At 68.1% G+C, this 53,820-nt stretch carries 59 protein-coding genes, 2 tRNA genes and 2 pseudogenes (2 of these 63 cut by a window edge); 35 read left to right on the forward strand and 28 right to left on the reverse strand.

Annotated elements, in window-relative coordinates:
- Both murA and prfB read left to right on the forward strand, forming a co-directional pair.
- A protein-coding gene (gene murA / locus ATI37_RS09485) for a UDP-N-acetylglucosamine 1-carboxyvinyltransferase (protein WP_117238131.1) crosses the window boundary here: on the forward strand, positions 1-964 show its 3' portion. 338 nt of this gene lie to the left of the window's left edge; only the last 964 of its 1,302 coding nucleotides appear in the window; its start codon lies off the left edge, out of view; its stop codon occupies positions 962-964.
- 115 nt (positions 965-1,079) lie between these two features.
- Positions 1,080-2,175 (forward strand): peptide chain release factor 2 gene (gene prfB / locus ATI37_RS09490; RefSeq protein WP_117238132.1). Its coding sequence is split into 2 segments (ribosomal slippage): positions 1,080-1,130 and positions 1,132-2,175, totalling 1,095 coding nucleotides; the frame shifts between segments, so codons are not numbered across the junction.
- Between the two features lies 1 nt (position 2,176).
- On the opposite strand, the gene ATI37_RS11700 is transcribed toward prfB, so the two are convergent.
- The 4 genes from ATI37_RS11700 to ATI37_RS09510 form a co-directional block, all read right to left on the reverse strand.
- The gene (locus ATI37_RS11700) at positions 2,177-2,347 is read right to left on the reverse strand and encodes a hypothetical protein (protein ID WP_198665543.1); all 171 of its coding nucleotides are present in this window, start codon (positions 2,345-2,347) and stop codon (positions 2,177-2,179) included.
- Between the two features lie 173 nt (positions 2,348-2,520).
- A complete protein-coding gene (gene phoU, locus ATI37_RS09500; RefSeq protein ID WP_117238588.1) occupies positions 2,521-3,183 on the reverse strand; it encodes a phosphate signaling complex protein PhoU in 663 nt (220 codons plus the stop codon).
- 15 nt (positions 3,184-3,198) lie between these two features.
- Positions 3,199-4,089 carry an ATP-binding protein gene (locus ATI37_RS09505; protein ID WP_117238133.1) on the reverse strand — a complete coding sequence of 297 codons (891 nt, stop codon included), beginning with the start codon at positions 4,087-4,089 and terminating at the stop codon, positions 3,199-3,201.
- Complete coding sequence (locus tag ATI37_RS09510) at positions 4,086-4,757, reverse strand: response regulator transcription factor (protein WP_117238134.1); 672 nt, start codon at positions 4,755-4,757, stop codon at positions 4,086-4,088. The genes ATI37_RS09505 and ATI37_RS09510 overlap by 4 nt, the downstream gene beginning before the upstream one ends.
- 89 nt (positions 4,758-4,846) lie before the next feature.
- On the opposite strand from ATI37_RS09510, the gene ATI37_RS09515 reads away from it, so the two are divergent.
- Positions 4,847-4,921: transfer RNA gene (locus ATI37_RS09515), tRNA-Val, on the forward strand.
- An 84-nt stretch (positions 4,922-5,005) separates the two neighbouring features.
- On the opposite strand, the pseudogene ATI37_RS12190 reads toward ATI37_RS09515, so the two are convergent.
- A pseudogene (locus ATI37_RS12190) lies at positions 5,006-5,281 on the reverse strand (tyrosine-type recombinase/integrase); the annotation flags it as partial.
- On the opposite strand from ATI37_RS12190, the gene ATI37_RS11590 reads away from it, so the two are divergent.
- The 4 genes from ATI37_RS11590 to guaB all read left to right on the forward strand — a co-directional run bounded on the left by ATI37_RS11590 (position 5,219) and on the right by guaB (position 7,735).
- Entirely contained in the window at positions 5,219-5,392 is a 174-nt protein-coding gene (locus ATI37_RS11590; protein WP_157969089.1) for a hypothetical protein, read from the forward strand. The pseudogene ATI37_RS12190 and the gene ATI37_RS11590 overlap by 63 nt on opposite strands.
- Positions 5,393-5,439: 47 nt before the next feature.
- A complete protein-coding gene (locus ATI37_RS09525) occupies positions 5,440-5,661 on the forward strand; it encodes a DUF1902 domain-containing protein (RefSeq protein ID WP_117238135.1) in 222 nt (73 codons plus the stop codon).
- On the forward strand, positions 5,661-5,855 hold the full coding sequence (locus tag ATI37_RS09530) for a type II toxin-antitoxin system HicA family toxin (RefSeq protein ID WP_117238136.1): 195 nt from the start codon (positions 5,661-5,663) through the stop codon (positions 5,853-5,855). The genes ATI37_RS09525 and ATI37_RS09530 overlap by 1 nt, the downstream gene beginning before the upstream one ends.
- 395 nt (positions 5,856-6,250) lie before the next feature.
- Positions 6,251-7,735 carry an IMP dehydrogenase gene (gene guaB / locus ATI37_RS09540; RefSeq protein ID WP_117238138.1) on the forward strand — a complete coding sequence of 495 codons (1,485 nt, stop codon included), beginning with the start codon at positions 6,251-6,253 and terminating at the stop codon, positions 7,733-7,735.
- 91 nt (positions 7,736-7,826) lie between these two features.
- Here the strand turns inward: guaB and ATI37_RS09545 are convergent, their stop codons facing one another.
- On the reverse strand, positions 7,827-8,057 hold the full coding sequence (locus tag ATI37_RS09545; protein ID WP_117238139.1) for a hypothetical protein: 231 nt from the start codon (positions 8,055-8,057) through the stop codon (positions 7,827-7,829).
- Between the two features lie 39 nt (positions 8,058-8,096).
- On the opposite strand from ATI37_RS09545, the gene ATI37_RS09550 reads away from it, so the two are divergent.
- From ATI37_RS09550 to ATI37_RS09565, 5 genes are all read left to right on the forward strand, one after another.
- On the forward strand, positions 8,097-8,558 hold the full coding sequence (locus ATI37_RS09550) for a hypothetical protein (RefSeq protein WP_117238140.1): 462 nt from the start codon (positions 8,097-8,099) through the stop codon (positions 8,556-8,558).
- Between the two features lie 166 nt (positions 8,559-8,724).
- Positions 8,725-9,447 carry a hypothetical protein gene (locus tag ATI37_RS09555; RefSeq protein WP_232822489.1) on the forward strand — a complete coding sequence of 241 codons (723 nt, stop codon included), beginning with the start codon at positions 8,725-8,727 and terminating at the stop codon, positions 9,445-9,447.
- Complete coding sequence (locus ATI37_RS12195) at positions 9,404-9,697, forward strand: IS4 family transposase (RefSeq protein ID WP_332871159.1); 294 nt, start codon at positions 9,404-9,406, stop codon at positions 9,695-9,697. The genes ATI37_RS09555 and ATI37_RS12195 overlap by 44 nt, the downstream gene beginning before the upstream one ends.
- 109 nt (positions 9,698-9,806) lie before the next feature.
- Positions 9,807-14,285, forward strand: a complete 4,479-nt coding sequence (locus ATI37_RS09560) for a glutamate synthase-related protein (protein WP_117238141.1) — start codon at positions 9,807-9,809, stop codon at positions 14,283-14,285.
- An 89-nt stretch (positions 14,286-14,374) separates the two neighbouring features.
- Positions 14,375-14,923: a protoglobin domain-containing protein gene (locus ATI37_RS09565; protein ID WP_117238142.1), complete on the forward strand. Its 549-nt coding sequence runs from the start codon at positions 14,375-14,377 to the stop codon at positions 14,921-14,923.
- Here ATI37_RS09565 and dnaB read toward each other — a convergent pair.
- Positions 14,920-16,254 carry a replicative DNA helicase gene (dnaB, locus tag ATI37_RS09570; RefSeq protein ID WP_117238143.1) on the reverse strand — a complete coding sequence of 445 codons (1,335 nt, stop codon included), beginning with the start codon at positions 16,252-16,254 and terminating at the stop codon, positions 14,920-14,922. The two genes, ATI37_RS09565 and dnaB, sit on opposite strands and share 4 nt — an antisense overlap.
- A gap of 134 nt (positions 16,255-16,388) precedes the next feature.
- On the opposite strand from dnaB, the gene ATI37_RS09575 reads away from it, so the two are divergent.
- On the forward strand, positions 16,389-18,002 hold the full coding sequence (locus tag ATI37_RS09575) for a transglycosylase SLT domain-containing protein (protein WP_117238144.1): 1,614 nt from the start codon (positions 16,389-16,391) through the stop codon (positions 18,000-18,002).
- 22 nt (positions 18,003-18,024) lie between these two features.
- Here the strand turns inward: ATI37_RS09575 and ATI37_RS09580 are convergent, their stop codons facing one another.
- From ATI37_RS09580 to dnaK, 14 genes and pseudogenes are all read right to left on the reverse strand, one after another.
- Complete coding sequence (locus ATI37_RS09580) at positions 18,025-18,657, reverse strand: rhomboid family intramembrane serine protease (protein WP_117238145.1); 633 nt, start codon at positions 18,655-18,657, stop codon at positions 18,025-18,027.
- Positions 18,636-19,058 carry an SDH family Clp fold serine proteinase gene (locus ATI37_RS09585; RefSeq protein ID WP_232822491.1) on the reverse strand — a complete coding sequence of 141 codons (423 nt, stop codon included), beginning with the start codon at positions 19,056-19,058 and terminating at the stop codon, positions 18,636-18,638. Before ATI37_RS09585 ends, ATI37_RS09580 begins: the two co-directional genes overlap by 22 nt.
- A 200-nt stretch (positions 19,059-19,258) precedes the next feature.
- A pseudogene (locus ATI37_RS09590) lies at positions 19,259-19,510 on the reverse strand (cation:proton antiporter regulatory subunit); the annotation flags it as partial.
- The gene (locus ATI37_RS09595) at positions 19,507-19,926 is read right to left on the reverse strand and encodes a phosphate-starvation-inducible PsiE family protein (protein ID WP_117238146.1); all 420 of its coding nucleotides are present in this window, start codon (positions 19,924-19,926) and stop codon (positions 19,507-19,509) included. The gene ATI37_RS09595 and the pseudogene ATI37_RS09590, both read right to left, overlap by 4 nt.
- 35 nt (positions 19,927-19,961) lie before the next feature.
- The gene (locus tag ATI37_RS09600; protein WP_117238147.1) at positions 19,962-20,378 is read right to left on the reverse strand and encodes an Hsp20/alpha crystallin family protein; all 417 of its coding nucleotides are present in this window, start codon (positions 20,376-20,378) and stop codon (positions 19,962-19,964) included.
- Positions 20,379-20,523: 145 nt separating this feature from the next.
- A complete protein-coding gene (locus tag ATI37_RS09605; protein ID WP_117238148.1) occupies positions 20,524-21,210 on the reverse strand; it encodes a metallophosphoesterase family protein in 687 nt (228 codons plus the stop codon).
- Between the two features lie 12 nt (positions 21,211-21,222).
- Complete coding sequence (locus ATI37_RS09610) at positions 21,223-21,636, reverse strand: Hsp20/alpha crystallin family protein (RefSeq protein WP_117238149.1); 414 nt, start codon at positions 21,634-21,636, stop codon at positions 21,223-21,225.
- Between the two features lie 12 nt (positions 21,637-21,648).
- A complete protein-coding gene (locus ATI37_RS09615) occupies positions 21,649-22,833 on the reverse strand; it encodes a VLRF1 family aeRF1-type release factor (RefSeq protein WP_117238150.1) in 1,185 nt (394 codons plus the stop codon).
- Complete coding sequence (locus ATI37_RS09620; RefSeq protein ID WP_117238151.1) at positions 22,830-23,219, reverse strand: ferritin family protein; 390 nt, start codon at positions 23,217-23,219, stop codon at positions 22,830-22,832. Before ATI37_RS09620 ends, ATI37_RS09615 begins: the two co-directional genes overlap by 4 nt.
- Before the next feature lie 13 nt (positions 23,220-23,232).
- Positions 23,233-25,797, reverse strand: a complete 2,565-nt coding sequence (clpB, locus tag ATI37_RS09625; protein ID WP_117238152.1) for an ATP-dependent chaperone ClpB — start codon at positions 25,795-25,797, stop codon at positions 23,233-23,235.
- A gap of 147 nt (positions 25,798-25,944) precedes the next feature.
- Positions 25,945-26,181: a chaperone modulator CbpM gene (locus ATI37_RS09630; protein WP_117238153.1), complete on the reverse strand. Its 237-nt coding sequence runs from the start codon at positions 26,179-26,181 to the stop codon at positions 25,945-25,947.
- On the reverse strand, positions 26,168-27,001 hold the full coding sequence (locus ATI37_RS09635) for a DnaJ C-terminal domain-containing protein (protein WP_117238154.1): 834 nt from the start codon (positions 26,999-27,001) through the stop codon (positions 26,168-26,170). The genes ATI37_RS09630 and ATI37_RS09635 overlap by 14 nt, the downstream gene beginning before the upstream one ends.
- Before the next feature lie 3 nt (positions 27,002-27,004).
- Positions 27,005-27,544 carry a nucleotide exchange factor GrpE gene (gprE, locus tag ATI37_RS09640; RefSeq protein ID WP_117238155.1) on the reverse strand — a complete coding sequence of 180 codons (540 nt, stop codon included), beginning with the start codon at positions 27,542-27,544 and terminating at the stop codon, positions 27,005-27,007.
- Positions 27,545-27,571: 27 nt separating this feature from the next.
- Positions 27,572-29,425 carry a molecular chaperone DnaK gene (gene dnaK, locus ATI37_RS09645; RefSeq protein WP_117238156.1) on the reverse strand — a complete coding sequence of 618 codons (1,854 nt, stop codon included), beginning with the start codon at positions 29,423-29,425 and terminating at the stop codon, positions 27,572-27,574.
- Between the two features lie 126 nt (positions 29,426-29,551).
- On the opposite strand from dnaK, the gene ftsH reads away from it, so the two are divergent.
- Positions 29,552-31,426: an ATP-dependent zinc metalloprotease FtsH gene (gene ftsH / locus ATI37_RS09650; protein ID WP_117238157.1), complete on the forward strand. Its 1,875-nt coding sequence runs from the start codon at positions 29,552-29,554 to the stop codon at positions 31,424-31,426.
- A gap of 43 nt (positions 31,427-31,469) precedes the next feature.
- On the opposite strand, the gene ATI37_RS09655 is transcribed toward ftsH, so the two are convergent.
- The 4 genes from ATI37_RS09655 to ATI37_RS09670 form a co-directional block, all read right to left on the reverse strand.
- Positions 31,470-31,763 carry an HU family DNA-binding protein gene (locus ATI37_RS09655; protein WP_117238158.1) on the reverse strand — a complete coding sequence of 98 codons (294 nt, stop codon included), beginning with the start codon at positions 31,761-31,763 and terminating at the stop codon, positions 31,470-31,472.
- A gap of 122 nt (positions 31,764-31,885) precedes the next feature.
- Complete coding sequence (locus ATI37_RS09660; protein ID WP_117238159.1) at positions 31,886-32,521, reverse strand: lysophospholipid acyltransferase family protein; 636 nt, start codon at positions 32,519-32,521, stop codon at positions 31,886-31,888.
- A gap of 5 nt (positions 32,522-32,526) precedes the next feature.
- Positions 32,527-33,207, reverse strand: a complete 681-nt coding sequence (locus ATI37_RS09665) for an endonuclease V (RefSeq protein ID WP_117238589.1) — start codon at positions 33,205-33,207, stop codon at positions 32,527-32,529.
- Positions 33,208-33,306: 99 nt separating this feature from the next.
- The gene (locus tag ATI37_RS09670; protein WP_117238160.1) at positions 33,307-34,179 is read right to left on the reverse strand and encodes an SIS domain-containing protein; all 873 of its coding nucleotides are present in this window, start codon (positions 34,177-34,179) and stop codon (positions 33,307-33,309) included.
- A 7-nt stretch (positions 34,180-34,186) separates the two neighbouring features.
- Here ATI37_RS09670 and ATI37_RS09675 point away from each other — a divergent pair, with 7 nt between their 5' ends.
- From ATI37_RS09675 to ATI37_RS09715, 9 genes are read left to right on the forward strand one after another with little or no spacing between them, the layout of a single operon-like run.
- The gene (locus ATI37_RS09675) at positions 34,187-34,984 is read left to right on the forward strand and encodes a class I mannose-6-phosphate isomerase (protein ID WP_117238161.1); all 798 of its coding nucleotides are present in this window, start codon (positions 34,187-34,189) and stop codon (positions 34,982-34,984) included.
- 5 nt (positions 34,985-34,989) lie between these two features.
- Complete coding sequence (gene aroA / locus ATI37_RS09680) at positions 34,990-36,279, forward strand: 3-phosphoshikimate 1-carboxyvinyltransferase (protein ID WP_117238162.1); 1,290 nt, start codon at positions 34,990-34,992, stop codon at positions 36,277-36,279.
- Positions 36,264-36,890 carry a (d)CMP kinase gene (gene cmk / locus ATI37_RS09685; RefSeq protein ID WP_117238163.1) on the forward strand — a complete coding sequence of 209 codons (627 nt, stop codon included), beginning with the start codon at positions 36,264-36,266 and terminating at the stop codon, positions 36,888-36,890. Before aroA ends, cmk begins: the two co-directional genes overlap by 16 nt.
- A gap of 2 nt (positions 36,891-36,892) precedes the next feature.
- Positions 36,893-37,675, forward strand: a complete 783-nt coding sequence (locus ATI37_RS09690) for a CDP-alcohol phosphatidyltransferase family protein (RefSeq protein WP_117238164.1) — start codon at positions 36,893-36,895, stop codon at positions 37,673-37,675.
- Positions 37,630-38,040, forward strand: a complete 411-nt coding sequence (locus tag ATI37_RS09695; RefSeq protein ID WP_117238165.1) for an NUDIX domain-containing protein — start codon at positions 37,630-37,632, stop codon at positions 38,038-38,040. The genes ATI37_RS09690 and ATI37_RS09695 overlap by 46 nt, the downstream gene beginning before the upstream one ends.
- Positions 38,037-38,741: a bifunctional dihydropteridine reductase/dihydrofolate reductase TmpR gene (tmpR, locus tag ATI37_RS09700; protein WP_117238166.1), complete on the forward strand. Its 705-nt coding sequence runs from the start codon at positions 38,037-38,039 to the stop codon at positions 38,739-38,741. The genes ATI37_RS09695 and tmpR overlap by 4 nt, the downstream gene beginning before the upstream one ends.
- Positions 38,742-38,772: 31 nt before the next feature.
- Complete coding sequence (locus ATI37_RS09705) at positions 38,773-39,012, forward strand: DUF6364 family protein (protein ID WP_117238167.1); 240 nt, start codon at positions 38,773-38,775, stop codon at positions 39,010-39,012.
- Positions 38,996-39,415, forward strand: a complete 420-nt coding sequence (locus ATI37_RS09710) for a PIN domain-containing protein (protein WP_117238168.1) — start codon at positions 38,996-38,998, stop codon at positions 39,413-39,415. Before ATI37_RS09705 ends, ATI37_RS09710 begins: the two co-directional genes overlap by 17 nt.
- 12 nt (positions 39,416-39,427) lie before the next feature.
- The gene (locus tag ATI37_RS09715; protein WP_117238169.1) at positions 39,428-40,402 is read left to right on the forward strand and encodes a DHH family phosphoesterase; all 975 of its coding nucleotides are present in this window, start codon (positions 39,428-39,430) and stop codon (positions 40,400-40,402) included.
- Here ATI37_RS09715 and ATI37_RS09720 read toward each other — a convergent pair.
- A complete protein-coding gene (locus ATI37_RS09720; RefSeq protein ID WP_117238590.1) occupies positions 40,380-40,931 on the reverse strand; it encodes a Uma2 family endonuclease in 552 nt (183 codons plus the stop codon). The genes ATI37_RS09715 and ATI37_RS09720 overlap by 23 nt on opposite strands.
- 10 nt (positions 40,932-40,941) lie before the next feature.
- Positions 40,942-42,162 carry a 2,3-bisphosphoglycerate-independent phosphoglycerate mutase gene (locus ATI37_RS09725; protein ID WP_117238170.1) on the reverse strand — a complete coding sequence of 407 codons (1,221 nt, stop codon included), beginning with the start codon at positions 42,160-42,162 and terminating at the stop codon, positions 40,942-40,944.
- A gap of 32 nt (positions 42,163-42,194) precedes the next feature.
- Between ATI37_RS09725 and proS the strand changes: the two genes are divergently transcribed.
- From proS to ATI37_RS09770, 9 genes are all read left to right on the forward strand, one after another.
- Complete coding sequence (gene proS, locus ATI37_RS09730; RefSeq protein ID WP_117238171.1) at positions 42,195-43,628, forward strand: proline--tRNA ligase; 1,434 nt, start codon at positions 42,195-42,197, stop codon at positions 43,626-43,628.
- Between the two features lie 180 nt (positions 43,629-43,808).
- A complete protein-coding gene (gene nth / locus ATI37_RS09735) occupies positions 43,809-44,474 on the forward strand; it encodes an endonuclease III (protein WP_117238591.1) in 666 nt (221 codons plus the stop codon).
- On the forward strand, positions 44,471-45,595 hold the full coding sequence (locus ATI37_RS09740; protein ID WP_117238592.1) for an MFS transporter: 1,125 nt from the start codon (positions 44,471-44,473) through the stop codon (positions 45,593-45,595). Before nth ends, ATI37_RS09740 begins: the two co-directional genes overlap by 4 nt.
- Positions 45,596-45,600: 5 nt before the next feature.
- Positions 45,601-46,815 (forward strand): molybdopterin molybdotransferase MoeA, encoded by a 1,215-nt coding sequence (locus tag ATI37_RS09745; protein WP_117238172.1) that lies wholly within the window; start codon positions 45,601-45,603, stop codon positions 46,813-46,815.
- A gap of 72 nt (positions 46,816-46,887) precedes the next feature.
- Positions 46,888-48,429, forward strand: a complete 1,542-nt coding sequence (locus ATI37_RS09750; protein WP_117238173.1) for a DEAD/DEAH box helicase — start codon at positions 46,888-46,890, stop codon at positions 48,427-48,429.
- Positions 48,430-48,497: 68 nt separating this feature from the next.
- The gene (locus ATI37_RS09755; protein ID WP_117238174.1) at positions 48,498-49,016 is read left to right on the forward strand and encodes a sigma-70 family RNA polymerase sigma factor; all 519 of its coding nucleotides are present in this window, start codon (positions 48,498-48,500) and stop codon (positions 49,014-49,016) included.
- Positions 49,013-49,654, forward strand: coding sequence for an anti-sigma factor (locus ATI37_RS09760; RefSeq protein ID WP_117238175.1), 642 nt, complete (start codon positions 49,013-49,015; stop codon positions 49,652-49,654). The genes ATI37_RS09755 and ATI37_RS09760 overlap by 4 nt, the downstream gene beginning before the upstream one ends.
- Positions 49,655-49,722: 68 nt before the next feature.
- Positions 49,723-50,496: a cupin domain-containing protein gene (locus ATI37_RS09765; protein ID WP_117238176.1), complete on the forward strand. Its 774-nt coding sequence runs from the start codon at positions 49,723-49,725 to the stop codon at positions 50,494-50,496.
- A 76-nt stretch (positions 50,497-50,572) separates the two neighbouring features.
- Positions 50,573-50,818: a cupredoxin domain-containing protein gene (locus ATI37_RS09770; protein WP_117238177.1), complete on the forward strand. Its 246-nt coding sequence runs from the start codon at positions 50,573-50,575 to the stop codon at positions 50,816-50,818.
- Between the two features lie 58 nt (positions 50,819-50,876).
- Here ATI37_RS09770 and ATI37_RS09775 read toward each other — a convergent pair.
- Positions 50,877-50,953: transfer RNA gene (locus tag ATI37_RS09775), tRNA-Arg, on the reverse strand.
- Positions 50,954-51,106: 153 nt separating this feature from the next.
- Between ATI37_RS09775 and tkt the strand changes: the two genes are divergently transcribed.
- The 3 genes in view from tkt to rpe are tightly spaced (at most 54 nt apart) and all read left to right on the forward strand, a layout consistent with a single transcriptional unit that may run on beyond the window.
- Positions 51,107-53,065 (forward strand): transketolase, encoded by a 1,959-nt coding sequence (gene tkt, locus ATI37_RS09780; RefSeq protein ID WP_117238178.1) that lies wholly within the window; start codon positions 51,107-51,109, stop codon positions 53,063-53,065.
- Between the two features lie 54 nt (positions 53,066-53,119).
- Positions 53,120-53,554, forward strand: a complete 435-nt coding sequence (locus ATI37_RS09785) for a phosphate-starvation-inducible PsiE family protein (protein ID WP_117238593.1) — start codon at positions 53,120-53,122, stop codon at positions 53,552-53,554.
- A gap of 7 nt (positions 53,555-53,561) precedes the next feature.
- Positions 53,562-53,820 carry the 5' end (the start) of a ribulose-phosphate 3-epimerase gene (gene rpe, locus ATI37_RS09790; protein ID WP_117238179.1) on the forward strand. 407 nt of this gene lie beyond the right edge of the window, so only the first 259 of its 666 coding nucleotides appear in the window; it begins with the start codon at positions 53,562-53,564; its stop codon lies beyond the right edge, outside the window.

The following is a 53,820-nucleotide window of genomic DNA, read 5'->3' on the forward strand; positions in this document are numbered from 1 at the left end:
CCGGGCGGGGGAAGGGACCATTCACCTGCCCGGGGGGTGCGCCTTCGGGGCCCGTCCGGTGGACCAGCACATCAAGGCCTTGAGGGCCCTAGGGGCTGAGGTGAGGGAAGAGGAAGGCGGGGTCTTCCACGCCCGCCGGGTCCGCCCCCTTTCCGGGCGGGTGGTCTTTGACCTGCCCACGGTGGGGGGCACGGAGCAGGCCATGCTGGCTGTGGCCCTGGGTGGGGAGGCCACCTTGGTCCAGGCGGCGGTGGAGCCGGAGGTGGAGGACCTGGGCCGCTTCCTCACCCTGCTTGGGGTGGAGGTGCGGGGCCTGGGGAGCCCCATCCTCCACGTGCGAGGAGCCGGGCGCCTTGGGGGAGGCACCTACCGCATCATCCCCGACCGCATTGAGGCCGGGACCTACCTCCTGGCGGCGGCGGCCACCCGGGGAAACATCACCCTGACCGGGGTCCGGCCCGACCACCTGGACGCCCTCTTGGACAAGCTCCAGCAGGCGGGCCACCGGGTGGAGGTGGGGCCAGACTGGGTGCGCTTCAAGGCCGCCTCCGAACCCCAGCCCCTCCGCGTGGAGGCCCGGGAATACCCCGGGTTTCCCACGGACCTCCAGCCCATCGTCACCGCCTACCTGGCCACGGTGCCCGGGCAAAGCGCCGTCACCGACCGGGTCTACCCCGACCGTTTCACCCACGTGGGGGAGCTGGCCAGGATGGGGGCGGAGCTCTACCTTAGGGACCGCACCCTTTTGGTGAACGGCAAGCGCCTCCACGGGGCCCAGGTCAAGGCCTTGGACATCCGGGCTGGGGGCGGGTTGGTGGTGGCCGCCCTCGCGGCGGAGGGCGTTTCCGAGATCGAGGGGGTCTACTTCCTGGAGCGGGGCTACGAGCACTTGGAGGAGCGCCTAGGGGCCCTGGGGGCCAGGGTGGGCTTGGAGGAGGCCCCCTTGGCCGTGGCCGCGGACTAAGCGTAGGGGTGTCCGGACCCCCAGGACCCCCTGGGCCACCTGCCGGTTTCCCCAGTCTGGAGGAAGGCGAGGGCCCCTTTCTCCTTTTCGCCCCTCCCCCTATACTGGTGAAGGTATGGACCTGGAACTCCTCAACGAGCGCTTGAACGGCCTCCGGGGGTATCTTTGACATCCCCGGCAAGGAGGCCCGTCTAAGGGAGTTGGAAGGACGCCTGGAAGACCCTAGCCTCTGGCAAAACCCCGAGGAGGCGCGCCGGGTAAGCCAGGAGGCGGGCCGTCTAAAGCGCGCCGTAGAGACCTTCCGCTCCTTGGAGGGCGACCTCCAGGGGCTTTTGGAGCTTTGGCAGGAGCTCCCCGCCGAGGAACGGGAGGCCTTGAGGCCCGAGCTCCTGGAGGCGGCAGAAAAGCTGGAAAGCCTCTACCACGAAACCCTCCTCAACTTCCCCCATGCGGAGAAGAACGCCATCCTCACCATCCAGCCCGGGGCTGGGGGTACGGAGGCCTGCGACTGGGCGGAGATGCTCTTAAGGATGTACACCCGCTTCGCCGAGCGCCAGGGCTTTGGGGTGGAGGTGGTGGATCTGAGGCCGGGGCCGGAGGCGGGGATAGATTACGCCCAGATCCTGGTCAAGGGGGAGAACGCCTACGGCCTCCTCTCCCCTGAGGCGGGGGTCCACCGCCTGGTGCGCCCCTCCCCCTTTGACGCCTCGGGCCGCCGCCACACCTCCTTCGCCGGGGTGGAGGTCGTGCCCGAGGTGGACGACAGCGTGGAGGTGGTCATCCGCCCCGAGGACCTGCGCATTGACGTCTTCCGCTCCCAAGGGCATGGGGGCCAAGGGGTGAACACCACGGACAGCGCCGTGCGCATCGTCCACCTGCCCACGGGGATCACCGTCACCTGCCAGACCACGAGGAGCCAGATCAAGAACAAGGAGCTGGCCATGAAGGTCCTCCGCTCGAGGCTCTTTGAGCTGGAGTGGAGGAAGAAGCAGGAGGAGCTCGCCAAGCTCCGGGGCGAGGTGCGGCCCATCGAGTGGGGAAGCCAGATCCGCAGCTACGTCTTGGACAAGCAGTACGTGAAGGACCACCGCACGGGCCTCATGCGCTTTGACCCCCAGGACGTCCTGGACGGGGACCTCTTGGACTTCATCTGGGCGGGCCTGGAGTGGAAGGCGGGCCGCCGCCAGGCGGAGGGGGTGGAGGCCGAGTAGCCTACTGGCCTAAGGCCTTGGGCAAAAGCTCCCGCGCCCCGGTTTCCTTGGCGGGAGGGGGCTGGGCGAGGGCAAAGGCCAAGGGCCAGAGGCCCCCCTCATCCAGCCGGGCCTGGTCGCCGGAGCCCAGGGTGGCGGAGCGGGTCTTGAACGTGGGGGTGGGCTGCCCCAAGCAGAGCGCCTCCCCTTGAGTGGGAGCGGGCATCCCGTACCCTAGCCTTGGCCTGCGCTACGGTCGGGTCCGGGCCACCCCTCTGCTTGGGCCAGGGCCGCCTCCTCCCCCTGCCCTTTTTGGCCTTCCTTCGGGCGGGCCTCGAGGGGGGCCTTTTCCTCAGGGGTGGCCCATCAGTACACGTCCTCCGGGGCTTTGTACACCTCCCCCGTGAGCCAGTAGATGACCCTCTCGGCGATGTTCTCCAGGTGGTCCCCCAGGCGTTCGTAGCTTCGGGCCACCCGCATCAGGGTCAGGGCCTTGGTGATGGTGCGGGGGTCCTCCATCATGTAGGTGAGGAGCTCCCGGCTGACCTCCTCGTAGAGGCCGTCCACCAGGTCGTCCATGGAGAGGATCTGGCGGGCCAGCTCCGGATCCCGCTCCGCCACGGCCTTACCCAGGGTGTCCATCATCTCCAAAAGCCTCCGTCCCATCTCGGGCAGGGTGACGTAGCGCTTCAGGGGGGGGTCTTGGGCGAGGACAAAGGCATCCTCGGCCACGTGCGTGGCGTAGTCCCCGGCCCGCTCCAGGTCGGTGAGGGCCTTGATGACCGTAAAGATGAGCCTTAGGTCCGAGGCCACGGGCTGGTGCCGGGCGATCAGGGTGATGGCCTGGTTCTCGATCTTGAGCTCCAGGGCGTCCACATCCCTGTCCCGGGCCATGACCTCCTCCGCCTTGGAGCGGTCGCCCTCCACCAGGGCCTCCGTGGCCTCTTGGGTTATCTCCCGCACCAAGGAGAGCATCCTGAGGGTTTCCTCTAAGAGCCCGTTCAGCGCCTTGTCCAAAGCCTCGCGCATGATCACCTCCGGCCTTCAGTCTAGGGGAAGGCTAACCCCAAAGACGTTTTCCCCCCCCTCCCGCCTAGCGTAGGCCTCCCCGCCCAGGGCCCTGGCCAGGCGGCGCACCAGGTGAAGGCCGAGCCCCTGGCCAAGCCCCCCTTGTGTTCCCCGCCTTCCCGGGAGGAAGAGGCCTTCATAATCGGGAAGGGCCTCCCCTTGATCCCGCACCTCCAGATAAAGCCGAGGGCCCTCCTGATGAGAGAGGAGGCGGATGGGGTCCTGGCCGTACTTGAGGGCGTTGTCCAAGAGGTTCAGGAGGATCTGGAGGAGGGCTTCTGGGTCGGTGGTGAGGGTGTGGGGGAGGTGGACCTCCACCCTTCTTTCCTTAAGCCTTTCCCCGAGGAGCTTTTCCAGGCGGGTCCAGACCTCCTCTAGGGCCACGGGGCGCCTAAGCCCAGGCTGGATGGGGGAGAGGCCCTGCACCAGACGGGAAAGCCGGGCGACTTCGGCCTTGAGGAGCTCCAGGACCTCCTCTTCCTGTTCGCTTCTGGGGGTCAGGGCCTCGAGGAGGGGGCCCATCCCGGAGAGGGGGGTGCGGAGCTCGTGGGCCAGGGTTTTCGCCGCCTCTTGTAGGTCTTTGAGGCGCCTTTGGGCCTCGGTCTCGTCCAGGAGGTAGAGCCTCCCAGGGAGGGCCTTGGCCCAGAGGAGGCGGTCCCGCACGTCCAGAAGCCTTTCCCCCCCGTGGAGGGCCAGGGCCTCGAGGCGGTGGTCCCGGAGGGCCAGGATTAGGGGGCGGCCCACCACCTTGGCTCGGTTCACCCCAAGGAGGCTGGCCGCCTTGGGGTTCAGGTAGACCACCTGCCGATCCTGGTGTACCACCAGACCCTCCAGGGCCTCCTCCCAGGCCTCCTCCAAAAGGCTCACGCCTCCTCCCTGAAGCGGTACCCCACCCCCCGCACGGTTTCCAGGAAGCGGGGAGCCCTGGGGTCCTCCTTCAGCTTCTCCCGGAGTTGCAAGATGTGCTGGTCCACGGTCCTGGGGGTGCCCAGGTAGTCGGGGCCCCAGACGGCCTCCAAAAGCTCCTCCCGGGTGTAGACCTTCCCGGGCCGCTCCGCCAGGAAGGCAAGGAGCTCAAACTCCCGGCGGCTTAGGGGGAGGGGCTTTCCCTCCAGGGTGGCCTCCATCCGCTCCAGGTCCAGGAGGAGGGGGCCCCGCCTGAGGACCTTTCGCCTGCCTGCCCGGCGGAGGAGGGCCTCGAGGCGGGCCAGGAGCTCCTCGGTGGCGAAGGGCTTCACCAGGTAGTCGTCCGCGCCCTGGGAAAGACCCTCCACCCGGTCTCGCACCTCGGCCCGGGCGGTGAGCATGAGGACGGGCAGGGAAGGGTAAGGCCCCTGGCGCATCCTCTCCAGGAGCTTTGTGCCCGGTTCCCCGGGGAGCATCCAGTCCAGGAGCACGGCCTCGGCCTCCTTCAGGAGGGGCCAGGCCGCTTCGGCGCTTTCGGCCTCGAGGACCTTGTGCCCCGCGCGCTCCAGGGCCAGGCGCACCCCCAGGCGCACCGCAGGCTCGTCCTCCACCAACAGCACCGTAGCCACAGCTCTAGTCTAGCCCTCCTCCTGTCAGAGTCCGGTCAAGAGCCTTGCTTGACAGGCCTTGCGGCTCGTGCTACCCTTCTAAAGGCCGGGGGCGGCTAGCTCAGCGGAAGAGCGCTCGCCTCACACGCGAGAGGTCGTAGGTTCAAGTCCTACGCCGCCCACCAGCTCCAGGACATGGTGCTTACCCCGCGGTAGCGTGGGGGAAGTGCTTTGGCCGGTTTATCAGCCGGTCTATCGGTTCGCGAAATGGCCCGGATAGCCGGGCAGAGGAGTTCTTCCAGGCCCAACGCATACCCCTGGCGCTGCTCCAAGGGGTGGCGGTAGATGTTCAGGGTGGTTGGTAGGGGAGGCGTAGCCCAGGCGCCCACTCACCACCTCCAGGGGAATGCCCCGGGAGAGGGCCAGGGTGGCCCAGGTGTGCCGGAGGTCGTGGACCCTAACCCGGCCAAGCGGCGGAGGTGGTGGTTGAAGGCGCCGGGGTCAAAGGGGCGTACGCCCCCGAGAATGTGGAGGCCTGCCACCTGGCCTGCGAGCGTTACGGGAGGATCTTCTTGGCGAAGAGGCTGCGGCGGGCTAGGTTCTGCTCCGACTCCTGCCGGGCCATGGCCGCCAAGGGGAGGGCGGGCCGTGGTTAGGGGTCCTGGACTCCCCCCTTTGCGGCCCTGCGCGTTATGCTACGGCTATGCGCGCCCTTAGGGTACAGGCCTTCTGGGACGGCGAGGCGGGGGTGTGGGTGGCGGAGAGCCCCGATGTGCCCGGCCTGGCTACGGAGGCCCCCAGCCTGGAGGAGCTTTGGGCCAAGCTGGAGGCCTTGGTGCCCGAGCTTTTGGAGGAGAACGGGGTGGCGGTGGAGCCCCCGCTGGAGCTTTGCCTGGAGGCCACCCGCCCCCTGGCCCCGGCCTGATGGCCGACTACGCCCCCGAGGTCAAGCGCCTCCTCCGGGAGGCGGGGTGCTACCCCGTGCGTCAGGGCAAGGGGGACCACGAGATTTGGTACAGCCCCATCACGGGGCGCAAGTTCGTGGTGGATGGGAAGATAAAGTCCCGCCACACCGCCAATGCCGTGCTCAGGCAGGCCGGATTACCGAAAAGGTTCTGAGGTGTTGTGGTTCCTCGCTGAAAGGAATGACCTCAGGTCCAGCCGGACTATCGGCCGGTCTATGGAGCCGAAAATAACCGGCTATTGGAGGAAGTTCCAGAGAGGTGCACCGGAGAAATCCGCATCCAGGAGAGCGATTCTGCAAGAAGCCGGGTGTTTTGCGCCCGCCTGATAAGCGAGAGGCCAGAGGTTCAAGTCCTACGCCGCCCACCAGCTCCAGGGCACCACGCTTCCCCCCACGGCAGCGTGGTGGGGAACCCTTTGGGGTGGATCGGGCCCGGAAGGCCTAGAGGGAGTCCCGGACCGGCTTCTTTACGCGCCTTCCTGCCCTAGCCCGGGGCGCAAACCCTTTCGCCCCTGGACCTTAGCCCGGGGAAGCGGGTAGGCTTAGGAGCATGGACGGGGGGAAGATCCTCTACGAGGGCCTCACCTTTGACGACGTCCTCCTCCTGCCCGACTACTCGGAGGTCCTACCCAAGGAGGTTTCAGTCAAGACCCGGCTCACCAAGCGGCTTTGGCTCAACATCCCCATCCTCTCCGCCGCCATGGACACGGTGACCGAGGCCGACATGGCCATCGCCATGGCCCGGGAAGGGGGGCTTGGGGTCATTCATAAGAACCTTTCCATAGAAGCCCAGGCGGCCATGGTGCGCAAGGTGAAGCGCTCCGAGGCGGGGATGGTCCAGGACCCGGTGACCCTGCCCCCCACGGCCACCCTAGAGGACGCCGAGCGCCTCATGCGGGAGTACCGCATCGGGGGGCTTCCCGTGGTGGACCTCTACGGGAGGCTTTTGGGCCTGGTGACCAACCGGGATATCCGCTTTGAAAGGGACCTGAAGCGCCCCGTCACCGAGGTCATGACCCCCATGGCGCGCCTCATCACCGCCCCACCCGGCACCACCCTAGAGGAGGCGGAGGAGATCTTAAGACGGCACAAGGTGGAGAAGCTCCCCTTGGTAGACGAGTCGGGGAGGCTGAGGGGGCTTCTGACCCTGAAGGACCTGGTCAAGCGCAAGCAGTACCCGGACGCCGCCAAGGACCCCCTGGGCCGCCTCCTGGTGGGGGCGGCGGTGGGGGCGAGCCGGGACCTCTCGGAAAGGGCAGAGGCCCTGGTGGAGGCAGGGGTGGACGTCCTGGTCCTGGACTCCGCCCACGGCCACTCCAAGGGGATCCTCGAGGCCCTCGCCTACCTGAAGGAGGCCTTCGGAGAGAGGGTGGAGGTCATCGCCGGGAACGTGGCTACAAGAGAGGGGGCGAGGGCCCTGGCGGAGCGGGGGGCGGATGCGGTGAAGGTGGGCATCGGCCCCGGCTCCATCTGCACCACCCGGGTGGTCACGGGGGTGGGGGCGCCCCAGATCTCCGCCATCCTCGAGGCCGTGGCCGGGGTGGCGGACCTGGACGTTCCCATCATCGCCGATGGGGGCATCAAGTATACGGGGGACGTGGCCAAGGCCCTGGCCGCGGGGGCCCACACGGTGATGCTGGGGAGCATGCTGGCGGGCACCGACGAGGCCCCGGGGGAGGAGGTCTTAAAGGACGGGAGGCGGTACAAGCTTTACCGGGGCATGGGCTCCCTCGGGGCCATGCGGCAGGGCTCCGCCGACCGCTACTTCCAAGACCCCGGCAAGGGCGGGGAGACCGAGGCCAAAAAGCTTGTCCCGGAGGGGATTGAGGGGATGGTCCCCTACAAGGGGCCGGTGGCGGACGTCCTCTACCAGATCGTGGGGGGCCTTAGGAGCGCCATGGGCTACGTAGGGGCGCCCGACATCGAGACCCTTCGGAAGAAGGCCCGGTTCGTGCGCATAACCGTGGCGGGGCTTATTGAAAGCCACCCCCACGACGTGGTGGTTGTCAAGGAGGCCCCCAACTACTCCCGTTAAGTAACCTTGGCCTTGGCCACGATGGAGACCCCAGAGGAGGCCCGGTCACACGACAGAGTTGGTCCATCGCGTAGCGAATCCGCGGGGGCGCCTAGTCGCCAAAGAGCCTCTGGAAGGCCTCCCCGCTCCCCTTCCTCTTGGCCAGGCGGTAGGTACCCTCCTTCTCTTCCACTTTGCCCTCCTCCACCAGGGCCTTTAGGGTGTCCAAAAGCTCCTTTTTGGAGAAGGGCTCCCCCTCCTCGTCCAGGTAGCGTTGGATTTCCTTGGGGCTGGCGAAGCGGAGGGCCTCGAGGGCGCGCATGACCCAGGCCTTGCGGTCCATGGCACCATCCTACCCCGGGCCCCCTGGCATCCTGAAGGGGTGGACCCTTACCGGGAGTACCAGGACTACGTGATGGCCTCGAGGCTCCTCATCGCCCACGGGCTTTCCCGGGAGGTCCTCACCCTGGCCCAGTACGCCCGTTTGCGCCTCTGGCGGATGGAGCTCGCCAAAAGGAGGGAGTGGCGGGCCCTGGAGGGCCTGGACGGGCGACTACGCTACGGGTTCTGGACCAACCCCCTGAGGCTCAGGGAGTTCTTGAAAAAGGCCCCTGCCTCCCCCTACCTGGCCTCCCCGGCGGCCTTTGAGACCCTCCTCTTCCCCGAGGAGAAGGGGAGGCTCTGCTATCCCGGTCAGGCAGGGGAGTACTACCTGGGCTTCGTGCGGCTTCCCCACCTCCTCATGGACCCCGTGGCCTTTGAGGAGGCCCTGCGGGAACAGGAGGAGCGGGCGAGGGCCTTGCCCCTCTTCCTCGAGGCCTTCCACCGGGTCCAGGGGCCTTAGTGCCCCTTTTCCAGGACTTTACCCACATCCTGCCTGCGTGGTAGATTTCGGAGCCGAAGTTGAGCCATGAAGGCGCTCAAGGTTGCAGAGAGCAGGCTCCACGAGTTCACGGCCCGGTTCGCCGACCTTTTCCCCCGATAAGCGGCTCTTCAGGCGTTTGGAGGAGATGAGCCGAGGCCTCTTGGCTGCGGGCTCCGCCCGGGTAAGGGAGATGGTGGCTACCCTGCCCTCCCACCTCCAGCGCCCCTTCCACCAGGCCGAAGCCCTCTACCGCTTCCTGGCCAACCCCCGGGTGGGGGCCGCGGCCCTCCTGGAGAGGGTGTGCCGGGAGAGCGCCCTGGCCCTGGAGGGGAAGGAGGTTTGGGTCTTCCTGGACCTGAGCCCGGTGCGCAAGCCCCACGCCCGGGCCCTGGAGGGGATAGCCCGGGTGGGGAGGAGGCGGGAGACCGGGTATGAGCTCCTGACCGCGCTGGGGATGGATGTCCAGGGGCGGCTGGCCCTGGGGTACGCCCACCTGGTGGCCTACGGGGAGCGGGGGTTTGCCAGCCTGCCCCGGGAGGTGGAGCGGGCCATTGCGGGGGCGCGGGGGGTTCTTGGGGGGGAGGGGCGGCGGCTGGTGTACGTGGCGGACCGGGGTTTTGACGACCGGAAGGTGTTTGGGCAGGTGCTGGGGTGTGGAGCTTGGGCTGGGATGGAGGGAGGTGGAGGGGCGGAGGCTTCATCTGGTGGTGAGCTGGATACCGGCTTTGGGGAGGCGGGGGGAGTGGTGGCTTTTGACCAGCTTGGAGGTGAGGGGGGAGAGGGAGGCGCTGCGGGTGGTGGAGATGTACCGGAGGCGGTGGGGGGTGGAGGAGTTTTTCCGCCTTCTGAGGGCGGGGTTGGGGCTTGAGAGCTTTCCGGTGCGGGGGCTTAGCCGGATTCGCAAGGTGGTGGCTGTTTTGCTGGGGCTGGCGGTGTTTCTTTGGGAGGTGCGGCGGTCTGGGGGTGTCTTGGAGGGCCTCCTTTTGCGGCTTGGGGGAAAGCTGGGGATAGCCAGTGAGCGAGATGGTCCCTACCTGCTCTTGCGGGGCTTGGTCCGCCTGCTCAACTACGAGGTCACCAAGGAGGCCTTGGAAGAGGAGGAGGGAAGTTTTGGGTAAAGTCCTGCCTTTTCCCATTGACCCCGCCTCGGGCATCGTGTATAATCCCGGGAACAACGCGCATACCTTTGCCTACTCCAATCCCCTTGCCCAAAGAAGGAGCCCGAAGATGACCCTGAAGGAAGCCTACCCGGATATCCCCCTAGGCCAGGATGCCTGCGGCATCATCGCCATGGCGGGAAAGAGCGGCAAGCCCTCCCACCGCATCGTGCGGCGCACCCTGGAAAGTCTCTACCGTATGGCCCATCGCGCGGGGGCTATCCGGGGCGAGGGGGACGGGACGGGCATCCAGACCGACATCCCCCGGGAGCTATGGACGGGGTTCCTGGAGAGGGCGGGGCACGATCCCAGGATCGCCTTCAACCCCCGCTTCTTCGTGGGGCACTTCTTCGTGCCCAAGGGGGAGGAGGGCCGCCTGGGGGAGTTCTTTGACCTCCTCAGGCGGGAGGGGCAGCGGCTTGGCGTGCGCCCGATCCACTTCCAAAGGGGAAAGGTGGCGAGCGAAGTCCTGGGCCCGGTGGGGCGGCGCACCGAGCCCCTCTTCCTCCAGGTGGCGGGCCTTTCCCCGGATGGGGACGCCCCCCTTTGGGAGCTGGGGCTAAGGTTGGAGGCCCAGTTCCCCGTCCACGTGGTCTCTCTCTCCACCCACAGCGTGGTCTACAAGGTGCGGGGGGCGGCGGAGCTTTTGAAGCGCTACTACCCCGAGCTCTCCCGCTCCGAGTTCAAAAGCGCCATCGCCCTGGGCCATAACCGCTACTCCACCAACACCCTCTCCACCTTTGAGCAGGTCCAGCCCTTCGGCCTCCTGGGCCACAACGGGGAGATCAACACCATCGAGCGCCTGAGGCGGGAGATGGACTTCCTCGGTATCCCCAGGACCGGGGGGTCGGACTCCCAGGACCTGAACCGGATGCTGGAGGGGCTCATCTACCGGTACGGCCTCACCCTGCCCGAGGCCGTGGACCTGGTCTTCCCCCCCGTCCTGGGGGAGATCAAGGGCCTCTCCCCGGAGCTTCAGGACCTCTACATGGCCCTAAGGCAGCGCTTTGGCCCCCTGGCCCAGGGCCCCGCGGCCATCGTGAGCCGCCACGGGGACGAGGCCGTCTTCGCCACGGACGCCATGGGCCTGAGGCCCCTTTGGCAGTTTGAAACCCCGTATGAGATCGTCTTCTCCTCGGAAAGGGGGGTTTTCAGCGCTGAGGAGTTCGTGACCGAGCCCAAGCCCCTGGCCCCGGGGGAGAAGGTCTACCTCCGCCTCACCAAGGAAGGGGCCCAGGTCCTTCCCTTTGACCGCCACCAGCGCCTGGTGCTGGAGCGCCTTTCCGCCAGGACCCCCGTGGCGGGGTACCGGGTCCACCTCCAGGGACCCCTGCGCCAGGCCCCGCCCCCGGTGGCCGGGGGGAGCGAGGCCCAGGTGGAGGAAAGGCCCGCCCCGCCCCCCCTGGGGCTGGAGAGGGCCTTTGGCTGGGACCGTTGGGATGGGGCCTACCTCGAGGCCCTGGCCAGGACCGGCAACGAGCCCATCGGCTCCCTGGGCTACGACGGCCCCCTGGCCGCCCTGAACCCGGAGAAGCCCAACCTCGCCGAGTTCTTCAAGGAGACGGTGGCGGTGGTGACCAACCCGGCCATCGACCGGGAACGGGAGATCGAGCACTTCTCCACCCGGACCCTCCTGGGCCGCCGCCCCTTGCCCCATGGCCAAGGGGGGGGCAGGGTGGAGGAGCTCCTCATCCCCCTCGTCCTGGAGGGCGACCAGCCCCTGGCCGAGGCCTTCGGCACCCTCACCCTCGAGGAGGTGAAGGCCCGCTTCCACACGGCTTTCCTGGTCCCCCAGTTCGCCGTGGAGGAGGGGCTCCTCGTGGGGCTCAGACGCCTGGAGGAGGAAGCCGTAAAGGCGGTGGAGGCGGGGGCCGAGGTCCTCATCCTCTCCGACCGGGAAGCCTTCCAAGGGGGGGTCTGGATTGACATCGGTCTGGCAGTGGCTGCGGTGAACCGGGCCCTCATGAGGCGGGGCCCGGACGGGGTGGCCCTGAGGCGGAAGACCTCCATCCTCGTCCACTCCGGCGGGGTGCGCAACCTCCACGACCTGGCCTTCCTCCTGGGGCTTGGGGCGGAGGCCGTGGCCCCTTGGCTTTTGGAGGAGAAGGCCAGGGCCCTGGAGGGGAGAAAGGGGGTGGCCAATGTCCTCGAGGCCCTCAGAAAGGGTCTGGAAAAGGTCATCTCCACCATGGGCATCCACGAGCTCAGGGGCTACGGGAAGATCTTCAGCTCTTTGGGCCTCAAGCCGGAGCTGGCGGAGTACTTCGGCACCCGGAACTTCCTGGGCTCGGAAAGCGGGGGGTACGGCTTCTTGGAGCTGGAGCGCACCCTTCTGGAGCGGGAGGGCTTCTTCCGGGCGGAAAAGGTCATGCCCGCCAAGGACTTCCGCTTCAACCCCAGGATCTACAAGGCGGCCCAGGAGGTGGCCACGGGCCAGGCCCCTTACAGCCACTTCCAGGAGAAGGTGCGCTCCTTGGAAAGGGAAAGCCCGGTGGCGGCGAGGCAGCTACTGGAGGTGCGCTTCCCCGAGCGGAGCGGGGTGGCCCCCGAGGAGGTGGACCTCTCCGTAAAGGGGCATTCCCTGCCCTTTGTCATTAGCGCCATGAGCTTTGGCTCCCAAGGAGAGGCGGCCTTTCGGGCCTATGCGGAGGCGGCCAAGCGCCTCAACATGCTCTGCATCAACGGGGAGGGCGGGGAGATCCCCGACATGCTGGGCAAGTACACCTACTGGCGGGGGCAACAAGTGGCCTCGGGTCGCTTTGGCGTCCACGCCTACATGCTGAACTCCGCCAGCGTCATTGAGATCAAGATCGGCCAGGGGGCCAAACCCGGGGAGGGGGGGCACCTCCCCGGCAAGAAGGTCTCCCCCAAGGTGGCCGCTGCCCGCAACGCCGTCCCCGGGGTAGACCTCATCAGTCCCTCCAACAACCACGACCTCTACTCCATTGAGGACTTGGCCCAGCTCATCGAGGAGTTGAAGACGGTAAACCCCAAGGCCTTGGTCTCGGTGAAGGTGCCGGTGATCCCTGGGATCGGCACCATCGCCGTGGGCATCGCCAAAGCGGGGGCCGACGTCATCACCCTCTCCGGGTTTGAGGGGGGCACGGGGGCGGCCCGGCTCCACGCCCTCAAATACGCGGGCCTCCCCGTGGAGCTGGGGGTGCGCCGGGTCCACCGGGCCTTGGTGCGGGCGGGGCTCCGGGACCGGGTGGAGATCTGGGCCGACGGGGGCCTCAAGACCGCCTACGACGTCCTCCGCATGGTCCTCCTGGGGGCGGACCGGGTGGGCATGGCCACCATGGCCATGGTGGCCATCGGCTGCACCATCTGCCGCGGCTGCCAGCTGGACACCTGCCACGTGGGCATCACCACCCAGATTGAGACGGTGGAGCAGGCCCTGGCCCACGGCCTCAAGCGCTTCGTGCCCCAGGATTTAGACCGGGCCGTGGAGCAGCTCACCCGTTTCTTTGAGGCCAAGGGGGAAGCCTTGAGGGAGCTCGTGGCCGCCCTGGGGGCCCGTTCCTTGCAGGAGCTCAGGGGGCGGGCCGACCTCCTCTACCAGCGGGACCACCTGGAGGAGCTGGACCTCGGCTACTTCTTCCTCCCCGTGGAGGAGCCCGACTGGCTCAAGGACACTTCGGCTCATGTCCTCAGGAAGCCCCTAAACCAGCTTACCCGCACGGTCACCGAGGTGGTCATGGCCGCCTACGGGGAGGGGAGCCGGCGAATGGTCTTCCAGGAGGGGCCGGTGAACTCCACGGACCGGGCCCTGGGGGCCCACCTGGCGGGGGAGATCGCCCGGAGGCGGCTTTACGGCAAGGGCTTTGATGCCGAGGTGGAGCTCCGCTTTGACGCGGGAAGCGTGGCTGGGAATGGCCTCGCCGCCTTCAACGTGGAGGGGCTTAGGGTGGTGGTGGAGGGCGGGGCCCAGGACGGGGTGGCCAAGGGCGCCTTCGGGGGCACCGTGGCCGTTCTCAAAGGGAAGAACCCCTACGGGGCCTACGTGGACGGCTCCGTGGGCAAGAGCTTCGCCTACGGGGCCATCGGGGGGCTGCTCGTGGTGGAAGGGATGGCGGATAGCCGCTTCTGCATAAGGCTATCCGGGGCGGACGTGGTCCTGGGAGGGGAGCCGGAGCGCCCCTTGAGGGACGACCTGGGCAACCTGGCGGCCCGGGCCCAGGCCAAGGGCTTTGCCTTTGAGTACATGACCCGGGGGCGGGCCCTGGTCCTGGGGGACCCGGGGCCTTGGATCTGCTCGGGCATGACGGGGGGGCGGGTCTACCTGCGCCACTGGCCGGAGATGGGCCTCACAGAGGAGGCCATGCGCCGCCGCCTGGCCAAGGGGGCCAAGGTGGCGGTGAAGCCCCTGGACGCCCGGGGGGTGGAGGACGTGCGGGAGCTCCTTTCCGCTTACATCGGGATCCTTAAGGAGAACAAGCGGGAGGAGAAGACGGCCCGCCTGGAGAGGCTTCTAGAGGACCTGGCCCAGCACTTCCGCATGGTGGAGCCCGTGAACCAGCAGGTGGACCAGGGCGTGAGCACGGAGTGACACCGCTTCACCGGCACCTCGCGTAGGGGTGGGGGTCCTGGTGGGACAGGGCCTGGACGCGAGGGGGGTGGGCAAGGTACATTTGTCCCGTGGACCCCAGCGGGCTCTTGGACCTGCTCAAGCGCCGCACCGGCTTCACCGAGGCCCACGCTGCCCTCTTGAAGGACCTGGGGGCGGTCATGGTCCCCATCGCCCCGGAGGTGGCCCTGGCCTTTTACGACTATCTGGGGCGGGATGGGGAGCTCGCGGCCATCCTCCACGCGGTGCCGGGGCGGGTGGAAAGGCTTTATGGCACTTTCGCCGAGTGGTACCGGGAGCTTTTCTCGGGGGCCTATGACCGGGCCTATGCGGAAAGGCGCAGGCGGATTGGCTTGGTCCACGCCCGCCTAGGCATAGGCCCTAAGGCCATCATCCCCGCCATGGGTCTCGTGCAGGAGCTTTCTCTGGAGCACCTGCGCACCGCCCTGCGGGGCCCCGAGGTCTTCGGCGCTGTGGAGGCCTTTGAGAAGATTCTAGCCATAGAGCTGGCCTTGGTGGAGGAGAGCTACTTTGAGGCTCTCTCCTCTGGCCTCGCCCTGGGCCACCGGGACCTGGTGGAGGCCCTGAAGGCGGGGGCCAAGGCCCTTTTGGCCCCCTAGGGTTCCCGGGCCAGGTCGTTGAAGCGCACGTGCTGGGCGTGGAACTGGAGCTCCACGGTGCCCGTGGGGCCGTTCCTTTGCTTGCCCACAATGATCTCCGCCACCCCCGCCTTCTCCGAGTGAGGGTGGTAGTACTCATCCCGGTAGATGAACAACACCAGGTCGGCGTCCTGCTCAATGCTTCCCGACTCCCGGAGGTCCGAGAGCATGGGGCGCTTGTTGGGCCGGGCCTCCACGGCCCGGGAGAGCTGGCTTAGGGCGATCACGGGGACGTGGAGCTCCCGGGCCAGGGCCTTAAGGCCCCGGGAGATGGCGGCGATCTCCTGCTGGCGGTTCTCCCCGTTGCGGCCCCCCCCTGGTCCGGACATCAGCTGGAGGTAGTCTATGACGATCAGCCCCACGCTCCTCTGGCTCCTAAGGCGCCTTGCGCGGGCCCTAAGCTCCATGAGGGTGAGGTCGGGGGTGTCGTCGATGTAGATCGGGGCCTCGGAGAGGCGGCCCGCCACGTCCACCAGCCGGGAGAAGTCCCGGTCGGTGAGCTGCCCCAGCCGGACCCGGTTCATGTCGATGCGGGCCTCGGAGCACATCATGCGCAGGGCCAGCTGGGCTGCGGGCATCTCCAAGGAGTAGATTCCCACCCCCACCCCTTCCTTCAAGGCGGCGTGCTGGGCGATGGTGAGGGCGAAGGCCGTCTTGCCCATGGCGGGGCGGGCGGCGATGATGTTGAGGGAGCCGGGGGCCAGGGTGCCGATGAGCCCATCCAGCTCCTTGAAGCCCGTGCGCACCCCGGCCACCTCCCCCTTGTTCTGGAAGAGGGCCTCCACGTGCTCAAAGGTCTCGTGGACCAGCTCCCGCATGGGGCGGGCCTCGGTGTCCGTCCGGACGAGGGCCACCTCGAGGATCCTCCTCCCCGCGGCGTCTAGGATCTCGTCCAGGCTTCCCGCCTCCTCGTAGGCCAAGCGCATGGCCTCCCCGGCCGCCCCGATGAGCCTTCTTAAGGTCCACTTCTCCGCCACGATGCGGGCGTAGTGCTCCGCGTAGAGGGCGGTGGGGGTAGCCTCGGAGAGGCCTACCAGGTAGCTCACCCCGCCCACCCCGGCGAGCTCCCCCCGGCGGGAGAGCTCCTCAGAGAGGGTCACCAGGTCCACGGGCTTGTTCTCGGCCCTCAGGGCCTGCATGGCGGCGTAGATCCTGCGGTGGGCCTCGGCGTAGAAGGCCTCGGGGGAAGGGAGGAGGCCTTCGATCTCGTCCATGACGTCGGAATCCAGGAGGATGGACCCCAAGACGCTCTGCTCCGCCTCGAGGCTGTGGGGAGGAATCCGCCCTTCCATAAGCCTTACCAGGCTACGCCTATCCCCCCCTTGCCCGCCAGGGGACTATCCCTGAGGGAAGGATTGCCTGGGAATAGCCCTCCCGGCCCCCCCTCTCTAAGAATGCTCAAAGAGGAGCCTGCTAGGGTGGGGGTGTGCGCAGGTTTTGGCTCCTCCTCCTCTTGGCGGCTTGCCGGGCCCAGGGCCTCCCCGAACCCTACGCCACCCTCCAGGCAGGGGATCCCCAGGCCCTCCGCCAGATGGCCCTTGGGGGGGAGGGGTACGCCCGCCTATTGGCGGGCTGGATGCTCCTAGGGCAAGAGGGCATTCCCCTATCGGAACGGGCGGAGTACGCTTGGCGCTACGCCCTCTTCCTGGAAGGAGCTAGAGCCTTTGAACCGGGGTGGCAGCCCCAGGGGGCCTGGCGGGCAGCGGCCCCCCTTCTGGAGGCGGCCCGGGACCCCCGGGCCTTCTCCGCCTGGGCCAGGCTCCTGCCCGATGGGGAGGCGGTGGCGGCCCTCCTCCGCCTGGGAGAAGGGGAGAGGCTGTGGGAGGCCCTTTTCCGGGGGCGGGCCTACAGGGACCTCCTAGAGGTCCTCCCTCCCGACCGGAGGCCAGACCTGAGGGCCCAGGCCCTCTTTCGGCTGGGGCGTTACCGGGAAGCCTTGCCCTTTTACCAGGCCTGGGCGGCGGAGAACCCTAGGGGGTACCTAGGCCTGGGATACGCCCTATGGCGGCTTGGGCGAAGGGAAGAGGCCCTTTCGGCCTTGGCCCGGTACAACCACCCTGAGGCCCGGTACGCCCAGGGGAGGATTCTGGAGGAGGGCGGGTTGTTCCTCGAGGCCGTGGCCGCCTACCGCCGGAGCACCTCCGAGGGCCTGTGGCGGGCCACGGGGCTCTTGGAGCGCATGGGCCTTGGGCGGGAGGCGATCCCCCTCTACCTGGAGCTGGCCCGGGGGGACAGCGTCTATGCGGACGACGCCGCCCTCAGGGCCTATTTCCTGGCAGGGGAGTTGGGCCTCCAGGAGGCCCGGAGGGAGGCCTACGCCTCCCTCCGCGGGGGGCTGGGCCTCCTTCTGGGCAAGAACCCAGAAGCCCCTCCCCCCGCCCCGGTCTTCCCCCCGCCCTTGGAGGCCCCCCTGGTGGAGGCCCTGGTGCGGGGCGGGAAGGAGGCCTGGGCCCGAGGGGTGGTGCGCTACGCCCTGTGGGCCCGCCCCCGGGACTGGCCCAGCCTGGTGCCCCTCTACTACCGCCTGGGGATCTACCGGGAGGGCATCCGGGCCGCCTGGCCCACCGCCTTGGCCTACCCCCGGGCTTACCGGGACTGGGTGGAGGCCTACGCCAGGAGGGAGGGCCTGGACCCCAACCTCCTCTTCGCCATCCTCCACGTGGAAAGCCGCTTTGACCCAAGGGCGGTGAGCCCCACGGGGGCCTTGGGCCTGGCCCAGTTCCTCAGGAGCACCTGGGCCGATGTGGCCAGGATGCTCTCCGAACCCCCCGCCGACCCCTTTGACCCCGAGAGCGCCATCCGCTACGCCGCCCGCTACCTGCGCTGGCTCCTGGAGAGATGCCAGGGGGCGGGGCTGGAGGGCCTCGAGGCCACGGCTTGTGCCGTCACCGCCTACAACGGGGGGATCGGCTACACCCTGAGGGGGATGGCCCGGGAAGGGGGGCTTTACCCCTTCTTCCGCTTCCAGGAGAGGGACGAGCCCCGGGAGTATCTGGCCAAGGTCTTCTCCGCCTACGCCGCCTACAGGGCCATCCCCTAGGGCCAGGCCCCTCCCCCAGGGCCTACCAATGCCGCCAGCGCCTGGCCCAACGGGGGCCCGCCAGGGCCCCGAAGAGAAAGCCCCCCAGGTGGGCCCACCAGGCTACCCCAGGAAGGCCCAAAAGGCCCTGGAGGAGCTGGAGGAGGGCCCAGTACCCCAGGTAGACCGCCGCCGGCAAGGTGAGGAAAAGGGGGAGGATCAAGAAGACCAGGGAGACCACGTAGGCCCGGGGGAAGAGGATGTAGTAGGCCCCTAAGACGGCGGAAACCGCCCCGCTGGCCCCGATCATGGGGATGCTAGAGGCGGGCATGAAGAGGCCCTGGGCCAAAGCGGCCACCACCCCGCCCAGGAGGTAGAAGAGGAGGAAGCGGCCGTGGCCCATGCGGTCCTCCACGTTGTCCCCGAAGACCCATAGGAACCACATGTTGGAGAGGATATGAAAGAAGCCCCCGTGGAGGAACATGCTGGTTAGGAGGCGGTACCCTTCTCCCCAGGGGTCTTGGAAGAAGAGGGCGGGGATGAAGCCGTAGTCCTGGACCACGGCCCCGGGGTCCAGGGCCAGCATCCATAGGAAGGCCAGGGCGTTGGCCAGGACCAGGCCCCTGACCACAAAGGCGGGGCGGCGGGCGTGGTTTATGTCGTAGAGGGGGAGCACCTAACGGCCTCCGGCACCCTCCCCTTGGCGGTGGGGGATGGGCGGGTCCTGGACGCTGGACCTGCGACCTTGGGGCTAGCGGTGGAGGCCCATGGGCCCCTAGACCTCGAGGCGCACCTTCGTGTCCTTGAGCCCCCAGGCCCGGGCCACGCCAAGGGGCAGTCATGGGTCCAGGTGCCCCAGGAGAGAAGCCCTGCCGCCTCCTCCGCCCTCTCCTCGGGCATGGGCTTCTTGAGGGGGTTCTTCACCGTAGCCTTCACCTGCTTGAGAGCCTTTTCCACCACGTCCGCTAGGATCGGGGTCTGGCCATCAATCTCCTGGATGGGCCTCTTCTCCAGGACCTTGGGGAGGCTGGCGGCGGGGTACTGGCCGAGCCTTCCGCCCCCTCTCCAGCCCAGCAAACTTCCTGGCCCCTAAGGGCATCCGCTTTTGCCAGCAGGGGGTGAGGGCCGGGGTGATGGCGCACGGCCGAGGGGGCTGGGGAGCGGCCTCCATGCGGACCTCCTAGCACGAGTCTAGCACCCGTTTAGCTGGGTTTGGCTGGGGCGGAGCGCCTCCTTTGCCGCCTTTCCGGGAAAAGGGCTTGGACCATCGCAGGTTGCCCCAGCTTGCTCTGGGTATCCCCCACCGCCTCGGGATGGAAGAGGATCCCGGCCAGGATGGCCCCCACCTCCCGGGCCTCCTCGTCGGTGAGGTCCAGGGCGGCCGCGGGCTCATCCTCCTCCCCCGCCCCAAAGTACTGGAGCTCCCGCTTTTCCGAGTGGTGGACCACGATGACCAGACGGTCCCTGCTTCCCACCGCGATGGTGAACTTCCGTCCCACGCCGGGCAGGGCCACCTCTTCCGCCTTCAAGGCGACCTCCTGGGGGAGAACTGCACCGCCAGGGTGCGCCCGGCCACCAGGGCCAGGATGCCCAGGGTCCGGAGGAAAAGGTCCAGGCCAGAAAGCTCCTCGGCGAAGAGGAGGAGTAGGAGCTCCCTCAGGGCCAGGGCCACCCCGATCTCCAGGAGGACCTCGAGGCGCACCCGTTCGAACTCAAAGTAGTCCACGAAGACCCGGACCAGCTCCAGGACGATGATCAAGCTGAGGGTGTTGGTGACCAGATCCTTCAGCCCCAGGCGCACCGTGGGCTCGGTAAAGGTGAGGCCCAGTTCCAGGAAGCTCCGGCCTACCCCCACGAAAAGCCCCAAGAGAAGGGTCACCAGCACCAAGTTGAAGACCAGCCGGGTGGCCCTCCGGTAGAGGTTTAGGAGAAGCGCTTGGGTCATCCCGCACAACCCCCACTCGCGGGGATCGTGGGCCCTCAGGCCTCCTCCCTCACCGGGATCCTGACCGGGGGTTCCTCGGGGCGGCTTTCCCGGGGGATCCTCACCTCCAGCACCCCCTTGCGGAGGCGGGCCTCCATCCCCTCCCTCTTGGCGTCCTTGGGCAGGAGGTAGGCCCGGTAGATGCGCCCGTAGGCGATCTCGGCCAGGTGCTTGGTGCGCCTCTCCTCCCGCTTTTCCCCTTCTATGACCAACTGGTCCCCCTCGAGGCGCACCTCTAGGTTCTCGGGACCCAGGCCCGGTACCTCCACCCGGAGGAGATAATGGTCCTCCTGTTCGGAGAGCTCGGAAAGGGGTTCAAGGGTTTCCCCGGTTTCCTGGAAGGCCTTTTCTAGGGCCTCTTCCACCGCCTTGCGGAAGCGGGAACGTCCAAAGGGCCAAAGCTTCTCCAACATAGCCTCACCTCCTTCAGCCGGGGTAGGGCCTGAGCTTTTCTGCCCCTCTCGGTCAAGGTCCTTCCCGTGTGGTTCCCGGCGCCGCAGTTGGGGCCAGCGGCGATGCCCATAAGGGGAAAGGGACCCCGCCTAGGGGGCCTCTTCCCTAGCGCACGTTGCCGGTCTCCAGCTTCCTAGACCTTAGGTCCAAGAGGCTGTACTCGCCCTCGGAGAGATCCCCGGGGACCACCACCCAGCTGGCCCCCAGCACCTCATGCTTCTGGCCCCGGCCCGCCACGATGGCCAGGAGGGGGTTGTGGGTCTTGATGAGGTGGGCCACCTCGTGGGAGCCCCTCTCGCCCAGGCCCTTGTGGAAGGGCATGGTGTGGAAGAGGAAGATCTTGGGGTAGTCCTTGAGCTCCCACAGGGCCTTGAGGTGGTACTCGGCCATCCAGGCGGGGTAGCGGAGGGCCTCCCTCTCCTCGGGCTCGCCTTCGTCCGCGATCTCCCCGCCGATGCCGGCCACCAGGTAGGGTCCTCTCCAGAAGGTGAAGGTCTCGTGGACGTTACGCATCTCGGGCCGGACCAGTTCGGTGTTGGCGGCTTCCCGGAGGTATTCCCAAATGGGGGCGTCCTCGGGGCCGGGGATGTAGGCGGTGGGGAGATGGATCTCGGCGAGGAGGCGGAAGAAGGCGGCGTAGTCCCGGCTCTTGGCGGTCTTGGGCATGAGGTTGCCGACGACCGCCACCGCGTCCGCCCCGGTGTCGGGGGCCACCTTGGCGAACTTCTCCAAGGCCTCCAGGTCCCCCATAGGGTTGGAGGTGGCCAGGATGTAGCGAACCGTCCTCCGCATGCTTCACCTCCCTCACTCCACCTGCACCTGGATCTTCTTGGGCTTGGTGGCCTCGGCCCGCGGGACGAGGAGGTGCAGGACCCCGTGGCGGAAGCGGGCCTGCACCCGGGAGAGGTCGTAGGTGCTGGGGATGTTAAAGCCCCGGGCAAAGGTGCCGTAGGGCCCCTCGAGGCGGTGGTAGGCCACCCCCTCCCTCTTCTCAAAGGGCCTCTCGGCCTTCACGGAAAGGACCCCTTCCTCGGCCACCACCTCCACCCTCTCCGGGTTCACCCCTGGAAGGTAGACGAGGAGGTGAAGCCCTTCGCCGTCTTCCAGGATGTCCACCGGAGGGGCATAGACCCTAGGCCCCTGCTGGGGCGTGCCAAAGGTCCGGGCCAGCCGCTCCTGCAACTCTTCCAGCTCCTTGAAGGGATCAAACCGGATCATGCCACCACCTCCTTACCACCTCAAGAGCGCGGCCATACCTCCGCGCTCAAGAAGCCTCCTTTCCGCCTCGCCGCGCACGAACCCGAGCTTGGCCGCGTACCCGGCGGCAAGCTCGGGAAGGACCACGGCCAGGGGCTTTTTCTCGGGGCGCTCGCAGCGGCCCAGGGCCTTGGCCTCCGCGGCCAGGTAGAGGCCGTCGCAAGCGTAGACCTCCCTTTCCAGATGCCAGGGGAGGACCCAGAGCTCCACCCGGCCTTCCTGCACCCGGGCCAGGACCTCGGGCCCGAAGGCTGCCTTGGGGAAGGCCTCCTCCAGCTCCTCCAAAAGCCTCACCTCCGCCCGGCGCTCCACCTCTTCCAAAACAGGCTCCAGGCGCTTCAGGACCTCACCGGGGCTCGCCCCGGGGTGGGGCAGGGAGGGAAGCTCCGCCACCACCCTCTCCCTCAGGCGCTTGGGCAGGTAACCCAGGAAGAGCTTGGTGTGCTCCTCCTTGCCCATGAAGACGAGGCGGGTGAAGCCCCGCTCCTCCAGCCGCGCCTCCAGCTCCTGAGCCAGGGCTTTGTAGAAGCGCTCCTCCCACGCCGAAAGGCGCTTGGCGAAGAGGTCCTGCCCCGCCCCGCCCCGGGAGATCCCGCCCAGGTTGAAGCGGCGGCCAGGGGCATCCAGGGAGAGGCGGCGCCAGGCCTCGGTGTCCAGGGCCAAAAAAGCGTCCCCCACCTCGGCGATCTCCCCCAGAAAGACCTCAAAGACCCGCCACCTTTCCTGGTCCACGTAGACCACCCCGTAGCGCTCGTACTCGTCCAGGGCGTAGACCAGGGGGAGGAGGAAGGGTTCCCCGTAGTGGGCCAGGGCCCCGTCGGTGAGGAGGCGGCTTTCCTTCTCGTCCAGGAAGGCCGTCTTCACCGCCCCCACCAGGGGTAGCTCCACCTGGAGGGGGAAGAGCTCCAGGCGCTTCCCGTCGGCGAAGAGGACCAGGGTCTTGGCCTGGACCACTTCGTGCTTCAAAAGGGAAAGGACCCTTTCCGCCACCTCCTCGGGCACACGGAGGGCCTTCATGGCGTCCTTGGCCCGGAGGGCGTAGGCCCTACCGGCGTTTTCCGGCTTGGCCGGGTTGATGTCCAGGTAAAGGGAAAGGACAGGAGCCTGAAGGCTTTCCAGGGTTTCCTTGGTACGCCGGGCCTCCTCTTTGCCCATCATAGGCTACCTCCCAGAAGGGCCACCACCTTGCGGATGGCCTCCTCATTAAGCGTCTCCTCCTGCCCCAGCCGGGTGAAGAGGGCCTCGAGGTCGGGGTCAGGAAGGGTGCTCTCCAGGTAGTAGGCCCGGTCCAACCCCTCCTCGCTGAGGAGGCGAAGGAGCCCCTCCCACCCCACCTCCTCTGCCCTCGGGGTAGGGGGGAGGGGGGCCTTGAGGCGGCGGAGGGCCTCGGCTAGGGCCTCCGCGTGGGCCCGCTCCCTTCTCGCCACCTCCAGGAGGAGGGCCTTGAGGTGGGGGTAGGGCATCCCCTCTGCGGCCCTTTCCGCCCGAAGAGCGTCCAGAAGCTCGTCTTGGTAAGCCTTTTGCAGCACTTCCACCACCCGCATACCCCTTCCATTCCTAGGCCGTAAGGCGCTCGGCGGCGCGGAAGGTGAGCCCTACGGGGCCCACGTCGGCCAGAATCCGGTCCCCCTCCTTGACCTCCCCGGCCAGGATCCTTTTGGCCAGGGGGGTCTCCAGCTCCCGCTGCACCACCCGCTTTAGGGGCCTTGCGCCGAAGACGGGGTCGTAGCCCCTTTGGGCCAGGAAGTCCTTGGCCGCCTCGCTGAGCTCCAGGGCGATCCGCTTCTCAGAAAGCCTCGCCCGGAGGTGGGCGAGCTGGATCTCCACGATCTGGCGGATCTGCTCCTGGGAGAGGGGCCGGAAGACCACGATCTCGTCCAGCCGGTTCAGGAACTCGGGGCGGAAGTGCCTTTGCAAGAGGGCGAAGACCTCGTCCCGGATCCTCTCATAGGGCAGGCCCTTCCCGATGCCCTCGAGGATCAGGGGGCTTCCCAGGTTGGAGGTGAGGATGATCACCGTGTTGCGGAAGTCCACGGTGCGCCCGTGGCTGTCCGTGAGGCGGCCGTCGTCCAGGATCTGCAGGAGGAGGTTGAAGACGTCGGGGTGGGCCTTCTCCACCTCGTCAAAGAGGATGACGGTGTAGGGCCTGCGGCGCACCGCCTCGGTGAGCTGGCCCCCCTCCTCGTAGCCCACGTAGCCGGGCGGAGCCCCGATGAGGCGGCTTACGGCGTGCTTTTCCATGTACTCCGTCATGTCGATGCGCACCATGGCCTCCTCGGTGTCGAAGAGGGTGGCCGCCAGGGTCTTGGCCAGCTCCGTCTTGCCCACTCCCGTGGGCCCCAGGAAGAGGAAGCTCCCGATGGGGCGGTTCGGGTCCTTGAGCCCGGCCCGGGCGCGGCGGATGGCGTCGGCCACGGCCCTTATGGCCTCGTCCTGGCCTACTACCCGCCTGTGGAGCTCCTCCTCGAGCCTAAGGAGCTTCTCCCTTTCCCCTTCCAGGAGCTTGGAGACGGGAATCCCCGTCCAGCGGGAGACGATCTCGGCGATGTCCTCCTCGCTGACCTCTAGGCGCACGAAGCGGGCGCCCTTGAGCTTCTCGGAAAGGGCCTCTACCTCGGCCTCGAGGCGGGGAAGCTCCCCGTAGCGGAGCTCGGCGGCCCGGTTCAGATCGTACTGGCGCTCGGCGAGCTCAATCTGCCGCCTCGCCTCGTCCAGGCGCTGCTGGGCCTCCCGGAGCTTCTTGAGGACCTCCCGTTCCGCCTCCCACTCCGCCTTGAGCCTTTCTATGTCCTTGGTGAGCCCGGCGATCTCCTCCTCGATGCCCTTGAGGCGCTCTAAGGAGTCGGGGTCCTTTTCCTTCTTCAGGGCCTCCCGCTCGATCTCCAGCTGGAGCTTCTTCCGCTCCAGGGTGTCGATCTCCTCGGGGGCACTTTCCAGGGCCATGCGGAGCCGGGCCGCCGCCTCGTCCACGAGGTCAATCGCCTTGTCGGGGAGGCGCCTTTCCGTGATGTAGCGGTGGGAAAGGACCGCTGCCGCCACCAGGGCGGGGTCAGCGATGCGCACCCCGTGGTGCACCTCGTACTTCTCCTTGATGCCCCGCAGGATGGAGATGGTGTCCTCCACGCTGGGCTCCTCCACGTAAACGGGTTGGAAGCGCCTTTCTAGGGCGGGGTCCTTCTCGATCTCCCGGTACTCGTCCAGGGTGGTGGCCCCGATGAGCCTGAGCTCCCCCCGGGCGAGAGCGGGCTTCAGCATGTTGCCGGCGTCCACCGCCCCCTCGGCCTTGCCGGCCCCCACCACGGTGTGGAGCTCGTCGATGAAGAGGATGATCTCCCCTTGGCTCCCCACCACCTCCTGGATCACCGCCTTCAGGCGCTCCTCAAACTCTCCCCGGTACTTGGCCCCGGCGAGGAGGGAGCCCATCTGCAAGGAGATGATCCGCTTCCCCTTGAGGCCCTCGGGCACGTCCCCCTTGACGATGCGCTGGGCCAGACCCTCCACGATGGCCGTCTTGCCCACGCCGGGCTCCCCGATCAGGACCGGGTTGTTCTTGGTGCGCCGGAGGAGGATCTGGACCATGCGCCTAATCTCCTCGTCCCGGCCGATGACCGGGTCCAGCCTGCCCTGGGCGGCCAGGGCGGTGAGGTCAATGCCGTACTGCTCCAGGGCGTTGTAGGTGGTTTCTGCGTGTTCCGTTTGCACGTTCTTACCTCCTCGGAGTTCCCATAGGGCCTTCTTGAGGGCCTCGAGGCCGGGGAGGCCCGGGGTGGCCTCGGCCAGGGCCAGGACCAGGGTGTCCAGGGCCACGAATCGGTCCTTGAGCTCCGCCATCAGGGCCTCGGCCCGGCCGAAGACCCCGGAGAGCCGCGCCGCCAGGTACTGCCCGCCCTCGGCCCCTACCACCTTGGGGAGGCGGGAAAGCTCCCTCTCCGCCCCTTCCTTCAGGGCCTTGGGGTCGACCCCCGCCTTCTCCAAAAGCCGCCCAGGGAGCCCGGCCTGGTCCTTGAGGAGGACGGCCCAAAGGTGGGGGGTGTCTATGGCCTGGTGTTGAAGCTTCCGCGCCAGGACCTGGGCCTGGGCCAGGGCTTCCCGGGCGGCTTGGGTCCAGCGTTCCAGGTTCATCCCCGCCTCCTCTCGTCAGAAGTAGCATACTACCTAACATGGCTAATGTCAAGTTTACTGATAAAAAGAAGCTAGGACCGGGGCGCCGGAAAGAAGGGGGCTTACCCAGGGAGATTCTAGGGCAAAGGGAGAGGGAGGGGTATCCCCCTAAAAACGCTCCAGGATCTCCACCACTAGGGCCGCCCCGATGAGGTTGGCCCCGAGGTCCCTTCGGATGCGCTCCGCCTTGGCCATGCGCAGGAGGTCTTCTTGGCGAAAGTACCAGGCGCCCCCCACCTCCAGAGGCTCCACGAAGCCGATCTCCACATAGCCCTGGACAGCGCTCAAGGGAAGTCCCTGCTCGGCCAGGGCCTCGAGGGAAAGCCACTCGCTACGTGCGAGCATAGTAGGCCTCCGCCAGCCTTCTCCAAAGGGCCTCTTCCTCGGGGGAGAGGCGCTCGGGGATGGTGAGGCGTACCTGCAGGTAGAGGTCCCCGCGCCCCCCAGGGCCCGGGAAGCCCTTGCCCTTCAGCCGGAGTTTCCGCCCTGCCTGGGTCTTTGGGGGAATGGTGACCTCCACCAGGCCCTCCAGGGTCGCGGCCCGCACCTTTCCCCCTACCACGGCGATGGGGGCGGGGACGTCCAGGGCGGCGTGGAGGTCCTTCCCCTCCAGCCGGAACTGGGGGTGGGGGAGGAGGCGGACGGTGAGGAGGAGGTCCCCTGGGGGCTCCCCCGCCCCGCCCATGCCCGGGACCCGGAGGGTGGCCCCGTCCTGCGCCCCGGGGGGGATGCGCACGGAGACCCGCTTTCCCCCCACTTCCAAAACCCTTTCGCCGCCGTGGAAGGCCTCCTCGAGGGAGAGGGGGAGCTCAGCCCGCACGTCCCGTCCTCGGGGAGACCTGCGGCGGGCTCCGCTGAAGGACCCGAACCAAAAGAGCTCCTGGAAGAAGTCGGAGAAGTCCCCCACGTCAAAGCCGGAGAAGTCGTACCCCCCTGGGGGCGGGGGAGGGGGCGGGGTGGTGGTGCCGTAGGCGTCGTAGAGCTTGCGCTTCTCGGGGTCGGAGAGGACGGCGTAGGCCTCGTTGATCTCCTTGAACCTCTCCTCCGCCTCCGGGCTCTTGTTCACGTCGGGGTGGTACTGCCGGGCCAGGCGCTTGTAGGCCCTTTTGATCTCCTCCTGGGTGGCGTTTCTGGGGATGCCCAGGATGGCGTAGTAGTCCTTCACGGCTCACTCCACCCCCGCTTCGTCCTCAGGCTTCTCCTCGCCCACGGCCACCCGGGCGGGGCGCACCAGGCTTTCCCCCAGGCGGAAACCCCGCTGGTAGACCTTAGCCACCTTACCGGGGTCCCCGGGGAGGAGGCCGATGGCCTCGTGGTGCCGCGGGTCAAAGGGCTCCCCCTCCCCGGGCACCTCCTCCACGCCAAGCCCAGCCAGGGTGCGGAAAAACCCCTCCCGCACCGCCCTGACCCCCTGGAGGATGCTCTCGGGGTTGGCCTCGGCGAACTCCAAGGCCCGGTCCAGGTCGTCCAGCACGGGGAGGAGAGCCCTTAAGACCTTGAGGGCTCCTTCCCGCTCTCGGGCCCTCAGCTCCTCCTCCATGCGCTTGCGGTAGTTGTCAAAGTCGGCGAGAAGGCGGAGGTACTGGTCCTTGAAGCGGAGGAGCTCCTCCTCGGCTGCCCTGAGGCGGGCCTCCAAGGCCTCCGCCTCCCTTGCCACCCCCTTCAGGTCCTCCTCCAGGGCGCTTTCCCCCAGGTTCCTCTCCTCCATGCCTCCCTCCCTTGGGGTACCGTGGGCCTAGTCGGCGGGCTTGTAGTCGGCGTCAATCACGTCGTCCGGGCGGCTTCCCCCAGTGGTCCCCGCTCTGGCCGAGGCCTCGTAGGCCTGGACCGCCTGGAGGAGCTCCTCGGTGGCCGCCTTCAGCTCGGGGTCGGGGGCGTCCCTTTCCACCAGCTCCTTGGCCTTCCCGATGGCGGCCTCGAGGCGGGCCTTGGCCTCCGGGGAGCCCTGCTTCTCGTTGAGGACGCGCTCCGCCTGGATGCGGGCGCTGTCCAAGGCGTTCTTGAGCTCGGCGTGCTCCTTGCGCCGCCGGTCCTCCTCGGCGTGCCGCTGGGCCTCAGCGATGATCCGCTGGATCTCCTCCTCGGAGAGGGTGGTGGTGTTCTGGATGGTGATGGAGGCCTCCCGCCCCGTGGACTTCTCCTTGGCGTTCACGTGGAGGATGCCGTTGGCGTCTATGTCAAAGCAGACCTCGATCTGGGGCACCCCGGCGGGCATAGGGGGGATGCCCTCGAGGCGGAAGCGGCCCAGGCTCTTGTTGTCCTGGGCCATGGGGCGCTCCCCCTGGAGGACGTGGATCTCCACCGCCGTTTGGTTGTGCTCCGCCGTGGTGAAGACCTCGCACTTCCGGGTGGGGATGGTGGTGTTCCGGGGGATGAGGACGGTCATCACCCCGCCCTTGGTCTCCACCCCCAGGGAGAGGGGGGTGACGTCCAGGAGGACCACGTCCCGCACCTCGCCCATGAGGACCCCCGCCTGGATGGCGGCCCCCAAGGCCACCACCTCGTCGGGGTTCACGGAGCGGTTGGGCTCCTTGCCCAAAAGCTCCTTTACCACGCGCTGGACCGCAGGCACCCGGGTGGCCCCGCCCACGAGGATCACCTCCTGGATCTGGGCCGGGGTGAGGCCGGCGTCCTTGAGGGCCTGCTCCACGGGGCCCCTTAGGCGCTTGAGGAGGGGCTCGATCAGCTCCTCCAACTTGGCCCGGGTGAGCTTCTTCTCCAGGTGCAGAGGGGTCTTGCTGGCGGGGTCCAGGGCGATGAAGGGGAGGCTGATGGTGGTCTCAAAGGTGCTGGAGAGCTCGATCTTGGCCTTCTCCGCCGCCTCGATGAGGCGCTGCAGGGCCTGGCGGTCCGCCTTCAGGTCCACCCCGTACTCCCGCTTGAACTCCTCGGCGACCCAGTTCACGATGGCGTGGTCCATGTCCGACCCGCCCAGGTGGGTGTCCCCGGAGGTGGCCTTCACCTCAAAGACCCCCTCCCCGATCTCCAGCACGGTCACGTCAAAGGTGCCGCCCCCCAGGTCAAAGACGAGGACGGTTTCGTTCCCCTTCTTGTCCAGGCCGTAGGCGAGGGCGGCGGCGGTGGGCTCGTTGATGATGCGCAGGACCTCGAGCCCGGCAATCCGCCCCGCGTTGGCGGTGGCCTCCCGCTGGGCGTTGTTGAAGTAGGCGGGCACGGTGATCACCGCCTTGGTGATCCTCTCGCCAAGCTTCTTGGAGGCGTCCTCCACCAGCTTGCGGAGGACCATGGCGCTGATCTCCTCGGGGGTGTAAAGCTTCCCCTTCACCTCGATGCGCACGCCCCCGTCGGGCCCGGGGACCACCTTGTAGGGCACCCGCTTGGCCTCCTCCTGGACCTCCTCGTAACGGCGGCCGATGAAGCGCTTGACCTCAAAGAGGGTGCCCTCGGGATTCAGGACCGCTTGGCGCTTGGCCATCCGGCCCACCAGGGTTTCCCCGTCCCGGAAGGCCACCACGCTGGGGGTGGTCCTCTCCCCTTCGGCGTTTTCCAGGACTACCGGCTTGCCGCCCTCCAGGATAGCGATCACGCTGTTGGTGGTGCCCAGGTCAATGCCCACTGCCTTAGCCATAGCCTCACCTCACTTATCCAGGCTAATCTAGGCCATACTGGTGTGTCAAGAGAGTTGAGTCCATCTTTGTCATAGTAGCTTGGGCTACCCAAAGATCCCTTTGGCCGTGTACCTTAGGATAGTGACATGCCACGGCTTCCCTTGAACCTCCTGGTGTTCGTCCTGGGCCTCCTCCTTTTGGCCTGGGCCTTTAGCCTGGCGGGGACCACGGCGAGCCCCAGCGGCGCGGTCAACTACACCACCTTCCTGGAGGACCTGAAGGCGGGCCGGGTGAAGGAGGTGGTGGTGCACTCTGGGGAGACCCGCATCCAGGGTACCCTCACCGACGGCTCGGGCTTCACCACCCACGCGGCCAGCCCCCCGGACAACGCCACCCTCGAGGCCTGGATGCGCAAGGGGGTGAGCGTGCGGGTGGAGCCTCCCCAGACGCAAAACGCCTGGGGCTTCCTGTGGCCCCTCCTCCTGGTGGGGCTTCTCATCGCAGCCCTCTTCTACTTTTCCCGTTCCGGCCGGGCCGGGTCCTCCGATGGGGCCTTCAACTTTACCAAGAGCCGGGCCAAGGTCCTCACCGAGGCCCCCAAGGTCACCTTCAAGGACGTGGCCGGAGCCGAGGAGGCCAAGGAGGAGCTCAAGGAGATCGTGGAGTTCCTCAAAAATCCCAGCCGCTTTCACGAGATGGGGGCCCGGATCCCCAAAGGGGTCCTCCTGGTGGGCCCCCCTGGGGTGGGGAAGACCCACATCGCCCGGGCAGTGGCCGGGGAGGCCCGGGTGCCCTTCATCACCGCTTCGGGCTCGGACTTCGTGGAGATGTTTGTGGGCGTGGGAGCGGCCAGAGTGCGGGACCTCTTTGAGACCGCCAAGCGCCACGCCCCCTGTATCGTCTTCATTGACGAGATCGACGCCGTGGGCAGGCGGCGGGGAGGCGGGGTGGGGGGCGGCAACGACGAGCGGGAGCAGACCCTGAACCAACTCCTGGTGGAGATGGACGGCTTTGAGAAGGATTCCACCATTATCGTTATGGCCGCCACCAACCGCCCCGATGTCCTGGATCCCGCCCTCCTGCGCCCGGGGCGGTTTGACCGCCAGATAGCCATAGATGCTCCCGACGTGAAGGGCCGGGAGCAGATCCTGAGGATCCACGCCCGGGGCAAGCCCCTGGCGGAGGACGTGGACCTGGCCCTTCTGGCCAAGCGCACCCCGGGCTTCGTGGGGGCGGACCTGGAGAACCTCCTCAACGAGGCTGCCCTCCTCGCCGCTCGGGAGGGGCGGAAGAAGATCACCATGAAGGACCTCGAGGAGGCGGCGGACCGGGTGATGATGGGCCCCGCCAAGAAGAGCCTGGTCCTCACCCAAAGGGACCGCCGGATCACCGCTTATCACGAGGCGGGGCACGCCCTGGCGGCCCACTTCCTGGAGCACGCCGATGGGGTGCACAAGGTCACCATCGTCCCTCGGGGCCGGGCCTTGGGCTTCATGATGCCCAGGCGGGAGGACATGCTTCACTGGTCCAAGAAGCGCCTCCTGGACCAGATCGCCGTGGCTCTGGCTGGGCGGGCCGCCGAGGAGCTCATCTTTGAGGACGTGACCACGGGGGCGGAGAACGACTTCCGCCAGGCCACGGAGTTGGCCCGGCGCATGATCACCGAGTGGGGGATGCATCCCGAATTCGGCCCCGTGGCCTACGCCCTCCGGGAGGACACCTACTTGGGCGGGTACGACGTCCGCCAGTACTCCGAGGAGACCGCCAAGCGCATCGACGAGGCGGTGCGGCGGCTCATTGAGGAGCAGTACCAGAGGGTTCTGGCCCTTCTTCAGGAAAAGCGGGAGGTCCTGGAGCGGGTGGCGGAAACCCTCCTGGAGCGGGAGACCCTGACCGCGGAAGAGTTCGGGCGGGTGGCGGAGGGCCTCCCCCTCGAGGCCCCTGGGGAGCCCAAGGAGGAGAAGGAGGCCCCCCGGGTGGTGCCCAAGATCAAGCCCGGGGGGGCCTTAGGCGGGGCCTAAAGGATAACCCGGGGGGCAAGCCCCCCGGGGGGAAGGGAATAGGCTACTTCTTGACCTTTTCCTTGAGGGCCTTGCCCGGCTTGAAGGCGGGGTACTGGGTGGCCGGGATCTTGATCCTCTCCTTGGTGCCGGGCTTCACGCCGGTGCGGGCCTTCCGCTTGCGCACCTCAAAGGTGCCGAAGCCGGTGAGCTGCACCTTGTTACCCGTGCCCACGGCCTCTTCCACCTTGGCCAAAAAGGTGTCTACCGCAGCCTTCACGTCCTTCTTCTTGAGGCCGGCGGCCGACGCGACCTGGTCTATCAGATCCGCTTTGGTGACCGTTTTCTTTGCTGCCATTCTTCACCTCCCTCCCCTTTTCCCTTCCGGAGGGAATATATCACGCCTCAATCCCCTCCTGCAATACCCCGTCCCATTTCTTCCATCGCGTATAGCAATATGTGATAACGAAAGCATTGCCTCTAGCGGTACCGAGGGGGGAGGAGTTCCCTTACCCGAGCCTCGATCTCCTGGGTGAGGTTTTCCAGCTCCTGGTGGGAAACCTTGCTTTTCCTCGGAACGGGAATAGGCTCCCCGTAGACCACCCGGACGGGCCGGCGCAGGCGGAAGAGCTTCCGCCCCACGGGCCAGGCCTCTTCCGTTCCCACCACGGCCACGGGCACCACAGGGCTTCCCGTGCGGAAGGCGATGGACGCCACCCCAGTCTTGAGGCGCTGGAGCCTGCCGTTGCGGCTCCTCGTGCCTTCGGGGAAGATGCCGAAGGCCATGCCCCTTTCCAGGGCTCGGATGGCGCCCTTTATGGCGGAAAGATCCCCCGTTCCCCGCTCCACGGCGATGGCGTAAAGCCGGGGCAGGAGCCAGGAGAGGAGGGGGAGGCGGAAGACGTCCGCCCGGGCCAGGAAGCTCACGGGCCGCCTTATCCCCGCCCCGATGACGATGGGGTCCAGGATGGAAAGGTGGTTGGCGGCCAGAATGACCGGGCCTTGCTCAGGCACCCTTTCCCTTCCTTCCACCCGGTAGCCGAAGAGGAGGTGGAGGAGGAACCGGGCTAGATACCAAGCAGCCCGGTAGACGGGATTGGGCTTTGGGGCTTCCACGGCCCCTAGTCTAAGGCCCTTAGGGCCTCTCCCGCCTCCAGATGGGCCAGGCGCATGGGCTCGGGGAGGCGGAAGCGAGTGGGAAGGCGCTTCACGAACTCCAGAGCCTCCTCGAGGCCCACCCGGTGCCCCGGGGAGACGTAAAGGGGCTTGACCCCAGCCCGGCTCCGGTAGGCGTAGCCCAGGGGCCTCCCCTCCGGGGAAAGGAGGCGCACGGCGCTCCCCTTTTCCCAGGGCAGGGGCCCTTCGGGGCGGCCGAAGAGGGGGTTTTTGGCCACGCCCACGCTGGGCAGGTCCAGATGCACCCCCAGGTGGCCAGCGATGCCCAGGCCCCGGGGATGGGCGATGCCCTGCCCGTCCACCAGAAGGGCCTCCGGGGCCTCGGGGAGGGCCTTCAGGGCCAGGAGGTAGGCGGGAGCCTCCCGGAAGGAGAGGAACCCGGGCACGTAGGGGAAGAGGGCCTTCTCGGGGACGATCCCCTTCCCCACGTGGAGGAGGCCTTCCTCCAAGTCGTAGAGCACGGCCACGGCCACAAGGGGCCTCCCCCGCTTGTGGGCGGCGTCCAAGGCGGCGATGCGCCGCACCCCTTCCAGGCTTCCCGCCACCACCACCTTCCCCGCCAGGGCCTCCTGGAGGGCCAGGGCCTCCTCCAAGCTCCCGGGCCTGGGGAAGGGGGGGATCTCCACTAAGTACCCCACCGCGGCTTTCGCCGCGGCGGGGGCCCCAAAGAGGCTTCCATAGCCCTGGCTTGGGCCTCTCATGTTGCGAAACCAAAGCGCGGGCACTTAACTCACCTCCCTAAGCCTTTCCAGGACCTCCCCGTCCGAGGGGTCTACCCCGTAGAGGAGGGCCAGGTAGTAGGCGGTCCAGGCCAGGCGGTACCAGAGGGCCACCGCCTGGGCGAGGCGGCTTCCCTCGAGCGGGGGGACCTCGGCGAGGGCGTCCACCCGGGTCTCCAGGATCTCCTTGGCCAAGGCCACGGCCTCCCCCCCTCCCAGGAGGACGGCGACCAGGGGGTCCCCCTGCTCGTGGCGGGCCTCGAGGCCCGTCAGGAAGAACTCCAGGGCGCTATGGGGCGGAGTCAGGGAGAGGCTTTTCCCGATCCGAGCGAGGAGGCTCTGGGCCGCTCCTTCCAGGGGACGGAAGAAGGGGCAGTAGAAGAGGGGAAGCCGCTCTAGGAGGGTGTAGGCCAGAAACTTGGCGGGGTTTTCCCCCAGGGGGATCTCGGGGCCTAGCCGCCTTCTCTCCTGAAGGAGCTTCTCGTCCACCTCCTTCAGGGCCTCTTCCTGCCCCGTGGCCAGGAGGAGGAAGCGGAGGTAGCGGTAGGGGCTTAGGGGGCTTGGGGGGATATGGGCCTCCACCCCTTCCCGGAAGCCCACCCGCACCACTTGGGCCCGGCCGCTTTCCGCCAGGAGGCCCATGGCCGCCGCCTCCCCCAGATCGTATCCGCCCTCTAGGAGGAAGAGGGTCCCCTCCTCGGTCCACTCGGGGAGGGATAGCAGTTCCGTGGCGAACCGCCCCTCTCCATAGGCTAGGGCCCCGTGGGGGCCAGGGTAGGCCCTTTGGGGCACGGGCCCCGTGCCCACCAGGTCCCTGAGCTCCAGGGCCAGGCCCCTGCGGTCGGCCAGGTAGGTTTCCTCGCGGTCCAGGTCGCGCATACCCCTTATGCTACCCTCCGTGAGTCCCTGCCATCTTAAGCCCGTGCCCCGGATCTGGGGGGGAAGCGCCCTGGGCTTTGGCCCCGGGATCGGCGAGGTCTGGCTCTGCGAGGCGCCCCTCCTGGTGAAGCTCCTGGACCCGGCGGAGTGGCTTTCCGTCCAGGTGCACCCGCCCCACGCCTACGCCCGGAGGGTGGAGGGGGGGCCGGGAAAGTACGAGGCCTGGTACGTCCTCTCCCCCGGGGAGATCGTCTACGGCTTCAGGAGGCCTGTGAGCCCGGAGGAGGTGCGAAGGGGGGTGGAGGAGGGGAGCCTCGAGGCCCTCCTCCGGAAGGTCCCGGTCAGGCCGGGGCAGGTGGTCTACCTGCCCGCGGGGGTGGTCCACGCCCTGGGGCCCGGGGTGCGGGTCTACGAGGTCCAGACCCCTTCGGACCTCACCTACCGCCTCTACGACCATGGCCGCCCCCGGGAGCTCCACCTGGAGAAGGCCCTGGAGGTGGCCCTCCTCCACCCCACCCCCATTCCCCTGACAACCCCCGAGCCTGTCCTGGGAGGGGAGCGGCTCTTGAAGACCCCCCACTTCCACCTCTACCGCTTCCCCCTAGGGGGAAGCCTCACCCTGAGGCCAGACCTTCCCCTGGTCCTCACTCTCCTGGAGGGGGAGGCCCGCCTCCAGGGGCAGGCCCTGAAGCCCCCCCACACCCTCCTCCTCGCCCCTGGGGAGGAGGTGGCCTTCCAGGGGGAGGGCCTCCTCCTGGGGGCAGGCCCTGCCCTTGACCAAAACCCTTTGGGGTGGGAAGACTAGGGGGCATGGACCGGCCCTTTTTGGACCTCGCCCCCTGCGGCCCCTTGCGGGGCGCCTTGCAGGTGCCCGGGGACAAGTCCGTGACCCACCGGGGCCTCATGCTCCTCTCCCTGGCGGAGGGGGAGGGGTGGCTTTACCACCCCTTGAAGGCGGGGGACACCCTCTCCACCGCCCGGGTCCTCCGGGCCCTGGGGGCGGAGATCCTAGAGGAGGGGCCCCACTTCCTGGTCAGGGGCCAGGGCCTCCGCCTGAGGGAGCCTGAGGAGGTCCTGGACTGCGGCAACGCCGGCACCCTCATGCGCCTCATCCTGGGGATCCTGGCAGGGCAGGATGGGCTTTTCGCCGTCCTCACCGGGGACGCCTCCTTAAGGGGGCGGCCCATGAGCCGGGTGGCCGAGCCCTTGAGGGCCATGGGGGCCTGGATAGACGGCCGGGAAGGGGGGAGGAGGGCCCCCCTCGCCGTCCGGGGGGCCGCCCTAAGGGGGATCCGCTACACCCTCCCCGTCCCCAGCGCCCAGGTGAAGAGCGCCCTCCTCCTGGCGGGCCTCTTCGCCGAGGGGGTGACGGAGGTGGCGGAGCCCGTCCCCACCCGGGACCACACGGAAAGGCTCTTCCGCCACTTCGGCCTGCCCCTGGAAAGGGGGGAAGGGTGGGTGCGCACCCGTAGGGCCGGGCCCTTCCCCGCCAAGGACCTTACGGTCCCCGGGGACTTCTCCTCGGCCGCCTTCTTCCTGGTGGCGGCCCTCGTGGTGCCGGGCTCGGAGGTGGTGGTGGAGGGGGTGGGCCTGAACTCCACCCGCACCGGGCTCCTCCAGGTCCTGAAGGCCATGGGGGCCGATCTAGAGTGGCGGGTCCTCGAGGGGGAGGCGGGGGAGCCCGTGGGCTACGTCCGGGCCCGGTATAGCCCCCTAGAGGGGGTGGAGGTGGACCCGGGCCTCATCCCCCTCATGGTGGACGAGGTGCCCATCCTGGCGGCGGCCGCTGCCTGGGCGGAAGGGGAGACCTTCATCCCGGGGCTTTCCGAGCTCCGGGTCAAGGAGTCCGACCGGGTGGCGGCCATCGCCCACAATCTCCGGGCCCTGGGGGTGGAGGTGGAGGAGGGGCCGGACTGGCTTAGGATTCGGGGGGGCGGGGTGAGGAGGGGTGAGGTGGAGCCCTTCGGTGACCACCGCATCGCCATGGCCTTCGCTGTGGCGGGCCTCCCCGTGGGGGTAAGGGTGCGGGAGCCCAGGTGGGCGGAGATCTCCTACCCCGGGTTTTTCCAGGACCTCCTAGGCCTATGCGGGGCATCGTGACCATAGATGGCCCCTCGGCCTCGGGGAAGAGCTCCGTGGCCCGGCGGGTGGCGGAGGCCTTAGGGGTGCCTTACCTCTCCAGCGGCCTCCTCTACCGGGCCGCCACCTATCTGGCCCTCAGGGCGGGGGTAGACCTGGAGGATGAGGGGGGGCTTTTGGCCCTCCTCGAGGCCCGGCAGGTCCGCCTGGTGCCCGAAAAGGAGGGGAACTGGGTCCTGGCGGATGGGGAGGACCTGACCCCCCACCTCCACACGGAGGCGGTGGACCGTGTGGTTTCCCAGGTGGCGAGGCTTCCTGGGGTGCGGGCCTGGGTGAACCGGAGGCTCAGGGAAGTGCCCCCCCCCTTCGTGGCCGAGGGGCGGGACATGGGGAGGGTGGTCTTCCCCGAGGCCCCCCACAAGTTCTACCTCACCGCCAGGCCCGAGGTCCGGGCCAGGAGGCGGGCCAAGGAGCGGCCAGGGGATTACGAGGGGGTGCTCCGGGACCTCCTCCTAAGGGACGAGCGGGACCGGGCGCAAAGCGCCCCCGCCCCGGATGCCCTCGTCCTGGACACCAGCGACCTCGGCCTCGAGGCGGTGGTGGAGAGGATTCTTGCCCACCTTAAGGACTAGCCGTGGTGCCCGGGGCCAAGGCGAGGCCGGTCCAGGAGTTTTTGAACGTCCTCCTCTTCCGCCCCCTGGCCCACCTCGTGGTGCGGCTTCTCCTACCGACCCCGATCAAGCCCCATCACTTGGTCTTTTTTCACACCCTCCTGGTTCTCCTTTCTGCGGCGCTCATCCTTTGGGGCCAGGACCTTCTGGCTGCCCTCCTCCTCCAGGCGAAGACCATCCTGGATAACGCCGACGGGCAGCTCGCCCGCCTAAGGGGCGAGGCCACGGAGCTGGGGCGCTACCTGGACACGGAGCTAGACTTCCTGGGCAACCTCTTCCTCTTTCTGGCCCTGGGGGCGAGGACGGAGGCCTGGGGGATGGCCCTCCTGGCCTTTTTGGTCTTCACCCTGGTCCAGTCCTACGACTTCAACCTGGAGAGGCTTTACCGCCTTCACCGGGGCCTTCCCCTTCCAGAAGAGGCAAAGGATTCCCCAAGCCCCCTCCTCGCCCTTCTGCGGGGGGTCTACCGCCTCCTCTTCCTCCCCCAGGACCGGGCCATATCCCTTCTGGAGGGGCTTCTCCTGAAAGGCCTCCGCTTGGACCCCAGGCGCTTTTTTGACGAGGCGGCCCTGGCAGGGGTGGTGAACCTGGGCCTCACCACCCAGCTCTTCTTCCTGGGGGTCTTCCTCCTCTTCCACCAGCCTAGGGCCTACCTCACCTTCGTCCTCCTCCAGGCCCTGTATCTTGGGGCTTGGTACGTATGGAGAGTCCTCCGCAGTATCCCATCCCCACGGTGGGAGCCTTAGTGGAAAGGGAGGGGAAGGTGCTCCTGGTGCGCACCGCCAAGTGGCGGGGGCTATGGGGGGTGCCGGGGGGAAAGGTGGCCTATGGGGAGGCCCTCGAGGCCGCCCTAAGGCGGGAGATCCGGGAGGAGGTGAACCTGGACCTCCTGGAGGTCCGCTTCGCCCTGGTGCAGGAGGCCCTCTTTAGCCCCGAGTTCTATAGGCCCACCCACATGCTCCTCCTCAACTACTTCGCCAGGGGGGAAGGGGAGGTGCGCCCCAATGAGGAGATCCTGGAGTGGGCCTGGGTGGAGCCGGAGGCGGGGCTCGCCTACCCCCTCAATAGCTTCACCCGGCTCCTCTTGGAGCGCTACCTGGAGGGGGCATGAGGGCTGCCCTGGTCACGGGAAGCGCCAAGGGCATCGGCCGGGCCATCCTCCTGGCCCTGGCCCGGGAGGGCTATGCCGTGGCCGTCCACTACCGCACCTCCGAGGGGTTGGCCGAGGCCACCCGGCAGGAGGCGGAGGCCCTGGGGGTGAGGGCCATCAAGGTCCGGGCCGACCTCACCCGGGAGGAGGAGGTGGCCCATCTTGTGGAGGAGGTCCGCTACCACCTGGGGGGGATTGGGGTTCTGGTCAACAACGTGGGGGACTACCTCTATAAGCCCATAGAGGAGGTGAGCCTAGCGGAGTGGCGCTGGATCCTGGACACCAACCTCACCGCTACCTTCCTCCTCACCCAGAGGGTCCTCCCCCTCATGGTGGAGCAGGGCTTTGGCCGCATCGTGAACCTGGGGTATGCGGGGGCCCAGAACCTCCTGGCCCGGCCCCACATCACCCCTTACGTCATCGCCAAGACCGGGGTGATCCTCTACACCAAGGCCATCGCCAAGCGCTTCGCCACCGCGGGGATCACCGCCAACGTGGTGGCCCCTGGGGTGGCGGAGAACTCCATCTCCAAGCCCATCCAGGAGATCCCCATGGGCAGGCTGGCCCTCCTAGAGGAGGTCGCCCGGGCGGTCCTCTTTTTCGTCCGGGAGCCCTACCTCACGGGCCAGGTCCTGGAGGTGGCGGGGGGGTGGAACCTTTAGGTCGCACATCATGATGTGCTAGAATGGGGCCATGGGCCGGAACCTGACCCTGCGGCTTCCCGAGGACCTGGTGCGCCGGGCGCGGGAGGTGGCCCTGAAGCGGGGCCAGAGTCTAAACGCCTTCGTGGAGGAGCTTCTCCGGCAGGCTTTGGCCGAGGAGGGCCCGGAGGAGGCCATGGCCCGCCAGCTCTCCTGGATGCGCCAAGGGCTCTTCTCCAGCGAGGGCCAGGCCTTGCCTTCCCGGGAGGAGCGGCATGCCCGGGGGGCTTGAGTTCGTGGACACCAACGTCTTGGTCTACGCCTACGACCGGGCCGGGGGGAAGAAGCGGGCTCGGGCCATCGCCCTCCTAGAGCGCCTCGTTGCCCAACGAAGCCTTGCCCTTTCCCTTCAGGTCCTGCAGGAGTTCTACGTAGTGGCCACCCGGAAGCTTCCCGTTCCCCTGGAGCCCCAGGTGGCCCGCCAGGTCCTGAAGGACCTGGGTAAGGCCAGGCTCCACACCCCTTCTTTGGAGGACCTCCTCCAGGCTGCGGAGCTTTCGGAGGGGCACCGCCTTTCCTTCTGGGACGCCATGATCCTGCAAAGCGCCAGGGCCTTAGGGGCCCGGGTGGTCTGGAGCGAGGACCTGCACCCCGCCTCCTATGGGAGCGTGCGGGTGGAAAACCCCTTTGCGTGATAGCCTAGCCACGTGGACGGCAACGCCCCCGAGCCCAAGTACTGGGAGAAGATGCGCCTGGTGGCCGAGGTGCTGAAGGCGGTGGAGGGCCCCATCTACATCGCCACCCACGTGGACCCCGATGGGGACGCCATCGGGAGCTCCCTGGGCCTCTACAGGGCCCTCAAGGCCTTGGGCAAGGAGGCCCATTGGGTGGCGGAGCCCCCCCGCTTCCTCCGCTTCCTGCCCAAGGAGGAGGAGTACGCTGACCCCGTGGACCACCTGCCCCCCGGGGCCACCCTGGTGGTCCTGGACAGCGCCGAGCCTTCCCGGGTGGTGGGGGTGCCGGTGGAGGGGTTCGTTATCAATATAGACCACCACGGCACCAACCCCCGCTTTGGCCAGTTCGCCGTCGTGGACCCCTCCAAGGCGGCCACGGCCCAGATGGTCAAGGACCTCATTGACCTCCTGGGGGTGGCGTGGACGGAGGAGATCGCCACCCCGGTCCTCACCGGCATCCTCACGGACACGGGCAACTTCCGCTTCGCCAACACCACCCCTGAGGTCCTAAGGGTGGCGGCGGAGCTTTTGGGCTACGGGGTGAAGCTTCCCGAGCTCACCGACCGCCTCCAGTTCCGCCCCCCCTCCTACTTCCGCCTCCTGGGCCAGGTCCTCTCCACCCTGGCCCTCCACTTTGGCGGCCTTTTGGTTACCGCCCACCTACCCGAGGAGGCGGCCCCGGAGGAGGACTCGGATGGTTTCGTGGGCCTCATCCGATACGTGGAGGGGAGCGTGGTCTCCGCCTTTTTGCGCAGGCGGGAAGAAGGGGTGAAGGTTTCCCTCCGCTCCCGGGGTGGGGTTTCCGCCCAGAACATCGCCCTGCGCCTGGGCGGGGGCGGGCACGTGCCCGCGGCGGGGGCCACCCTGCAGGGGGTGGACCTGGACCGGGCCTACGAGATGGTCCTCGAGGCCGTGGCCGAGGAGCTCAGGCGGGCGGGGTACCTCTAGGGGGGTCCCAGCGCAGGAGGGGGTGGCCGAGGAGAAGGGGGGCCACCTCCTCCCCCGGCTCCAGGAGGAGGCGGTGGCGGTAGTGGCTTCCCCGGGGCTCCCGGTACACTTCCAGGGTCCCCGTTTCCTCCACCAGCCAAACCTCGGGGATGGCCCCTTGGGCATACAGAGGGAGCTTCACCTTGAGGTCCAGCTCCCGGCTAGAGAGGCTCACCTCCACCACCAAAAGGGTGTCCCCGGGCTCGGGGAGCCGGGCCCGGTAAAAGTCTTCCCGGGGCTTGAGCAGGGCCAGGTCTGGCTGGGGAAGGGAGTGCTGGGAAAGGCGCAAGGGGTTTTGCACGTAGACCAGAGCCCGGTCCCCGTAGAGCCTTTCCAGCTGTTTGGCTAGATAGGTGACCAGGCTAGCGTGCCCGCTGCTGATGGGGGCCATTTCGTACACCTCGCCGTTTAGGAGTTCCAGGCGGACCCCTTCCGGGGCCTTCTCCAGGAGGGCCTGGAACTCCTCGAGGCTCAGGCGGTGCCGGAGCATCTCCCCCATTTTAGGCCCCGTACTTGGCGAGCCGCCCGGCGTGGGCCAGGAGGAGGGGCATGAGCTCCACGCCCCGGAGGTGGCCCAGGCTTCCCTTCTGGGCCTCCTTTTCCGTGAAGCGCCCGGCCTCGTCGGCCCGCAGGTAGGGAGCCTTGAGGAGGAGGGGCACGGGGTGCCAGGAGTGGCCCTTGAGGAGGGCGGGGGTGGAGTGGTCTCCGGTGATGGCGAGCACCGTGGGCCTGAGGGCCAGGATCCCGGGAAGGAGGGCGTCAAAGCGCTCTATCTTCTCCACCTTGCCAAGGAAGTTCCCGTCCTCGCCCATGGCGTCCGTCCCCTTCACGTGGAAGTAGAAGAAGTCGCACCGGTCCCAGTTCTCCCGCAGGGCCTTCACCTTGCCCTCGAGGGCGTCCCCTTCCCCCTCCACGGGGAGGACCTCCATGCCCACCAGGCTGGCCAGGCCCTTGTACATGGGGTAGCTGGCGATGGCGGCCGCCCTCAGGCCGTAGACCTCCCCCATCTTGGGGAAGACGGGCCTTCCCGAGGCCCCGCGGAAAAGGGCCCCGTTCAGCCTGGGCTCCCCCTTTAGGACCTCCCGGATGCGCTCCGAGAGGAGGTTCAAGACTCTAGCGGTCCTCTCTGCCTCCGGGCTTAGAGCCCGGGGAGGGAGGGGCCTTAGGCCCGGCTTCTGGGGGTCGGTGTCCGCTACCTGGTCGGAGAGCCCTGCCCCGCGGAGGACCACCAGGAAGCGGTGCTCGCTTTCCGTATAGAAGTGGACCTCCACGTCCTCCACCCGGGGAATGGCCTCCTTGAGCTTGGCCACGACCCGGGCGTTCTCCTCGGTGGAGGGGCGGCCCGCCCGGCGGTCCAGGACGGTGCCGTCCTCGGCTAGCGTGGCGAAGTTCCCCCTCAAGGCCACATCCCCCTCCCGGAAGTCCGCCCCCAGGCCCAGGGCGCTTAGGGCCCCCCGGCCCACCGCGTAGCGGAAGGGGTCGTAGCCGAAGAGGGCCAGGTGGCCGGGGCCGGAGCCCGGAGCCAGGCCGGGGTGGACGGGGGTGAGGAGGCCCAGGGCGCCCTCCTGGGCTAGGGCGTCCAGGTTGGGGGTGAGGGCGGCCTCCAGCTCCGTGGCCCCCCCGGGCTCCAGAGGGAGCCCCCCCACCCCGTCCAGGACCACCAGGAGGATCTTGCTGTCCGAGGGTTGCGCCAGCTCCTTGAGCACGGGGAAAAGGTCCATGGGGCCATTCTACTGGGGTAAGATGGGCGGGTATGGCGAAGGAGAAGGGCCTCACCCCTCAGAGCCAAGACTTCAGCGAGTGGTACCTCGAGGTCATCCAAAGGGCGGAGCTCGCCGACTACGGCCCCGTCCGGGGCACCGTCGTGGTCAGGCCCTACGGCTACGCCATCTGGGAGAACATCCAGGGGGTCCTGGACCGCATGTTCAAGGAGACGGGCCACCAGAACGCCTACTTCCCCCTCTTCATCCCCATGAGCTTTCTCAAGAAGGAGGCGGAGCACGTGGAGGGCTTCTCCCCCGAGCTCGCCGTGGTGACCCACGCCGGGGGGGAGGAGCTGGAGGAGCCCCTGGCGGTGCGCCCCACCTCGGAGACGGTGATCGGCTACATGTGGTCCAGGTGGATCAAAAGTTACCGGGACCTGCCCCAGCTCCTCAACCAGTGGGGGAACGTGGTGCGCTGGGAGCTTCGCACGAGGCCTTTCCTCCGCACGAGCGAGTTCCTCTGGCAGGAGGGGCACACCGCCCACGCCACCAAGGAGGAGGCCGAGGAGGAGGTGCGGCGGATGCTCGCCATCTACGCCAAGCTCGCCCGGGAGCACGCGGCCATCCCCGTCATAGAGGGCCTCAAGACCGAGAAGGAGAAGTTCGCCGGGGCGGTCTACACCACCACCATTGAGGCCATGATGCGGGACGGCAAGGCCCTCCAGTCCGGTACCAGCCACTACCTGGGGGAGAACTTCGCCCGGGCCTTCGGGATCAAGTTCCAGGACAAGGACCTCGAGGTGAAGTACGTGCACACCACGAGCTGGGGGCTTTCCTGGCGCTTCCTCGGGGCCATCATCATGACCCACGGGGACGATAGGGGCCTCATCCTCCCGCCCCGCCTGGCCCCCATCCAGGTGGTCCTCGTGCCCATCTATAAGGAGGAGAGCCGGGAAAGGGTCCTGGAGGCGGCCTTTGGGCTCAAGAAGGCCCTTTCTGCCCGGGGCCTCCGGGTCCACCTGGACGACCGGGACCAGTACACCCCTGGGTACAAGTTCCACGAGTGGGAGCTCAAGGGGGTGCCCTTCCGGGTGGAGCTGGGGCCCAAGGACCTGGAAGGGGGCCAGGCGGTGCTGGCCAGCCGCCTAGGGGGAAAGGAACCCCTTCCTCTTGCGGCCTTGCCCGAGGTCCTGCCCGAACGGTTGGACGCCTTCCACCAGGCCCTGTACCAGCGGGCCCTGGACTTCCGCGAGAGCAGAACCCGCAAGGTGGACGGCTACGAGGCCCTCAAGGAGGCGGTGCAGGAGGGCTTTGCCCTGGCCTTCCACTGCGGGGACAAGGCCTGCGAGAGGCTCATCCAGGAGGAGACCACCGCCACCGTCCGCTGCGTCCCCTTTGAGGGAGAGGAGGGGACGGGGGCCTGCGTGCGCTGCGGCCGGCCTGGCGCCTATGGCAAGCGGGTGGTCTTCGCCAAGGCCTACTGAGCACCCCACCCTGGTTTTCGCGCCGGTGGGGGCCCCGGAAAGTGCTCCCCCGTACCGAAGTGGGTCCCACGTTTGCGAAGTTTGTGTCTGGGCGCTTGGGAGGCCCCCTAAGGGGACCTTCGGCCCCAGCACGCGATGCCCATGGGGCTCAGGCTTGGCCCTTTCCGCCTTTCCTGTAGATTGGAAGCCGTGGCGTGCCCTAAGGAGGCCAAAGGGGCGAAAGGGGCGCGGGCCCAAAAGATCCTGGAGGCCCTAGAAAAGGCCTACCTGGAGGCCCGCACCGAGCTCCGCCACGAGAACCCCTTCCAGCTTCTCGTGGCCACGGTCCTCTCCGCCCAGGCCACGGATAGGAGCGTGAACGAGGCCACCCCAGCCCTCTTCGCCCGCTTTCCCGACCCCAAGGCCCTGGCGGAGGCCACCCCCGAGGAGGTGGAGCCCTTCATTCAGAGGATCGGCCTCTACCGGACCAAGGCCAGGAACCTGGTGGCCCTGGCCCAGAGGCTCCTGGCGGAGCACGGGGGGGAGGTGCCCAGGGAGAAGGAGGCCCTGATGCGCCTCCCCGGCGTGGGGTGGAAGACGGCCACCGTGGTCCTGGGGGCAGCCTTCGGGATTCCGGGGATCGCCGTGGACACCCACGTGGCCCGCGTGAGCAGGAGGCTTTGCCTCTCGGAGGCCAAGGTCCCGGAAAGGATTGGCCGTGACCTCGAGGCCCTCTTCCCCAAGGAGAAGTGGGTCTACCTCCACCACGCCCTGGTCCTCCACGGGCGGTACGTGTGCACCGCTAAAAGACCCAGGTGCGGGGCCTGCGCCCTCTTCCCCTACTGCCCCAGCCGGGAGGTCCCTTGAGGGCCGCCTACCGCTTCCTCCTGGCCGCCTTTCTCTTCTCCTTCGGGGCCAACCTGGTCTACTTTTTCCTCAACTTCCACCTCGAGGCCCTGGGCTACACCCGCCAGGCCATCGGCCTAGCCCAGGCCGTCCTCCTCCTCTCGGGGGTAGCCTTCGCCCTCCCCCTCGCCTACCTCATACCCCGGCTCGGGTACCTGCGAAGCCTCTACTTGGCCTTCCTCCTCACCCTCCTGGGGGTCCTCCTCCTGGGCCTAGGCCTTCTCGTCTTCCCTGGTCTCGCCCTATACGGCCTGGCAGGGGCCCTGGTCCAGGGGGCGGCAGCTCCCCTCCTCGCCCGCCTGGTCCCCGAGGAGCGACGGGTGGCCTTTTTCAGCCTCCAGGCAGCCCTCACCACGGCAAGCGGCTTCTTCTCCACCCTCCTTGCGGGCTACCTCTCCGAGCTCTTCGGGGCCCGCTTCGTCCTCCTCTTCGCCTTGCCCTTTTTCCTTTTGGGGCTTCCCCTCATCCGGGGTCTTCCCGCTGGGGACGGGGATAGGAGGCCCCTCAGGCTTTCCCGCCGCTTCCTCCTGTGGTTTAGGCTCTTCCTACCCCAGGTGCTCATTGGCTTCGGGGCGGGCCTCGTCATCCCCTTCTTGAACCTCTACCTGAAGGAGAGGTTCGACCTCAGCTACGGGGCCACGGGGTTCGTCTTCGCCCTCTCCTCCCTGGCCACAGGGGTGGCCATGCTCCTCCAGCCCCTCCTGGTGGGCCGCCTGGGGAAGCTTGGGGCCATCGTCTTCGTCCAAGCCCTCTCCCTACCCTTTCTGGCCGCCTTGGCCTGGGCCCCCTGGCTTCCCGTGGTCACCTTTGCCCTCCTCATCCGCGGGGCCCTCATGAACGCCGCCGGGCCGGTCTACGCCGCCTTGGTCATGGACTACCTAGAGGAGGAGGAGAGGCCCGGGTTCTTCCTGGTGGAAACCGCCCTTTGGGGCCTCCTCTTCGCCCTGGGGAGCGCCCTCTCCGGGCTGGTCCAGGGGGCCTTGGGGCTTTTGGGGTTCAACTACCTCTTCGCGGCCACCCTCACCCTCTACGCCCTGGGGATCGCCCTCTGGCCCTGGGCCTTCCGCAAGCGGGTAGACTGAAACCCATGCGGACGAACCTTAGCGTAGAGGAGGCCCTGGAGCGGGTCCTTTTGGAGGCCAAGGGGGAGCTTGGCGTGGAGACCCTGCCCCTGGGGGAGGCCTTTGGCCGGGTCCTGGCCGAGGACCTGGCCTCCACCGTGGACCACCCCGACCAGGACGACACCGCCATAGACGGCTATGCCTGCCGGGAGGAGGACACCCTTTCCGCCTCCCCCGAGCGCCCAGTGCGCCTTAGGGTGATCGGGGAGGCCCCGGCGGGGAAGCCCTTCCTGGGGGAAGTGGGGAAGGGGGAGGCGGTGGCCATTTACACCGGGGCCCCCATCCCCAGGGGGGCGGACGCGGTGGTCCGGGTGGAGGACACCCGAAGGGAAGGGGAGGAGGTCCTCCTCTTTGCCCCGGCGAGCCCTAAGGACATCCGCCCCAAAGGGGACGACCTCCGGCGGGGGGAGGTCTACCTGAGGCGGGGGGACCTCCTCACCCCCGGAAGGCTAGGCCTGGCGGCGGCCATGGGCCATCCCCGGGTCCGGGTCTACCGGCGGCCTAGGGTGGGCATCCTCTCCACTGGGGACGAGGTGGTGGAGCCCGGGGAGCCCCTGCCCTACGGGGGGGTCTACAACTCCAACGCCTTTAGCCTCCTGGGCCTGGTCCTCGAGGCCGGGGGGGAGCCCGTCCTCCTGGGCAAGGTGCCGGACGACCCCGAGGCGGTCCTCGGGAGGCTGGAGGAGGCGGGCCCTTTGGACCTCCTCCTCACCTCTGGGGGGGTTTCCATGGGGGAGTACGATGTGGTGCGCCAGGTCCTGGAGGAGAAGGGGGAGGTGGTCTTCTGGAAGGTGCGCCAGCAGCCCGGGGGGCCCCTGCTCTTCGCCCGTCTTGGGGGGCTTCCCGTCTTGGGCCTCCCCGGGAACCCGGTCTCCAGCATGGTCACCTTCTTCCTCTATGGGAGGCCCTTCCTCTTCCGCCTCCTGAGGCGCACGGAACCCCCTTACGGCTCCCTGAGGGCCAGGGCGGAGACCCCCTTCAAGGGGGCCAAGGGGAAGAAGGTCTTCCGCCGGGGCATCCTTTCCCTTGCCGGGGGGGCCAGTGTCCGCACCACCGGGAACCAAAGTAGCGGGGTCTTGCGCTCCATGGCCTTCGGCAACGCTCTGGTGGTCCTCCCCCCGGACCAGGATGCGGCGGAGGGCGAGGAGGTGGAGGTTATCCCCTTGACTTTTGTGCCCTAGTTCCCTAGACTGCTAAGGTTTACGGGCGTCACCTCCCTTTTCGGGCGCGGGTGGGCCCGGAAAGGACAAGAAGTGGAGTTCAAAGACTTCCCCCTGAAGGACGAGATCAAGGAAGCCCTCCATAGGCGAGGCATCACCGCCCCCACCCCCATCCAGGCGGCGGCCCTGCCCCTGGCCCTGGAGGGGAGGGACCTGATCGGCCAGGCCCGCACGGGCACCGGCAAGACCCTGGCCTTCGCCCTGCCTATCGCTGAGAGGCTGGCGCCAAGCCGGGAAAGGGGCAGGAAGCCCAGGGCCCTGGTCCTCGCGCCCACCCGGGAGCTCGCCCTCCAGGTGGCCTCGGAGCTCGCCGCCCTCGCCCCCCATCTCAAGGTGGTCCCCGTCTATGGGGGCACGGGGTACAGCAAGCAAAAGGAGGAGCTTTCGCGGGGGGCCGACGCCGTGGTGGCCACCCCGGGCCGGGCCCTGGACTTTTTGCGCCAAGGGGTCTTGGCACTCTCAGAGGTGCAGATCGCCGTCTTGGACGAGGCGGACGAGATGCTTTCCATGGGCTTTGAGGAGGAGGTGGAGGCCCTCCTCTCGGCCACGCCCCCCTCCCGCCAGACCCTCCTCTTCTCCGCCACCCTGCCCTCCTGGGCCAGGAGGCTGGCCGAGCGGTACATGCGAAGCCCGGTGGTCATCAACGTGGTGCGGGAGGAGGGGGTCACCTACCGGGAGGAGGCCATCCTGGCCCCTGCGGAAAGGCTTTCCCTCCTCTCCGACCTCCTCTACGTGAAGGCCCCCAAGCGGGCCATCGTCTTCGCCAAGACCAAGGCGGAGACCGAGGAGGTGGCCACGGGGCTCATCCGCCTGGGGCACCTGGCCCGGGCCATCCACGGGGACCTCTCCCAGGCGGACCGGGAGCGGGTCATGGGGGCCTTCCGCGAGGGGGAGGTCAAGGTCCTGGTGGCCACGGACGTGGCCGCCCGGGGCCTGGACATCCCCGAGGTGGACCTGGTGGTGCACCACCGCCTCCCCCATAGCCCCGAGGCCTACCAGCACCGCTCCGGGCGCACGGGGCGGGCGGGTAGGGGAGGGGAGGTGGTCATCCTCTACGGCCCTCGGGAGAGGCGGGAGCTAGGCGAGCTGGAGCGGGCCGTGGGGCGCTCCTTCAAGCGGGTCAACCCCCCCACGCCGGAGGAGGTCTTGGAGGCCAAGTGGCAGCACCTCCTGGCCCGTCTGGCCCGGGTGCCGGAGAAGGACTACAAGCTTTACCTGGACTTCGCCGGCCGCCTCTTCGCCGAGGGGCGGGTGGAGGTGGTGGCCGCCCTCATGGCCCTCCTCCTGGGCGGGGCCCCCAAGGAGAAGAGCCTCCTCACCGGGGAGGAGGGGTGGATCACCCACCGGGCCACGGGGCCGAGGCTCACCCTGCCCCGCCTGGTGGCCCTTTTGAAGGAGCGGGGCCTCGAGGTGGGCAAGATTGCCGAGGCCGAGGGGGGCTTCTACGTGGACCTCCGCCCCCAGGACCTGGCCAAGGCGGCCGAGGTCCAGGGGATCAGGCTGGAGCGGGCTAAGCGGGTGGAAGGGCTTTTGGAGACCGCCTCCCGCCCCCGCCGCCCGGCCCGGTCCCACTGAGGCCCTTTGGGGGGTTGCCACGGGTTTAGGGATCTAAGTCCGGGGGTTTTGGAGTACCACCTTGCAGTATGGGCGAGGATGAAGGGGACATCCACCTCCTCCGCCGGGTGGCCTGGAGGGACGAGGAGGCCCTTCTGTGCCTTTACCGCCGTTATGCTCCTCGCGTCCACGGTCTGGCCCGGCGAATCCTCCGGGATGGGCATGAGGCCAAGGACGTGGTACAGGAAACCTTCCTGCGCATCTGGAACAAGGCAGAGCGCTTTGACCCCGCCCTGGGACGGCCCGCCACCTGGATTCTCACCATTGCCCATAGGCTTGCCCTAAAACGCCTAAGGGCTTCGGAGCGTTTCGTCCTGTGGGAAGAGGACGGGGCGTGGGAGCCCCTGGGTGGGGAGGACCATCTGGAGCGGCTTTGGGTGACCAAGGCCCTGGAAGCGTTGGAGCCGGAGGAGCGGAGGCTTTTGGAGCTCGCCTACTTCCAGGGCTACGCCCATAGCGAGCTGGCCCTGCTCTTGGGCTGGCCCTTGGGTACGGTGAAAAGCCGCCTGCGCCGCGCCTTGGCCAAGCTGGAGGGGAAGCTCAAATGATCCACCCCAACCCAGACGACCTGGTGCGCCTGGCCCTGGACCTCCTGCCCGAGGGGGAGCGGAGGGGGCTTATGGCTCACCTGCGGTCCTGTCCCTCGTGCCGCGCCGCCTACCAGGCCCACCTCGAGGCCTTGAGCGCTCTGGTCCCCGAGGTGCCCGTGCCCTCTTCCTGGGAAGGGGACCTCCGGGAGCGCCTCCGCACCCGGCCCCTGTGGGAACGTAGACGGGTCTTAGTGCTGGGCCTTTCCCTGGGTCTCGTGGGCGTCCTTGCCGTCAGCATCCTGGGGGCGTTGCGGTGGTGGGGAGGGGTCTCTGCCCGGAGGCGGTTTTTTGACCTGGCCGCTGAGCCAGGCGCCCGGCTCATGCCCCTTTTGGACCCGGGAGGGCGGCAGACGGGCTGGGCCTTGCGCACCGCCCAAGGCGAGGTCCTGCTCCTCCTAAAGTCCCCGCCGCCCCCGGGCCGGGTCTACCAGGCCTGGCTCATCCTGGATGGGCAGCGCCAAAGCCTTGGCCTCTCCCCCACGCCCCTCTTGGAGGTGGGCCCCCTGCCCGAGGGGAGCCTGGTGGGGGTTTCGGTGGAGCCCCCCGGGGGAAGTCCCGCCCCAACCACGCCCTCCGTAGGCCGGGCGCGGATTTGAGGAGGCCAGGATGACCCTTAAGATCCAACGGGCGCCCTCGAGGGGTATGGCCTAGTGGAGGTGAGATCGTGGAGCGTAGGGCGTTTTTGCAGGCGGTAGGGACCGTAGCGCTTTCGGCCTTGGCGGGCCGGGCCTGGGCCCTGGTTCAGGCCACGGGGGAAGGGATCTTCCGCCGCTACCCTGGGGACTTTGCCGGGGTGGCCGTGCCCCCCGGCCGGCCCTTCGTCGCCCAGGGGGTGGGGGAGACCCCCTTGGGCACCTCCGTCCTCATCCGCACCGTCAAGGAGCAGCCCCTCCACTACCACCGGGAGCGGCTGGAGGTGGCCTTGGTCCTACGGGGGGAAGGGCGGTTCTTGGCTGCAGGTAAAGAGGTTCCCCTTGCTCCCGGACAAGTGGTCCTCATTCCCCCCATGACCGCACACGCCTTCCTCGGGGAGCTGGACCTCCTCTCCCGCTTTAGCCCCAGGCTCATGGGGGACGTGGTCTTCGTGGACCAGGGCCCCGGGCCCCAGGAGGGGGTTCCCATCCTCCTCACCCCCAAGCCCCCCGCCGTGCCCCAGGACCGCCCCTTCGCCGCCCAAGGCTTGGCCAACCACCCCCTGGGCACGGTGGTGGCGGTGGCCACCCGCACCGGGCAGCCCTGGCACTACCACCGCGCCCGGGACGAGGCCATCTACGTGCTGGAGGGTGAGGGAACGGCCCAGGTGGAGCTCAAGCGGGAGAGGGTGGGCCCGGGGAGCCTCATCCTGGTCCCCGCCGGGGCCATCCACCAGTTCCAGGGGACCTTGAGCTTCCTCTCCGTCTTCGGACCGGCCCTGATGGGGGATGTGGTCTTCCTATGAGGGGCGGTGCGCTCTTCCTGCCTAGCGCCTGCGCCTCCGTGGCCCCACCGCCCCCAAGGCGCCTGGAGGGGCCGAGGTGCGGGTGAGCCTGGTGGACGTTGAGTTCTGGCCCAAGGCCCTGAGGGTCGCCCCGGGGGCCACCCTGGGCTTCGTGAACCAAGGCCAGGCTCCCCACACCGTGGCCGACGACCAGGGCCGCTATGACAGCAGCGTACCGGCCTCGAGGGCCGAGTTCCGCCGCACCTTCACCGAGCCCGGGATCTACGCCATCTACGGCCGGATCCACCCCTATATGGTCTTTAGCCTCGAGGTGGAAGAGTAGGTGGAGCCCCAGACAAAAAGGATTCCGCCCAGGCTTCCCTGGGCGGAAGGTTTCTTTCTGGTGCGCCCGGAGGGATTCGAACCCCCGACCTAGGGCTTAGGAAGCCCCCGCTCTATCCTGCTGAGCTACGGGCGCCCACGCCTTGAGGATTCTACCACCCCTCGGGGCCTTAGGCAAGGCGTATAGTCTTTCCCGGGGCCAGGCTCCCTCTCGGACAAGGGGGGCTTTGCGCTTGCCCCTGTGGTGGGCCGCCTTGTGCCCAGCTTCTCTTCATAGCCTGGAGGGAACATGACCGAGACCAAGGACCTCACCGCCCTTTCGGTGAACGCCATCCGCTTCCTGGCGGTAGACGCCGTGGAACAGGCCAAGAGCGGCCACCCCGGGATGCCCATGGCCATGGCCCCCCTGGCCTACCTCCTCTTTCGGGAGGTCATGCGCCACAACCCCCTGGACCCCTCCTGGCCCAACCGGGACCGCTTTGTCCTCTCCGCGGGGCACGGCTCCATGCTCCTCTACGCCGTCCTCCACCTTACGGGCTACGATCTGCCCTTGGAGGAGATAAAGCGCTTCCGCCAGTGGGGCTCCAAGACCCCAGGCCACCCCGAGTACGGCCACACCCCGGGGGTGGAGGTGACCACAGGGCCCTTGGGCCAGGGGATCGCCACCGCCGTGGGCCTCGCCCTGGCGGAAAAGAAGCTCGCCGCCGAGTTCAACCGCCCCGGGCACCAGGTGGTGGACCACTACACCTACGTCCTGGCCTCGGACGGAGACCTGATGGAGGGGGTCTCGGGGGAGGCCAGCTCCCTGGCGGGGACCTGGGGGCTTTCCAAGCTCATCGTCTTCTGGGACGACAACCGCATCTCCATTGACGGCCCCACGGACCTGGCCTTCACCGAGGACGTCCTGGCCCGCTACCGGGCCTACGGCTGGCACACCCTGAGGGTGGGGGACGCCAACGACCTAAAGGCCCTGCGCCACGCCATCAAGCTGGCCCAACTGGACGAGCGGCCGAGCCTCATCGCCGTGCGGAGCCACATCGGCTACGGCTCCCCCAAGCAGGGCTCCCACAAGGCCCACGGGGAGCCCCTGGGGCCGGAGGCGGTGGAGGCCACCCGGAGGAACCTGGCCTGGCCCCACCCCCCCTTCGTGGTCCCCGAGGAGGTCTACCGCCACATGAACCTGCGGGAGCAGGGCTGGGCCTGGCAGGAGGCCTGGGAGAGGGCCATGGAGGCCTACGCCAAGGCCTTCCCCGACCTCTATGGGGAGCTTTCCCGCCGCCTAGGGGGGGGGCTTCCTTCCTTACCCGAGGAGCCTCCCGCCTTTGACAAGCCCGTGGCCACGAGGGCTGCTAGCGGCAGGGCCTTGGGCCTCCTCGTTCCCCGGATGCCCGAGCTCCTTGGGGGTAGCGCCGACCTCACCCCCTCCAACAACACCCAGGCCGAGGGGATGACCCCCTTCTCCCGGGAGAACCCCCTGGGGCGCTACCTCCACTTCGGGGTGCGGGAGCACGCCATGGGGGCTATCCTGAACGGCCTGAACCTCCACGGGGGGTACCGGGCCTACGGGGGCACCTTTCTGGTCTTCTCTGACTACATGCGCCCCGCCATCCGCCTGGCGGCCCTCATGGGCACGCCCACGGTCTTCGTCTTCACCCACGACTCCATCGCCCTAGGGGAGGACGGCCCCACCCACCAGCCCGTGGAGCACCTCACGGGCCTAAGGGCCATGCCGGGCCTCTGGGTCATCCGCCCCGCCGACGCCTACGAGACCTTCTACGCCTGGCAGGTGGCCCTAAGGCGCAAGGAGGGCCCCACGGCCCTCATCCTCACCCGGCAGGCCGTGCCCCTCCTCTCCCCGGTGAAGGCCAAGGGGCTTTTGCGGGGTGGCTACGTCCTGGAGGACGCCGAAGACCCCGAGGGGGTGATCGTGGCCGCGGGGAGCGAGGTCCACCTGGCCCTGAAGGCCCGGGCCCTCCTCTTGGAGAAGGGAAGGCGGGTCCGGGTGGTGAGCCTGCCCTCCTTGGAACTCTTCGCCGCCCAGCCCGAGGCCTACCGGAAGGAGGTCCTCCCCCCGGGCCTGCCCACGGTGGCCGTGGAGGCGGGGGCGGGCCTGGGGTGGGAGCGTTACGCCCACAAGGTGGTGGGCCTGGACCGCTTTGGGGCCAGCGCCCCCTACCCCGAGGTTTACGAGAGGCTGGGTTTCACCCCGGAAAGGGTGGCGGAGGCCTTGCTTTCCCTTCTTGTGTAGGCACACCGCTTCTATGCCGTGGGAAGGGGAGAGGGCCCCTGCTACCCTGTTTCCATGGAGTTTCTCTTCCGCCAATTTCCCCGGCTAGAGGCGCTCATCTACGCCTTTTCGGGGGTTCTTGTGGTCCTGGGCGCGGCTTACCTTCTTGGGGCCGCGGTCTTGGAGGGCGTGGATTTGGTCCTTCAGGGCAGAGGGGCCAGCCTTCCCATCCTCCTCCTGGACCGGGTGCTTCTCACCCTCATGATGGCGGAGATTCTCTACACCGTGATCCGCTTTGCCCGCGAAGGGCAGCTCCAGGTGGAACCCTTTTTGGTCATCGGCCTCATCGCCGGGGTGCGGCGGATCCTGGTGATCACCGCAGAGGGGTTGCAGAAGTACCCTTTCTCCTTGGATCATCCCGGGTTCCAGGCCGTCTTGGCGGAGCTCCTCCTCCTTACCCTCATGGTCTTGGCCCTGGCCTGGGCCTACCGCATGGTCCGCGGGGTATAGTGGGGCCGTGCGCTTTGCCCCCTCCATTCTCACGGCGGACCTAAGCAGGCTGAAGGAGGCCATTGAGGAGGCGGAAGCGGCCGGGGTGGACTGGATCCACTTGGACGTGATGGACGGGATCTTTGTCCCCAACCTCACCTTCGGCCCCATCCTGGTGGAGGCGGTGCGCCGGGTGACGGCCTTGCCCTTGGACGTCCACCTCATGATCGTGAACCCGGAGCGCTACCTGGAGGACTTCGCCCAGGCGGGGGCGGACATCATCACCG

The organism is Thermus sediminis, from assembly GCF_003426945.1.
Classification (GTDB): Bacteria; Deinococcota; Deinococci; order Deinococcales; family Thermaceae; genus Thermus; species Thermus sediminis.

Coding starts and splice junctions, on each gene's coding strand:
- phoU (WP_117238588.1), bottom strand. CDS start 3,183: ATGCGCGAGGCTTTGGACAAGGCGCTGAACGGGCTCTTAGAGGAAACC.
- ATI37_RS09525 (WP_117238135.1), top strand. CDS start 5,440: ATGCGCGCCCTTAGGGTACAGGCCTTCTGGGACGGCGAGGCGGGGGTG.
- ATI37_RS09530 (WP_117238136.1), top strand. CDS start 5,661: ATGGCCGACTACGCCCCCGAGGTCAAGCGCCTCCTCCGGGAGGCGGGG.
- guaB (WP_117238138.1), top strand. CDS start 6,251: ATGGACGGGGGGAAGATCCTCTACGAGGGCCTCACCTTTGACGACGTC.
- ATI37_RS09545 (WP_117238139.1), bottom strand. CDS start 8,057: ATGGACCGCAAGGCCTGGGTCATGCGCGCCCTCGAGGCCCTCCGCTTC.
- ATI37_RS09555 (WP_232822489.1), top strand. CDS start 8,725: ATGAGCCGAGGCCTCTTGGCTGCGGGCTCCGCCCGGGTAAGGGAGATG.
- ATI37_RS09560 (WP_117238141.1), top strand. CDS start 9,807: ATGACCCTGAAGGAAGCCTACCCGGATATCCCCCTAGGCCAGGATGCC.
- dnaB (WP_117238143.1), bottom strand. CDS start 16,254: ATGGAAGGGCGGATTCCTCCCCACAGCCTCGAGGCGGAGCAGAGCGTC.
- ATI37_RS09595 (WP_117238146.1), bottom strand. CDS start 19,926: ATGACCCAAGCGCTTCTCCTAAACCTCTACCGGAGGGCCACCCGGCTG.
- ATI37_RS09600 (WP_117238147.1), bottom strand. CDS start 20,378: ATGTTGGAGAAGCTTTGGCCCTTTGGACGTTCCCGCTTCCGCAAGGCG.
- ATI37_RS09605 (WP_117238148.1), bottom strand. CDS start 21,210: ATGCGGAGGACGGTTCGCTACATCCTGGCCACCTCCAACCCTATGGGG.
- ATI37_RS09610 (WP_117238149.1), bottom strand. CDS start 21,636: ATGATCCGGTTTGATCCCTTCAAGGAGCTGGAAGAGTTGCAGGAGCGG.
- ATI37_RS09615 (WP_117238150.1), bottom strand. CDS start 22,833: ATGATGGGCAAAGAGGAGGCCCGGCGTACCAAGGAAACCCTGGAAAGC.
- ATI37_RS09620 (WP_117238151.1), bottom strand. CDS start 23,219: ATGCGGGTGGTGGAAGTGCTGCAAAAGGCTTACCAAGACGAGCTTCTG.
- clpB (WP_117238152.1), bottom strand. CDS start 25,797: ATGAACCTGGAACGCTGGACCCAAGCCGCCCGGGAAGCCCTGGCCCAG.
- ATI37_RS09630 (WP_117238153.1), bottom strand. CDS start 26,181: ATGCTCGCACGTAGCGAGTGGCTTTCCCTCGAGGCCCTGGCCGAGCAG.
- gprE (WP_117238155.1), bottom strand. CDS start 27,544: ATGGAGGAGAGGAACCTGGGGGAAAGCGCCCTGGAGGAGGACCTGAAG.
- dnaK (WP_117238156.1), bottom strand. CDS start 29,425: ATGGCTAAGGCAGTGGGCATTGACCTGGGCACCACCAACAGCGTGATC.
- ftsH (WP_117238157.1), top strand. CDS start 29,552: ATGCCACGGCTTCCCTTGAACCTCCTGGTGTTCGTCCTGGGCCTCCTC.
- ATI37_RS09655 (WP_117238158.1), bottom strand. CDS start 31,763: ATGGCAGCAAAGAAAACGGTCACCAAAGCGGATCTGATAGACCAGGTC.
- ATI37_RS09670 (WP_117238160.1), bottom strand. CDS start 34,179: ATGCGCGACCTGGACCGCGAGGAAACCTACCTGGCCGACCGCAGGGGC.
- ATI37_RS09675 (WP_117238161.1), top strand. CDS start 34,187: ATGCTACCCTCCGTGAGTCCCTGCCATCTTAAGCCCGTGCCCCGGATC.
- aroA (WP_117238162.1), top strand. CDS start 34,990: ATGGACCGGCCCTTTTTGGACCTCGCCCCCTGCGGCCCCTTGCGGGGC.
- cmk (WP_117238163.1), top strand. CDS start 36,264: ATGCGGGGCATCGTGACCATAGATGGCCCCTCGGCCTCGGGGAAGAGC.
- ATI37_RS09695 (WP_117238165.1), top strand. CDS start 37,630: ATGGAGAGTCCTCCGCAGTATCCCATCCCCACGGTGGGAGCCTTAGTG.
- tmpR (WP_117238166.1), top strand. CDS start 38,037: ATGAGGGCTGCCCTGGTCACGGGAAGCGCCAAGGGCATCGGCCGGGCC.
- ATI37_RS09705 (WP_117238167.1), top strand. CDS start 38,773: ATGGGCCGGAACCTGACCCTGCGGCTTCCCGAGGACCTGGTGCGCCGG.
- ATI37_RS09710 (WP_117238168.1), top strand. CDS start 38,996: ATGCCCGGGGGGCTTGAGTTCGTGGACACCAACGTCTTGGTCTACGCC.
- ATI37_RS09720 (WP_117238590.1), bottom strand. CDS start 40,931: ATGCTCCGGCACCGCCTGAGCCTCGAGGAGTTCCAGGCCCTCCTGGAG.
- ATI37_RS09725 (WP_117238170.1), bottom strand. CDS start 42,162: ATGGACCTTTTCCCCGTGCTCAAGGAGCTGGCGCAACCCTCGGACAGC.
- proS (WP_117238171.1), top strand. CDS start 42,195: ATGGCGAAGGAGAAGGGCCTCACCCCTCAGAGCCAAGACTTCAGCGAG.
- ATI37_RS09745 (WP_117238172.1), top strand. CDS start 45,601: ATGCGGACGAACCTTAGCGTAGAGGAGGCCCTGGAGCGGGTCCTTTTG.
- ATI37_RS09755 (WP_117238174.1), top strand. CDS start 48,498: ATGGGCGAGGATGAAGGGGACATCCACCTCCTCCGCCGGGTGGCCTGG.
- ATI37_RS09760 (WP_117238175.1), top strand. CDS start 49,013: ATGATCCACCCCAACCCAGACGACCTGGTGCGCCTGGCCCTGGACCTC.
- tkt (WP_117238178.1), top strand. CDS start 51,107: ATGACCGAGACCAAGGACCTCACCGCCCTTTCGGTGAACGCCATCCGC.
- ATI37_RS09785 (WP_117238593.1), top strand. CDS start 53,120: ATGGAGTTTCTCTTCCGCCAATTTCCCCGGCTAGAGGCGCTCATCTAC.